We start from the raw sequence: 54,255 nt of genomic DNA, 5'->3' as shown, positions 1-54,255 counted from the left end.
TTTTTCAGCAAATGCACAACTCATGAGCGATTTGATGCGCGTGGGATGAAGGGAAGGTCGGAGCGCGCCAGCGCCGGGAGCAGGAAAGCCGTGCTCTCAAGGTTCTGCATCAGCATCCGGGCATGAAAAAAGCGCGGCTCGCGCCGCGCTTTCCACGTCCTTCCGGCCGCCCGGCTCAGCCGGTCTGCTGGATGGCCGAAAGCTTCCAGGCCTCGCCCGGGCTGTTGCGCCGGAAGGTCCAGAGCTCGGTCGTCACCTCGCGCCGTTGCGCATCGCCCTCCACCACGCGGTCCTGCGCGTCATAGGTGACGTCGATCAGGCTGAAGCGCATGGCGACGGTGGCGAACTCGGTGCCGCCCTCGCGCCAGGCCTCGGCCAGGTCGCCCTGCTCCAGCCGCACGTCGCGCGTCTCGTTGCGCCAGCCACGGGCGGCGAGGTCGCGCAGATCCTGGGCAAAGAAGCCCATCATCTCCGGCGTCGCCAGCCGGGCGAGACCCGCCTCGTCGCGCCGCGACCAGGCGGCGTTCACCTCCCGCAGCAGGGACTCGAAGGCGCGGAAGTCGCTGTCGCCGACTGCCACGGGGGCGGAGGCGGCGCCGCCCGCCATCGGCCGGCTGCCCATCGGCTGCGCCATGCGGTGCAGCCCGCGTGGATTCGGTCCACGCGGATTCGGCCCGCCGGCCATGGCGTGCTGCCGGCCGCGGAAGAAGCTGAGGGCGAAGCGCACCAGCAGCACGATCAGCGCGATCTGCAGCAGCAGGCCGATCAGCCCGCCGAAGCCATGGATGCCGCCGAACAGTCCGTTGCCGAACAGCAGCCCACCGAGGCCGACACCGATCAGGCCGCCCAGCAGCGCGCCGCCGAAGCCGCCGAACATCCCGCTGCGGCCCGGTACGGTGCTCGCCGCGCCGGGGACGGTGCCGCCAGGGCGGGTGGGCTGCTGGAGGGTGCGATCCATCGGCCGCGCCGCGTCCGGCGCGGTGCGGGTGACGGGGGGCGGGGAGAAGGTGCGGCTGCCCCGGCTGCCGAAGCTGCCGCGGCCGCCACCCGGGCGGGCTTCCGCCAGGGCCGGGCCCAGCACCAGGGCGAAGGCGGCGAGGGCTGCCAGCAACCTGGCCTTTCCACGCATGGGGAGAATCCTCCGGTCTTGGTTCATCGTCCCATCATATGGGGATTACGGGGTCGTAATCCATGCCGCCTGGGGCGGTTGCGCGCGCCACCGGAAGCGGTGGCCAAAGCCGCGCAAATGCCGCAGAAGACCGCCCTTCGCTAGGGGAGGATGAAAGGCTTGGCGCAGCGGCAATGGCAATGGCGGCTGGAGGCGCTTCTGGTGCGCGCGGCGCTCGGCTTCTCCCGCTGGCTGGGGCCGCGCCGCGCTTCGGCGCTGGGCGGCGCGGTGGCGCGGACGGTCGGGCCCTGGCTGCCGGTTTCGCGCATCGGCCGGCGCAACCTGGAACTGGCCTTCCCCGAACGCGATGCCGCCTGGCGGGAGACGGTGCTGCGTGGCGCCTGGGACAATCTGGGCCGCACCATGATGGAACTGCCGCACCTGCCGCGGCTGCCCGAGTCGGCGGAAGGGCCGGGCTGGGAACTGGTCGGGCGGGAGAACCTGCCGCCGGGGGAACGGCAGCTGATCTTCGTCTCGGCGCATCTGGCCAACTGGGAAACCCTGCCGGTTGTGGCGGAGCGGGTGGGCCTGCGGATGGGAAGCCTCTATCGCGCGCCGGACAACCCCCTGGTGGACGCGGCACTGAAGCAGATGCGCAAGGGTGGGGCAGAGCTGCCGCTGTTTCCGAAAGGCGCGCGCGGCGCCCGGCAGGCGCTGCGCCACCTTGCCGGCGGCGAGGCCCTGGGCCTGCTGGTGGACCAGAAGCTGAACGAGGGGCTTGAGCTGCCCTTTCTCGGCCAGCCGGCGATGACCACCTCGGCGCCGGCCGAACTCGCCCTGCGCTTCCGCTGCCCTCTGATCCCGACGCGGGTCGAGCGCATGGGACCCTGCCGCTTCCGCGTCGTGCTGGAACCGCCGCTGTCCCTGCCGCAGAGTGGCGACAACGCGGCGGATGCGCGCGCCCTGACCATGGCGGTGAACGCCCGTATCGAGGCCTGGGTGCGCGCCCGGCCGCAGGAATGGCTCTGGCTGCACCGCCGCTTCGCGCGCGCCGCCTACCGGCGCGACCGGGCCGGCTGAGCCGGGGCGCTATTCCACCACCAGCAGCGCGCCGGCGGCGTAGAGCTGCTCGCGCAGGCCGGGCAGCGGCGCCAGCACCACCACCCCGGGCGAGGATTGGCGCCAGCGCGTGAGGCCGGCGCGGCGCAGCGCCGCGCTGGCGGAACCGGCATCCTCGAACAGGGCGATCACGGGGGCCTCGATGCTGCCCCTGGTGGGCAGCGTCTCGGACGACCGGGAAGGGCGGAGGGAGGAGCCGGAAGGCGACGTCATGCGCCGCCCTATGCCCACAGGACCCTTACCGGATCATGAACATGGTGCGGCGATTTCGTGGTGTTTGCCCCGCGCTGCGCGGGGCCGCCATGCTGATCCCTCAGGCCGGGCTTCCCGGCAGGCCGTCGCCTCCCCGGCGGCGGGGCCTGGAGCAGAACCTCCGAGGGCGCGCCGGCCTCAGGCCGGCAGCAGCGGGCGGGGGTCCAGCGCCGTGGTGAACCAGTAGAGGCCGAGATGCAGGTGTGGCCCGGTGACGCGGCCTGTCGCGCCGGTCTCGCCGAGATGCTGGCCGCGGGCGAGCATCGCGCCTTCCGCCACATCCATGCGGGAGAGATGGGCATAGAGGCTGACCAGCCCATGGCCATGGTCCAGCAGCACCGTATTGCCGGTGAAGTAGAGGTTGTCTGCCAGCAGCACGCGCCCGCCCCCCATGGCGGCGCAGGGCGTGCCGGTGGGAACGGCGACGTCGAGGCCGAGATGCGGTGCGCGGGGCTCGCCGTTCAGGATGCGCTGGCTGCCATAGACGCCACTGATCCGCCCGCGCGCCGGCCAGTCGAAGCCCTCGGCGAAATGGGGCAGGGGGCTGTCCAGCCGGCGCAGCGCGTTCAGCCGCGCCCGCTCCGCCTTGATGCGGGCGAGCTGCTTCGCATCCGGCGTGACCATCTTCGGCGGCAGGCCGGTCAGGCGCTGGATGTCCCATTCGCGCCGTGCGATGGCGAGGCGGCGCGTCTCCGCCCGCCCGTCCGGCGCATGGACGGCAAGCTGCGCCTCGGGCGCCGCATCCCGCCCGAAGCCCAGGGCGAAGCGCCCCTCGGCTCCGACGCTGATCGCCCGGCCATCGAGGGTGACGCGGCTGCCCGGCGGCACCCGCCCCACCGAGAAGCCACCCTGGGCGAGCCCATCCGCCGCCAGCTCCAGCAGCGGGGCAGCCATGGCGGCGGTCGCCGTCTCCCGCCCGGCGGCGCAGGCGCCGAGCAGCAGGGCAGGCGCTCCCAGGATCAGGCGGCGGCCAATCATCATCCGGTCCCTCATGGTCAGAGCAGCGAGCCCTGGGCGGGGGGCGTGCGCCGGCCCTTGGGCGGTGTGCCGCCGGGCGTCTTGCCGTCGGCGGTCACGTCCAGGCTGCCATCCTGCAGCGTCACGCTCAGCCTGGCGCCGGGCGCGACATCGGCGGCGTGCGTCACCGGCTCGCCGGCCTCGTCGCGCAGCAGGGCGAAGCCGCGCGCCAGCACGCCCTGGTAGGAGGCCCCCTCCAGCCGGGCGGTGAGCCCCTGCAGGCGCAGCCGAGCCTCGCGCAGCCGCCCCGCGACGCGGGCGCCGGGATCGGGAAGGCGGTGCAGCGCGGTCTGGCGGCGGTCGAGCATCCGCTGCAGCGCCGCCCCGGCGCGGGCGGCAAGCAGGTCGAGCGTGTGCCGGTGGCCGGCCAGCGTCTCGCGCGGATGCGGCAGGCGGTGGGCGATGGCGTCCAGCGCGGCGCGCTTGCGGGTGAGCAGCGCGCGCGGGGCAAGGGCGAGGCGCTCGGCGCGGTCGTCCAGCCGCTGCCGCGCGGCGCCGACCAGACCGGGCAGGTCCGGCATCCGCCCCTCGACGCGGGAGAGCCGCAGCCGGGCGCGGTCCAGCGCGCCCTGGCCGCTGGCGAGCAGCCGGGCGGCGGTCTGCGCCAGCCCGGCCAGCAGCTCGGCCCGCGCCGGCACCGCCAGCTCGGCGGCGGCGGTCGGGGTCGGCGCGCGGCGGTCGGAGGCGAAGTCGATCAGCGTGGTGTCCGTCTCGTGCCCGACCGCCGAGATCAGCGGGATCGGGCAGGCGGCGGCGGCGCGGACGACGATCTCCTCGTTGAAGGCCATCAGGTCCTCCAGGCTGCCGCCGCCGCGCGCGACGATCAGCACGTCCGGGCGGGGGATGCCGCGCGGCAGGCGGGAGAAGCCCTCGATGGCGGCGGCGATCTGCTCCGCCGCGCCCTGGCCCTGCACCGGCACCGGCCAGAGCAGCACCGAACGGGGGAAGCGCCGGGCGATGGTGGTGCGGATGTCCTGGATCACCGCGCCCTTCTCGGAGGAGACCACGCCGATGACGCGCGGCAGCAGCGGCAGGGGGCGCTTGCGCGCCTCGTCGAACAGCCCCTCGGCGCCGAGCTTCTTGCGCAGCGCCTCGACGCGGGCCAGCAGCGCGCCCTCGCCGGCATATTCCATCCGGTCGACGATGAGCTGGTAGTCCGAGCGCTCGCCATAGGTGGAAACCTTGCCGGTGGCGATCACCTCCACCCCGTTCTCCGGCCGCAGCGAGAGGCGCGGCACGGCATAGCGCCAGATGATGGCGCGGATCTTCGCGCCCTCGTCCTTCAGGGCGAAGTAGATATGGCCGGAGGGATAGGCCTTCAGCTCGGTGATCTCGCCGCGCACCCGCACCCGGCCGAACTCGGATTCCAGCGTGCGCTTGATGGCGCCGCTGATCTCCGAGACGGTGAATTCCGGCGTGTTGCTGGGGGGGGCTTCGGGAAGCGTATCCATCGGGCGCCATTATGCGGCGCGCCGCGCCCTGTGGCGAGGGCGAGCGGCCCCTATGGCTCGGTGAGCGGCGCGTAGCCGGAGGGGACGCGGAAGCGCGCCGGGTCCTGGGCGCCGTAGCGCACCTCCGTCGCCACGTAGAGGGTCACGGCGTCCTCGCCCTCGCCCTCGCGCAGCCGCAGCGGCACGCCGTCGGCGGTGATGCAGGCATGGCGCGCCTCCTCGTCGGTGCTCTCGCCCGCCGGCTCGATCCGCCAGAGCGTGCAGGGCTGGCCGGCGACGCGGTCGGTGCCCTCGCGCCTCACCTTGTCCCCGGACCGGACGGGCAGGATGTCCTGTGTCATGACCTCGGCCACCTTCCCGAGATCGTGATAGGTGCGCTCCTCATCGATCACGGCGGTCACCTCGCCGCCCCGGGTATCGATCAGATGGGTCACGCGGCTGAGCAGGCCCTGCCCCTCGGTGCGGATGCGCCCTTCGGAGGCCAGGAAGGCCACGCTCTCCACCGTCGGCGGGCTGGGGTCCACCTCATAGCTGACCACGGCGTCGCGCGTCGGCATGGCAGGCGGGCGGTCCTTCGCCAGGGCAGCGCCGGTGGTGCCGGCGGCCAGCGCGAGGGCGGCAAGGAGCCTTTGCAGAGGGATGCGCATGGAGCGGTTTCCAGTGGGGGGCGCGCTTGTCGCGCGGCTGTGACACGGGGTCAATCGAGGCAGGCGGTGTACTTCCGGCGTGCTCTCCGGCGGAATGGGGCCGGCGGGCCGCCGGCTGCGGCGCCAAGGGGAGAAGGGAGGGTGGGAATGCGGCGGAGGGCATGGCTCGCGGCGGGGCTGGCGGTGGGGTGGGCGGTGGGACTGGCGGGCTGTGCCGCGCCGCAGGAAGCGCCGGCGGAGCCGGCGCCGGCGCGCCCGTCCGGGCAGACGGAGCGGGACCGGGCAGCGGAGCTGGCCTGCATCCGCCGCGGCCGCGCGGCAGAGGTGAGCCAGCCCTGGCTGGGCGCGACCAACCCGCGGGCGGCGGTGATCGGCGCCCGGGTGCGCAACGACTGCCTCGACGCCTACCGGCGCAGCGGCATCCTGCCCGCACCCTGAGGCGTGCCCGGCCGGCCCCAGGCCTTGCGCCGGCGTCCCCAACACGCGGGGGAGGGCGGCTCAGTCCCTGCCGCGGCGGCAAAGATGTCCTCGTCCGCGCCTCCTGAGGCCTGCTGGCGGGCTGCCCCGCCCGAGCGGCTGAGGCAGATTGCGCGCCGCGCCGACACCGGCCTGGGCCGGAGCGGTCCTGCGTTACCGGAGCGGGCTGCGCTACCCTGGCGTCTGAGCGCAGCGTCATGCGCGGCGATGGGCTGACGCGCGCGCTGCGCTGTGCTAGCGCGCGGCCGGACTTCGCGCGAGGAGGGTGGCAGGTCATGAAGGTGTTGCTGGTCGGCGGCGGCGGCCGTGAGCATGCGCTGGCCTGGGCGCTCGCCGGCTCCGGGCTGCTGGGCAAGCTGTGGTGCGCCCCTGGCAATGCCGGCATCGCCGAACTGGCCGAATGCGTGCCGATCGGCGCCGAGGACGTGCCGGCGCTGGTGGCCTTCGCGAAGGACAAGGCGGTGGACCTGGTGGTGGTCGGGCCGGAGGCGCCGCTGACGCTGGGGCTCGCCGATGCCTGCGCCGCCGCCGGCATCCGCTGCTTCGGCCCGAGCGCGGCGGCGGCACGGCTGGAAGGCAGCAAGGCCTTCACCCGCGAGGTGACCAGCGCCGCCGGCGTGCCGGGCGCCGAATGGGCGCAGTTCACCGATCCCGCCGCGGCGCGCGACTATGTCCGGCGCAAGGGCACGCCCATCGTGGTGAAGGCGGATGGCCTCGCCGCCGGCAAGGGCGTGGTGGTGGCCGGGACGGCGGCGGAGGCCGAGGCCGCCATCAGCGAGATCATGGAAGACCGCGTGCATGGCGCGGCCGGCGCCTCGGTGCTGATCGAGGAATGCCTGTTCGGGCAGGAAGTCTCCTTCTTCGCGCTCTGCGACGGCACCATGGCGCTGCCGATGGCCGCGGCGCAGGACCACAAGCGCGTGGGCGAGGGCGATCTCGGCCCGAACACCGGCGGCATGGGCGCCTATTCCCCGCCGCCGGCCTTCACGCCGGAGATCGAGGCCGAGGTGATGGCGCGCATCATCCGCCCCACGCTGGCGGAGATGGCGCGGCGCGGCACCCCCTTCCGCGGCGTGCTCTTCGCCGGGCTGATGCTGACCGATTCCGGCCCGCGCCTGATCGAGTTCAACGTCCGCTTCGGTGATCCCGAGTGCCAGGTGCTGATGCTGCGGCTGCAGTCCGACCTGCTGGCGGCGCTGCTCGCCGCCTGCGACGGGGAGCTGGAGCGGTTCGCGCTGCGCTGGTCGCCGGAGGCGGCGCTGGTGGTGGTGATGGCGGCGCGCGGCTATCCCGGCGCCTATGCCAAGGGCACCCGCATCGAGGGCGTGGAGGCGGCGGCGGCGGTGCCGGGGGCGCATGTGTTCCATGCCGGCACCACGCGCGGGCCGGATGGCGCGCTGCTCGCCGCGGGTGGCCGGGTGCTGGGCATCGCCGCCACCGGCCCGACTTTGCGCGCCGCGCATGACGCCGCCTATGACGCGGTGGACCAGCTGAAGTGGCCGGACGGCTTCTGCCGCCGTGACATCGGCTGGCGGGCGCTGTGACGCCTTAACCCGCCGTTCAGCATGCCCCGCCAGAATGGCACCAGGGGCGGCCTGAGGGGCTGGCCATGCCGCCAGACAACGGCGCGGCTGGCCACCCGGGTTTCGCCCCGGCCCGCGGCGGAGGCATGGGATGATGGGGTACTTGCGCCACCGGGCGGTCACGGATGCACTCGCTCTGCTGGCGCTGGGCGTATTCGCTGGTCTGCTGGCCACCTGGCTCGATGCTTTCGAGCACCTCGTCGCCTTTCTGGCGCATCATGAGGAGATCGAGGCCGACGAGCTGCTCGCCGCCGTGGTGCTGACGGGCTGGTGCGGTTTCATCTATGCCCTGCGCCGCCTGTCCGACCTGCGGCGGGAAAGCCGGCGCCGCCGCCAGGCGGAGGGCGACGCCGACTGGATGGCCAGTCACGACCCGCTGACGCGCCTGCCCAACCGCCACTTCCTGGCGAAGCTGATGGAGCAGCGCGAAGCCCGCTACCGCAGCGCCGAGCCCCGCACCGGCGTGCTGCGGATCGACCTGGCGGGCTTCAAGCAGGTGAACGACGCGCTCGGCCACCTCGCCGGGGACGGGCTGCTGGCCGAGACGGCCGAGCGGCTGCGCGCCGCCTTCCCGGACACCACCGTCCTGCGCGTCGGTGGCAACGAGTTCATGGTGATCATGGAGGAGGCGCTGCCCTGGACGCTGCCATGGAGCGCCCAGCGCGCCCTCAAGGCCGTCCGTGGCACCGTGAAGGAGGCCGGGGAGGAGATCGAGATCGGGGTACGCGTCGGGGCGGCCGCGGTGCCCGAGCACGGCCCCACCCTGCGCGAGGTGCTGCGCGGCGCCGATGTGGCCCTGCAGGCGGCACGGCAGGGAAACCGCAACGAGATCCGCATCTTCGATCCCGCCATGCGGGCGCAGATGCAGGCCCGCGCCTGGCTCGACCGCGCGCTGCCGGCCGCGGTGCAGAGTGGCGCCATCCGGCCCTACTATCAGCCGGTCGTCGATCTCGCCGGTGGCCATGTCGCCGGCTTCGAGGCGCTGGCCCGCTGGCGTGCGCCCGATGGCCGCTTCGTCCCGCCCGACCAGTTCATCGCCGCCGCCGAGCGCTGCGGCCTGATCGGAACGCTGAGCGAGCACCTGCTGCGGCAGGTCTGCGAGGATGCGGCGGGCTGGCCGGCGCCGGTCTGGGTGGCCTTCAACCTCTCGCCTCTGCAACTGGCCGATTCGCTGCTCGCGCGCCGCATCATCGCCGCCGCGCGGGAGGCCACGCTGCCGGCGCAGCGGCTGGAGGTCGAGATCACCGAAAGCGCCCTGATCCAGGAGCCGGAAGTGGCGCAGCGCGTGATCGATGAGCTGCGGGGCGCCGGCATCCGCGTCGCCCTGGACGATTTCGGCACCGGTTACTCCAGCCTGGCGCTGCTCTCCCGCTTCTCCTTCGACAAGATCAAGATCGACCGCTCCTTCATCCGCTCCTTCCGGGGTGACGAGAAGCAGATGAAGATCGTCCGCTCCATCCTCGGTCTGGGGCTCGGCCTGGGCACCGCCATCACGGCGGAGGGGATCGAGGAGGCCGGGCAGCAGCGGCTTCTGCGGGAACTGGGCTGCCAGTACGGTCAGGGCTATCTGTTCGGCGCCGCCATGCCGTGCCCGGAGGCCGCGAGCCTGCTGGCGCGGAACCAGCCGGAGCGGAAGCAGCCCGCCGCCTGAGGCGGCGGGCCGACGCGGCCTGGAGCAGATCCCGTTCCGATGGCATCATCGGAATGGGTGAAGATGCTCTTAAAAACAAACAGTTGGAGCGTTTTCCGTGAGCCGGAGCGAACGGAAAATGCTCTAGCGGCCGGACAGCCGGCGCTGCAGCGCCTGCCGCACCTCCGTCGCCGTATAGGGCTTGCCGACCACCTCCGCGCTGCGGAAGCGGTCCGGGAAGGCATTGGTCTCGCCATAGCCGGTGGCGAAGATGAAGGGGATGCCCCGGGCCGTCAGCGCATCCGCCACGGGAAAGCTGCTTTCACGGCCGAGATTGACATCCAGCAGCGCGATCTGCGGCGGAGCGTGCTCCAGCAGCCGCAGGGCGGCCTGCACGCTGCTCGCCACGTCCACCTCCGTCGCGCCCATGCGGCGGAGCTGGTCCTCGGCATCCATCGCGATCAGCAGGTTGTCCTCGACCAGCAGCACCCGGCCGGAAAGCGCGAAAATGTCCTCCTGTGGAGCCTCCGGCCGGGCGGAGGACAGTTCCGGCATCCGGCCGCCCCCCTCGCCGCGGTGGACGCAGTCGGCCGGCAGCAGGAAGCGGGCCTCCATGCCGGAGAGCTTGTAGTGCAGCTCGGCCTCACCCTTCAGGTCGTGCGGCAGGGCGCGCTCGACGATGGTGGTGCCGAAGCCCTGGCGCATCGGCGGCTTCACCGGGGGGCCGCCCTCCTCGATCCAGTGGATCTCCAGGTCCGCGTTGCCGGTGAAGTCCCAGCGCACGCTCACGCGCCCGCTCCGGTCGCACAGCGCCCCGTACTTGGCGGCATTGGTCATCATCTCGTGGATGACGAGCGCCAGGGTGGTATAGGCGCCCGGCTCCAGCAGCACCGGCGGGCCGGAGAGGCGCAGCCGGTCGGTCTGGCCGTTCAGGTAGGCCTCCGCCTCGGCGCGGATCAGCTCGTCCAGCGGCGCCGGGCGCCAGCGGTCGGTGGTGATCTGGTCATGCGCACGGGCGAGGGCCTGGATGCGCCCGCCCACCATCTCGGCGAACTCGTCCACCGTGGCGGCATGGCCGCGGCTCTGCGTCACCAGGCCGCGGATCAGGCCGAGGATGTTGCGCACGCGGTGGTTCAGCTCGGCGATCAGGATCTCCTGCCGCTCCTGCGCCGCCTGCCGCTCGCGCTCCGCGAGGTCGGTGAGCTGCAGCACCACCTCCAGCAGCGTCACCCGCAGGCGCTCGGCCATCAGCAGGTCGCTCTCGGCCCAGGGGCGGCTCTGGCCCTCGACCGTCTCCTGCCAGGCGGCGAAGCTCTTGCGCGGGGTCAGCCGCGCGCCGTTGGGGCCGAGCGCCACCGGCTTGTGCGGGTCGCCCGCCCAGGTGACGGAATGCGTCACGGCGCGGCGGAAGAAGACGAGATAGTCGCGCGGAGTACGGGAGAGGGGGATGGCCAGCAGCCCCGCCGTGCGCTCGGCGAACTCGCTTGCCGGCGGGTACATCTCGCCCAGCCGGTGGGTGGCGTAGATCGTGCCCGAGGCCGTCCGGTTCAGGAAGCGGACCAGGCCGGAGAACTCCTCGATGGTCGGCGCATGGCCGCGCATCGCGGTGCCGCGTTTGCTCCATAGGCCGATGCCGTCGCAGGGGATCACCTCGGAGAGCAGCTCCAGGAACTCGGTGAGCGACTGGCTGCCCGGCCGCATGGCGCCCAGCGCCGCCATCAGCTGCTGGTGCACCCGGTTGGCCTCGGCCTCGCGCGCCTGGTCGGCCTCGCGCTCGCGGCTCTCCAGCACCAGCGAGAACACCTGCCCGAACAGCTCGGCGGCGGTGCGGCGCTCGAAGGAGACGCGCAGCGGCTCATTGTGGTGGCAGGCGATCAGCCCCCAGAGCCGCCCCTTGCGCAGCACCGAGACCGACATGGAGGCCTGCACGCCCATGTTGCGCAGGTACTCGATATGGATCGGCGAGACGCTGCGCAGCACGCTGAGCGAGAGGTCGAGCGGCTGCCGGCGGGCATCGAGCAGCGGCAGCACCGGCACCGGCGGCGCCTCGGTGTCGCCGATCAGGCGCAGCCAGGTGCGTTCGTAGAGCTTCCGTGCCTGCCGCGGGATGTCGGAGGCCGGGAAGTGCAGCCCCATGAAGGAGGGCAGGAAGCTCGCCGCCGATTCGGCGATCACCTCGCCCGCGCCGCCATGGTCGAAGCGGTAGAGCATGACGCGGTTGAAGCCGGTGAGGCCGCGGATCTGCCGCACCGCCTCGCGGCAGATGCCCTCGAAGCCCTCCGCCTGGTGCAGGCGGGAGAGCATGCCGCGCACGGTGTTGCCGGCTTCCAGCGCGTCCTCCAGGTCGGAGGGCTCGCCTTCCAGCACGATCAGGTCGTCCGAGAGATGGATGGCGAGGTCGTAGGGGATGCCGCCTTCACACAGTGCGACGCCGAACAGCCGCTCCACCGCATTGGCGCCGCGCAGCAGGTGCAGCCGCCCGCCGATCTGGTGCATCGCCTCGCGGCTCAGCAGCGCCGTGAGGGATTCGCCCAGCAGGGTTTCCGTGCTCCGGCTCAGGTGCTCGCCGGCATTGGCCGAGGCCCGCCGCACGATCCAGTCCGTCGAGACCGCGACCAGGAAGCCGATCGGCTGGATGGTCCCGAGGAGATGGATGGGCTCGCGGTCGCAATTGGTCAGATCAACGCCAGCGGGCAGCGCCAGTTCGCCGAGATCATCATGCATGCAGGGGAGCCATCCTTTCTCGGTGCATGGCCATCAGGAAACAGTCGAAGGCAAGGCGCGCGCCGGCGGTGGCCTCGGCCCAGTGGGTGGGTTCCGGCAGGGCCTGTTCCAGGCGGCCGAGGAAACCGGGCCAGCCTTCCGGGCCGGGCATATGCGAGAGATAGGCGGTTGCGCTGACATTCGCGAGGGCTGATGCGTTTTGGATGATGCGAAGAAGCATGGCGTTACCGAGCCGGGAGCCTTCCAGAACATAGGCGGCGCCCAGCGCGGCAGGCCCGGAGGGAAGTGTCACGCGCCCGGCCGGCGGCAAGGCGGCGCCCAGCCGCGCCAGGTCCGCCTCCAGCGCCGTGCGGCGCCGGCGCTGCGGCCAGTCCGGCACCATCTGCTCCAGTCCGGCGGCATCGCAGGCCGCTTCCAGCGCGGGCAGGGCGCGCGCATGGGCGCGGAGGAAGCTGCGGTAGCCCGCCCGGCTGCGCAGGTCGAAGCCCTGGCCGAGCCGGTCGGCCTCCGCGTGCAGGTCCTGGGTCGCCGTGCGCAGGTGCCAGCGCAGGCCAGCCTTGCGGGCGGTCGGGGAAGTCGTCGTCATATCCGCTGCATTCTCGCCCAGCGCCGGCATCGGCACAGCGCCTGACCGTGGGAGGCCGATCAATCTTCCGGTATGGCCCCGCCGGTCAAGGGCGCGCCGGCGCGGCGCGTGCGCCCGGGGACAGGATGGTTGCGCCGCCCCGGCCGGATGCGCCACATCTGGCAGCGGTCACGGGCCTTCAGAAGCCCGTGCGCAGAGAGGATTCTGACGATGAGCCTACTGACCCGTCGCGCTGCCCTGGCCCTGGCGGCCGGTGCGCTGGCGACCCCCGCCCTGGCGACCTCCGCCTTGGCGCAGAGCGGCTTTCCCAGCCGCCCCATCCGCATGATCGTGCCCTGGGCCGCCGGCGGCACCACGGACGTGCAGATGCGCGCCTTCTGCGAGGCCGCCGCCCGCCATCTCGGCCAGCCCGTGATCGTGGAGAACCGGGCCGGGGCCGGGGGCGTGCTGGGCCCGCAGGCGCTGGTGAACGAGAAGCCGGATGGCTACACCCTGTCGCAGATGCCGATCAGCGTGTTCCGCTATCCGCAGATGGTGGACAAGCCGCCCTTCAACACGCTGCGGGACTTCACCTGGGTCAGCCACCTGACCGGCTACCTGTTCGGCGTGGTGGTGCGCGCCGACGCGCCCTGGAAGAGCTTCGACGAGTTCCTGGCCGCCGCCAGGCAGAAGCCGGGCAGCATCAACTACGGCACGCCGGGCGTCGGCACCTCGCTGCACCTGACGATGGAGCAGATCGCCGGGCAGCGCGGCATCGAGTGGACGCATGTGCCCTTCCGCGGCTTCTCCGAGAACGTGACGGCGCTGCTCGGCGGCCAGATCCACGCGCTGGCCGACAGCTCCGGCTGGGCCGAGATGGTGAAGGATGGCCGGCTGCGCCTGCTGGTCACCTGGGGGCCGGAGCGGGCGAAGCGCTTCCCCGAGACGCCGAACCTCAAGGAGCTTGGCATCGACATCGTCTCCACCTCGCCCTACGGCGTCGCCGGGCCGAAGGGAATGGACCCGGCCGTGGTGCGCGTGCTCGACGAGGCCTTCAGGAAGGCGGTGAACGACCCGCAGCATATCGCCATCCTCGACCGCTACGACATGCCGGTGATCTACATGGGGCCGGAGGAGTACAAGGCCTTTGCCGAGCGCACCTGGAGCGAGGAGAAGGCGATGATCGACCGGCTCAACCTGCGCATCTGAGGCGCGCCGCGCGGGGCTTGGCAGTGCGGTGGAACGGGCGCATCTGAGCCCTTCCGCCCATGACCGAGGAAACCCGCCGATGGACCTGCCATCCTCCGCCTCGTCCGGCCCTTCTTCCGCCGAGGCTTCCTGGCGCCCGGCCGGCGGGCGCAGGACCGCGCTGGTGCTGCAGGGCGGCGGGGCGCTGGGCGCCTACCAGGCCGGGGTCTACGAGGCGCTGGCCGAGGCGGGGCTGGGGCTGGACTGGATCGCCGGCGTCTCCATCGGCGCGGTGAACGGCGCGCTGATCGCCGGCAATGCGCCGGAGCACCGGATCAGCGCGCTGCGCACCTTCTGGGAGCGCATTACCAACGAGCGCATCTGGGGCGCCCTGCCGGATGGCGACCTGTTCCGCCAGTGGCGGCACGAGGCCTCGGCGCTGCTCACCATGATGCAGGGCCAGCCCGGATTCTTCGCGCCGAACATGCCGAACCCCTGGTTCTCGCTGCCCGGCGCGAAGACCGCGACCGCCTTCTACAGCAGCGAGCCGCTGCGGCGGACGCTGCGCGAGCTGGTGGACTTCGACCGGCTGAACGACGGGCGCATCCGCTTCTCGGTCGGCGCGGTCAACGTCGCCACCGGCAACTTCGCCTATTTCGACAGCGCCCATATGCGCATCACCGAGGACCACATCATGGCCTCCGGCGCGCTGCCGCCCTCGCTGCCGATGGTGCGGGTCGGCACCGACTATTTCTGGGATGGCGGCCTCGTCTCCAACACGCCGTTGCAGCACCTGCTGGAGAACATCGGGGACAGCAACACGCTGGCCTTCCAGGTGGACCTGTTCAGCGCGCGCGGGCTGGTGCCGCGCTCGATGCCGGCGGTGCTCTCGCGCGAGAAGGACATCCGCTACAGCAGCCGCACCCGTGTCGTCACCGACTTCTACCGCCGCATCCGGGCGCTGGAGATGGAGCTGAAGCGCGCGCTGGAGCAGCTCCCCGAGGACCGGCTCGACGCCGAGCAGAAGAAGACCCGGCAGCGGCTGGAGCGGCTGCCGGAGGTGGTCATCCTGCACCTGATCTATCAGCAGCAGGTGCATGAAGGGCAGGCGAAGGACTACGAGTTCTCCACCACCGCCATGCGCGACCATTGGCGCAGCGGCCTGGAGGATACCCGCGCCACCCTGCTGCACGGCAACTGGCTGGCCATGCCGCCGCCGGGCAGCGGCATCCAGGTGCATGACGTGCACCGGGCCTGAAACAAGGTCGGGGGAATGAATTCCCCCAAACCCCCTTCTTCTTTTTGCCAGTTTGGCTCCGCCTCACCGCAAGCGCCGGAGACTTGAAGAAAGAAGATGGGGGTCTGGGGGAATTCCTTCCCCCAGACTTTTTTTATCGCTCCGCCGGCGGGTCCCAGGCGCGGATCGGCGGCAGGTTGCCGGTGAACTTCTCCACGTCGAGCGTTGTGAGCTGCCCCGTGCAGCCCTGCGCCAGCCGCGAGGTGCCGACATCGCGCGTCAGCACGTTCGGGTTGCCGTGCACGCAGAGCGGGTTGTCCTCCGCCGGGTCGGCGGGGTCGTACCAGGCACCGGTCGAGAGCTGCACCACGCCGGGGCTGACCGCCTCGCTGAGTGATGCCGAGGCCAGGCAGGCGCCGCGCGCGTTGAACAGCCGCACGATATCGCCCTCGGCGATGCCGCGCGCCTTGGCGTCCCGCGGGTGGATGCGCATCACCTCGCGCCCGCGCCGCTTGGCCTCCGCGCTGGTGCCGCCGAAGTCGAGCTGGCTGTGCAGCCGCGTCCCGGGTTGGTTGGCCACCAGCCACAGCGGGTTCTCCGCGCGCGGCACGTCCTGCGGCGCCAGCCAGGCCGGGTGGCCGGGGCAGTCGTCATAGCCGAAGCCGGCGATGGTCTCGGAGAAGATCTCCACCTTGCCGGAGGGCGTGGAGAGCGACTCGCCCTCCGGGTCCTTGTGGAAGGCGCGCAGCGGGCCGCCATCGTCCGGGTTCTGGGGGAGGGCCAGCTCGCCCATGGCCCAGAACTCCTCGAAGGAGGGGGCGGGGTCGCCGCGCTCGGCCAGGGCGGCGCGGGTGCGCTCGTAGAGGTGGCGCAGCCAGCCACGCGCGTCCCGCCCCTCGGTGAATTCCGCCCCCTTGCCCAGGCGTTCGGCGAGGTCGGCGAAGATGCTGTAGTCGTCGCGCGCCTCGGCATAGGGCTCGGCCAGCCGGTGCATGGCGATCAGCAGCGGGTCGGTGGTCTGGCCGCCGATATCCTCGCGCTCCAGCGTCATGGTGCAGGGGAGGACGATGTCGGCATGCTTGGCGGTGGCGGTCCAGGCGGTCTCGTGCACCACCAGCGTGTCCACCTGCGCGAAGGCACGGCGCAGCCGGGCGAGGTCCTGGTGGTGGTGGAAGGGGTTGCCGCCGGCCCAGTAGACCAGCCGGATGTCGGGATAGGTCAGCGTCTGGCCATTGTAGTCGAAGGGCTGGCCGGGGTTCAGCAACAGGTCGCTGATGCGCGCGACGGGGATGAAGTCCGGCACGCCGTTGCGGCCCTGCGGCAGCGAGGCGACCGGCACCGCGTTGAAGCGCTTGCCGTAGTGGGCGATGGAGCCCAGCGCGTAGTTGTAGCCGCCGCCGGGCAGGCCGAGCTGGCCCAGCATCGCCGCCAGCACGATCGCCATCCACACGGGCTGCTCGCCATGCTCGGCGCGCTGCAGGGAATGCGCCATGCTGATCAGCGTGCGCGTCTTCGCTGCGTCGCGCGCGAGCTGGGCGATGGTTTCGGCGGGGATGTCGCAGAGGGCGCTGGCCCAGGCGGCGTCCTTTGGCTGGCCGTCGGTCCGGCCCATCAGATAGGGCTCGAACTTCTCCCAGCCCACGCAGTGGGTGGCCAGGAAGGCGCGGTCATGCAGCCCCTCGGCCACCAGCGTATGCGCCATGCCCAGCATCATCGCCGTGTCGGTGCCGGGGGTGATGGTGATCCACTCGGCGCGGGCCTCCTCCGGCAGGTCGTCGCGCAGCGGGCCGATCAGCACGAAGCGGCAGCCGCGCTCGGCGGCGGCTTTCATGGAGCCGCGCTCGATGTGGCGGCTGACGCCGCCGCTCGCCACCGCGCTGTTCTTCACCGCCATGCCGCCGAAGGAGAGGCAGAGGCCGGTATGCTCGACGATCTGCTCCCAGGTGACGTTGTGCTTCGTCATCTCCTCGTAGTTGCCGAGGATATGCGGGATGATCACCGCCGAGGCGCCGGCGCTGTAGCTGTTGACCGAGCGGACATAGCCGCCGAGCGCGAGGTTGAGGAAGCGGTGCACCTGGCTCTGGGCATGGTGGAACCGCCCGGCGGAGGACCAGCCATAGGAGCCGCCGAAGATGGCGCGCGGCCCGTGCGCGTCGCGCACCCGCGCCAGTTCGCCGGCGAGCAGGTCCAGCGCCTTCTCCCAGGAGACGGCGACGAATTCGTCCCTTCCGCGCGCGCTGTCCGGGCCGGGCCCGCGCTCCAGCCAGCCGCGCCGGACCATCGGCCGGGCGATGCGCGCCTTGTGGCGCAGGGCGGCGGCGAAGTTGCCGAGGATGGGTGAGGGGTCCGGATCGGCGGGATGCGGCTCGACCACCAGCGTGTCGCCCCGCCATCCGGCCCGGAACGCACCCCAGTGCGAGGAATGGGGCTTCAGCGCCCCCGCATCCATCGGCTTCGCCATGTCCATCCTTCCTGCGGTGAAACCGGCACTCTGCGGCCGAAGCGCGCCGCTGTCACGCACCGCCACTCGCTTTCCGGGCGCCGGGCCTGTATCGGCAACCCCAGCGGCCGGGCGGCATTCAGCCGACAGACGGAAGGAGGGCGTAAGTGGCACTGCTGCTGAACATCCTGTGGAACGTGCCGGGCCTGGGCTTCATCCCGGCGCTGCTGTGGCTGCTGGCGGCGGGGATCATGGCGATCACCGTGATCGGTCTGCCCTGGGCACGCGCCTGCCTGATGATGGCCAGCTACAGCTTCGCCCCCTTCGGCCGCCGCCTCGTCTCCACCGAGGACCTGAACGGCTTCGGCACCATCGGCTCCGGCCCGCTCGGCTGGCTGGCCAACCTGATCTGGTTCCTGCTGGCGGGCCTCTGGCTCTGCATCGCGCACCTCACCCTGGCGGTGAGCACCGCCGTCACCATCATCGGACTGCCCTTCGCCTGGGCGCATCTGAAGCTCGCGGCCGCCTCGCTCTTCCCGGTCGGCAAGCGGGTGGTGCCGAATTCGGTGGCGGACGCGGCCGAGCTCGGCCGTGGCCGGACGGCCGGGGAGCGGGGGCGGCGCGACTGACGGCGCGGCCCCGGTGAGCGACCCCGACATCCTGGTCATCGGCGCCGGCGCGGCGGGCATTGCCGCGGCGCGGGCCGTGCTGGCCGCCGGACGCAGCGTGCAGGTGCTGGAGGCGCGCGACCGCCCCGGCGGCCGCGCCTGGACCGACACCGCCACGCTCGACGCTCCCTTCGACCTGGGCGCCACCTGGCTGCACCAGGCCGGGGAGAACCCGCTGACCGCGCTGGCGGCGAAGGCGGAGCCCTTCGACCATGACGCCGTGCGCCGCCATGTCTGCCTCCTCGACGGCCGGCGCGCCACCGCGGCGGAGATGGCGGCCTATGACGCCGCCTATGCCGCCTTCCATCCCCGCCTGGAGGCCGCTCTGGCGGCAGCGCCGCCCGAGGCCACCGCCGCCGACTATGCCCCGCGCGGCGGCTTCTGGGACGCCACGGTGGCGCACTGGGAGGGGCCGGTGATCGCCGCCGCGCCGCTCGCCGCGATGGACCTGCGGGATTTCCTGGCCACGCAGCTCGGCGGCCCCAACCTGCTGCTGCCCGGCGGCATCGGCGCGCTGCTCGCCGGCCTCGCCGCCGGCCTGCCCATTGCCTATGGCGCCGTGGCGGAGCGGCTGCGCTGGGGCGAAGCCGGGGGCGTGGTGGCCGAGGGCGGCTTCGGCCGGATCGCGGCGCGGGCGGCCATCGTCACCCTGCCCACCGCCGTGCTGGCCGCTGGCGGGCTGCGCTTCGAGCCGGCCCTGCCCGCCGGGACGGAGCAGGCCATCCATGACCTGCCGCTCGGTCTGCTGACCAAGCTCGGCCTGCGCGCCGCCGGCGATGACCGGCTGGACCTGGAGCCCTTCACCGGCCTGGAACGGCACGTCGCGCGGGAGGAGGAGGAGGCGATGACCTTCATCGCCTGGCCCTTCGGGCGGGACCACCTGATGGGCTTTGTCGGCGGCGGCGCGGCCTGGGCGCTGGCCGAGGAAGGGGAGGCGGCGCTCGCCGACTTCGCCTTCGCCGAGCTGCGCCGTGCCTATGGGGCCCGCGCGGACCGCGCCCTGCGCCGGGAGGGGGTGCTGGCCAGCCACTGGGGCACCGACCCTTTCGCGCGGGGCGCCTATTCCTACGCCCGGCCCGGCCGCGCGATGGCGCGGCGCATGCTGGCGGCGCCTCTGGCGGAAGGGCGGCTCTGCTTCGCCGGCGAGGCCTGCCATCCACGCTTCGCCGGCACGGTCGGCGGTGCCTGGGAGACGGGCGAGGCGGCAGCCCGCAGCGCCCTCGAAGCCCTGCCATGAACGGAGGGTTGATGGACGAGGGGTTAAAGTTGCGCCATCGCTGCCCAGATGCAGCCTCCGATGAGTGAGACGGTGGAACAGGCGGGCTTTGACCGGCAGGACGAGACGCTGCGCCTGCGCGGCGCGCTGGTGACGCGGCAGGTCGGCCCGATCTGGGAGGCGGTGGAGAAGGCCGCGCGCGGTGCACGGCGGGTGGACCTCTCCGGCGTCTCCAGCCTGGACACCACGGGCGCCGCCCTGGTGCTGCGCAGCGCCGCGCTGGCCGGGGATGTGGCGGTCGAGGGCGCCAGCAAGCCGGTGGCGGCGGTGATGGAGCGCGCCCGCGCCGCTCTGGCCGCGCCGCGCCCCGCCGCCGGTGAGAGCCGGCTGTCCTTCGTCGCCTCGATCGGCGCCTGGGGCGTCGGCCTGCTGAGCCGGCTGCTCGTCTCCACCGGCTTCATCGGCGAGACGGCGGTGATGGGCGCCGCCGTGCTGCGCCACCCCCGCCGCCTGCGCTTCAACGACCTGCTGCGCCACCTCGACGAGGCCGGGCTGCGCGCCTTCCCGCTGACCCTGCTGCTCGGCACGCTGATCGGCGTCATCCTGGCCTTCCAGTCCTCCATCCCGATGCGGCAGTTCGGCGCCGAGATCTACATCCCGCCGCTGGTCGGCATCTCGCTGGTGCGCGAGCTGGGGCCGCTGGTGGCCGCCATCATCCTGGCCGGCCGCACCGGCTCCGCCTTCGCCGCCGAACTCGGCACCATGACGGTGAACGAGGAGATCGACGCGCTGCGCATCATGGGGGTGGACCCCATGGCCATGCTGGTGCTGCCGCGCCTCGTCGCGGCGATGCTGGTGATGCCGGTGCTCAGCCTGCTGATGGACCTCTCCGGCCTGCTCGGCATGGGCGTGGTGATGGGCACGCTGGGCTTCCCGCCGGCGCTGGTGATCAACCAGCTGCAGCAATGGCTGACGCTGGGCGGGCTGGTCGGGGGCCTGGGCAAGTCGGTGGTCTTCGGCCTGGCGATCGCCGGCATCGGCTGCCGCTCCGGCCTCTCCGCCGGGCGCGGGCCGCGCGCCGTGGGCGACGCCGCGACCGGGGCGGTGGTCGGCGGCATCGTCGCGACCGTGGTGCTGGACGGGCTCTTCGCCGTGCTGTTCTACCGGCTGGGCTGGTGATGGCGGAGGCCCCGGAGATGGCCGACATCCACCGCACCCGGGTCGAGAACCCGGTGGTGGAGGCGCATGGCCTCGCCATGGCCTTCGGCAGCAATGTCCTGTTCCGCGACGTCACCTTCCAGGTGGCGGGCGGCGAGGTCTTCGTCATCCTGGGCGGCTCGGGCTGCGGCAAGTCCACCCTGCTGAAGCTGCTGATCGGCCTCTACCGGCCGAGCGAGGGCGAGATCCACATCCTCGGCGAGGACATGGAGGCGGCGCAGGGCGCGGCGCGGCGGCAACTGCTCTCGCGCATCGGCGTCATGTGGCAGTCCGGCGCGCTGTTCGGCTCGATGACCCTGCTGGAGAACGTGATGCTGCCGCTGGAGGAGCACACCCGCCTGCCGCGCAGCGCGCGGGAGGAGGTGGCGCGGCTCAAGCTCGGGCTTGTCGGCCTGTCGGATGCCGCCAACCGCCTGCCGGCGGAGATCTCCGGCGGCATGGCCAAGCGCGCCGGCATCGCCCGCGCCATGGCGCTCGACCCGCCGGTGCTGTTCCTCGACGAGCCCTCGGCGGGGCTGGACCCGATCACCTCCGCCGGGCTCGACCAGCTCATCAAGGACCTGGCGCGCGACCTCGGCACCACTTTTGTGGTGGTGACCCACGAATTGCAGAGCATCCTGGCCATCGGCGACCGCTGCATCATGCTGGACAAGCAGGCCAAGGGCATGATCGCCGAGGGCGACCCGCGGCGCTTACGCGACCACGCGACGCACCCCACGGTGCGCGCCTTCTTCCGCCGGGAGGCGACCTGAACCATGGCGACATCCCGCAGCCTCTATGTGCGCGTCGGCGCGCTGATCCTGGTGGGCCTCGGCCTCGGCCTCGGCTTCCTGCTGTTCCTCAGCGGCGGCGGCTTCGGGCGCCAGAGCATGATCTTCGAGACCTATCTGCGCGAGAGCGTCACCGGGCTGGAGGTGGGCGCCCCGGTGCGCTACCGCGGCGTGCAGGTCGGGCAGGTCAGCCAGGTCGGCCTGGTCAATGCCGAATACCCGCCGACCAACCGCAACGCCGCCATGGAGGCCTTCCAGCTGGTGCTGGTGCGCCTCGCGCTCGATACCGAGAAGGCCACCATGGACGACCCGGCGCAGGTGAAGCAGGCGGTGACGCGCGGCCTGCGTGCCCGTCTCGCCACCCAGGGCATCACCGGCGTCGCCTATATCGAGCTGGACTTCGTCAGCCCCGAGCGCTTCCCGGAGCGGGACCTGCCCTGGACGCCGGCCTATCCGGTGATCCCCTCCATCCCCTCCACCGTGGCACAGGTGCAGAATGCGGCGGAGGCGATCCTCGCCCGCATTCAGCAGGCTCCCCTGGAGGAGCTGCTGACCGACGTGACGGCGGTGGTCTCCGCCGTGCGTGGCCAGGTGGAGGACGGCGACCTTGCCCACACCTTCACCGAGGCCGCCGCCACGCTGGGCGCCCTGCGCCAGGCGGTGACGCAGTCCGACATCCCGGCCATGGTGGCGGAGCTGCGCGGCGCCGCGGCTGATCTGCGCGCCCTGCTGGGCAGCGCCGAGGCGAAGGCGGCGCTGGCCAGCGCGCGCACCGCCGCGGACGAGCTGCGCGAGAGCCTGAGCCGCCTGCCCGCCGTGATCAGCGCGCTGGAGCAGACCGCCCGCTCCGCCCGCAACACCACCCAGAGCACCACCGCGGACCTGGTGCCGCTGCTGCGCGACCTGCGCGCCACGGTCAGCAACCTGCGCGACACGACCGAGGCGCTGCGCCGCGCCCCGGGCCAGGTGCTGTTCGGCGCGCCGCCGCCGCCCAACCGCTGATCCCCTGAAGGGAAGTTCCATGCGCCGCCGCCTGCTCCTGCTCACCCTTCCGACGCTCGCCGCCTGCTCGGTGCTGCCCGAATACCCCTATGTCGAGGTCAAGCGCTTCCCGCTCACGGCGCGCCGCGAGGCGCCGCCGGCGCGGGGCGGGCATGGGCGGGTGCTGCTGGTGCGGCTGATGCGCGCCTCGCCGGCGCTCGACACCCGCGGGCTGCGCAGCCTGCGCGCCGACGGTACCGAGTCGGTGGACTTCTACGCCGAGTGGACGGCGCCCCCGGCCGAACTGGCGGAGGAGGCGCTGCGCCGCTGGCTGACCGCTTCCGGCCTGTTCTCCGCGGTGATCACGCCGGGCAGCCGGGCGCAGGCCGACCTGGTGCTGGAGACGGAACTGACCACCTTGCTCGCCGATCTCGGCCGCGGCGAGGCGCGGGTGGGACTTTCCGCCGTGCTGCTGCGCGAGAGCGGCAACAACACGCGGATCCTGACGCAGCTTTCCCTCACCGGCACGGCGCCCCTGCCGCCGGCGCGCCCGCTGCCGCCGGAGGCCGCCGCCGCCGCGATGAACACCGCCTTCGCCGACGCGCTGACGCAGCTCGAAAGCCAGCTTGCCCGCTTCGCCTGAACCGGCGGGCGCCGTTGCGGCGCGTTTACCAAATACCAACCTCTGTCCCGGTAATCTCAAAAAATAGAACACTGAGACGGTTGGAACGCCGCATGAGACATTCGGGACAGGGACGGCGCATCGCGGGTGGAGGCGCTCATGCCCCCCGCTGAGGCCGCTGATCCGTGGAGCGAGGTGTGGGACGCCTACGAGGCGCGGCAGGCAGGCTTGCGCCCACCGCCAGCGCTGTTGCCACCTGCGCCGCGGCGATCGGAGGCGGTGGCACGGCCGGCGCCGCGCCGGCGCCGACGGCTGATGGCGCTCGCCGCCTGCCTGGCCTTTGGCCTGGCAGGCTTCTCCGGCCCGGCCCGGCCGCTGCTCGGCATGGCGGGGCTGGCGCTCTGGCCGGACGTGCCCGCGCTGCTGGGTGGGCTGGACCTGCCCTCCAACCTGCCGGCGCCTTCGCTCACGCTGCCGCCAATGCCGCCGCTGCAGGCCATCGGTGGCCGGGAGGCGGAGCGCTATCTCGCCAGCCTGGCGGGGGAGGTGACGGAGGGCTGGCGCGACCCCGAGGCCCTGCGCCGCATGATGCTGGCGCGGCAGGGCCTGCCGCCGGTTCGCAATGCCGCGCTGCGGCCGCTGGAGGCGGTGCGCAGGCTGCGCCCGCTGGGCTGGGGGGCGGTGCGGCTGGAAATCGGCCCGGCGCAGGGGCCGGGCGGCCTCGGGCTGGACCTCGCCTGGGAGGCCGGCGGCTGGCGGGTGACCCGCCTGCAGTTGCTCGACCCGCCGGACGGCCAGGTCTGAAAGGGGGGGAGGGGCGCATCGCCCCTCCCGGGCCACTCAGAAGCGGTAGCGCACCGCTGCACCGACGATCCAGGGATCGAGATCCGCCCGCGCGCCGATGGCGCCGCTGTTCACCGAGACGTCGGGCCGCAGGAACAGCTTCTTCACGTCGAAATTGACGCCCCAGTGCGGCGTGATCTCGTAGTCCACGCCGGCGTTCAGCGCCCAGCCCCAGGAGTTCTCGACATCCACCTTGCTGACCGGGGCGGTGCGGCTGCCGCCCTCGCTGTAAAAGACGGTGTAGTTCACGCCGACGCCGACATAGGGGCTGAAGCGGGACTGCGGCAGCGGATGGAACTGCAGCGTCAGGGTCGGCGGCAGCGCCCAGACGCTGCCCAGATCGACATCACCCAGCGCCGAGCCCTTCACCTTCACGTCGTGATGGCTGGTGGCGGCGATCAGGTTCAGCGAGAGCTGTGGCGTCAGGAAGTAGGTGAGGTCGAGCTGCGGGGTCACGGTGTCGGAGGCGGAGGGCTTGCCGCCAATGGCGTCCACCCGCCCGCCATCTTCCGGCAGCACGCCGATCAGGCCGAAGCCAAGGACCAGATCTCCGGCCTGCTTGCCGCGTACGGCGTCCTGGGCCTGGGCGGGCGCCGCCAGCAGGGCGGCGCCCATGGCGGCAGCGGCAAGCGCCCCGCAGAGTGTCTTCTTCACGACCAACCTCATCATTCCAGGCGGCGCGAGCACCGCCGGAGGTGAAGCTAGGCCGTTGCGCTGAGCGCGGCTTTGATCTGCGTCATACCGTGCACGGACTTGTCAGTCGGCGGTGATGCCCGCCGTCTGGATCACCTTCCGCCAACGTTCGATCTCGGCGCGCTGGAACTTGCCGTATTCCTCCGGGCTGTTGGCCACCACCGTCATGCCGATCTGCTCCAGGCGCGGCCGCACCTCCGGATGGCGCAGCGCCTCGGCGGCGGCGGCATGCACCCGCTGCAGCAGCTCGGGCGCCATCCCGGCCGGTGCCATCAGCGCCTGCCAGCTGGTGATGACGAAGTCGTCGAGCCCCGCCTCGGCCGCGGTGGGCACATCGGGCAGCACCGGGTGCCGCTTCGCGTCGGTGACCATCAGCGCGCGCAGCCGGCCGCCCTCGATATGGCCGGCAACGGTGCCGAGGTTCTGGAAGGACATCTGCACATTGCCGGCGATCAGGTCGGTCGCCGCCGCGGCGCCGCCGCGATAGGGCACATGCGCCACGTCCACCCCGGTGCGCTGCTTGAACAGCTCGGTCGTCATCTGGTCCGAGGAGCCGACGCCGCTGGTGGAATAGGAGGCCTTGCCGGGATTGGCCTTCAGCCAGGCGACCAGTTCGGCGGTGGTCTTCACCGGCACCTTCTCCGGGTTCACCACCAGCACGTTCGGCATGCTGACGGCGAGGGTGATGGGGGTGAAGTCCTTCACCGGGTCGTAGCCGAGGTCGGGCCGCAGCGCCGCGTTGATGGCATAGACGCCGATCGAGCCGATCATCAGCGTGTGCCCGTCCGGCTCGGCGCGGGCGAGCAGGCGGCCCGCCACCTCGCCATTGGCGCCGGCGCGGTTCTCGGCCACGACCGGCTGGCCGATGGTCTGGCTCATGCGGTTGGCGACGGCGCGGGCGACGATGTCGCTCGGGCCGCCGGCGACGAAGGGCACCAGCATGGTGACCGGCCGATTCGGCCAGGCGCCCTGGGCACGGGCGGTGCGGAGGGCAGGAAGGGCCAGCGTGGCCCCGGTCAGCGATGCGCCCAGCAGCGTACGGCGATGCATGGAGGTTCCTCAGGGTTGTTCTTGTCTGACAACGTGACATGGGACGGCAGCACTTGCCAATGGGCGAGGTGGCTTGTCGCCCGCCGGGCGCGACGATAAGCCGCCTGCAGATAGCAGGATGACCTCATGGCGACGGACCTCGACATCGCCCGCGCGGCGAAGCTCCTTCCGATCGGTGAGATCGCCGCCCGCGCGGGAATCCCCGACGAGGCGCTGGAGCCCTATGGCCGCTACAAGGCCAAGATCAACCTGGACTTCGTGACGGCGCAGCGGGACCGGCCGCAAGGGGCGTTGGTCCTGGTGACGGGCATCAGCCCGACCGCCGCCGGCGAGGGCAAGACCACCACCACCATCGGCCTCGGCGACGCGCTGAACGCGCTCGGCACCCGCACCATGATCTGCCTGCGCGAGCCCTCGCTCGGGCCATGCTTCGGGGTGAAGGGCGGCGCGACGGGGGGTGGGCGGGCGCAGGTGGCGCCGATGGAGGAGATCAACCTCCACTTCACCGGCGACTTCCACGCCATCACCGCGGCCAACAACCTGCTCGCCGCGATGGTGGACAACCACCTCTATTGGGGCAACGAGCTGGGCCTCGATGCGCGCCGCATTTCCTGGCGCCGCGCGGTGGACATGAACGACCGCGCGCTGCGATCGATCACCGCCGCGCTGGGCGGCGTGGCCAACGGCTTCCCGCGCGAGGACGGCTTCGACATCACCGTGGCCTCCGAGGTGATGGCGGTGTTCTGCCTGGCGCGCGACCTCGACGACCTGCGCGCGCGGCTCGGCCGCATCATCGTCGGCCAGACGCGGGACGGGCGCAGCATCACCGCGCACGACCTGAAGGCGGATGGCGCCATGGCGGCGCTGCTGCGCGAGGCCTTCGCGCCCAACCTGGTGCAGACGCTGGAAGGCTCGCCCGCGCTGGTGCATGGCGGGCCCTTCGCCAATATCGCGCATGGCTGCAACAGCGTGATGGCGACCCAGCTCGGCCTGCGGATGGCCGAGATGGTGGTGACCGAAGCCGGCTTCGGCGCCGACCTCGGCGCCGAGAAGTTCCTCGACATCAAGTGCCGCGCCGCCGGCCTGGCACCCTCGGCCTGCGTCGTCGTCGCCACGGTGCGGGCGCTGAAGATGCATGGCGGCGTGGCGAAATCGGCGCTCGGCACCGAGGATGTCGCGGCGGTGCGGCGCGGCATCGCCAACCTGGCGCGGCACGTGCAGAACATGCAGAAGTTCGGCCTGCCCGTGGTGGTGGCGATGAACCGCTTCACCAGCGACACCGAGGCCGAGATCGACGCGGTGAAGCAGGCGATGGCGAAGCTCGGCACCGAGGCCATCCTCTGCACCCATTGGGGCGAGGGGGCGGCCGGCGCGGCCGATCTCGCGCGCGCCGTGCAGGCGCTGGTCGCCGGCGGCTCGGCGCGCTTCGAGCCGCTCTACTCCGACCATCTCTCGCTCGCCGGCAAGATCGAGACGGTGGCGCGCGAGATCTACCATGCCGGCGGCGTCGTCATCCCGCCGCCAGTGGCGGCGAAGCTGCGGCGTTTCGAGGAGCAGGGCTTCGGCCATGTGCCGGTCTGCATTGCCAAGACGCAGTATTCCTTCAGCGCCGATCCGGCCCTGATGGGCGCACCGGAGGGCCATGTGCTGCCGCTGCGCGAGGCGCGGCTCTCGGCAGGGGCGGGCTTCGTCGTCGCCATCGCCGGCGACATCATGACCATGCCCGGCCTGCCACGCCGCCCCGCGGCGGAGGGCATCGGGCTCGATGCCGAGGGGCGCATCGAGGGCCTGTTCTGAGCCGAGGCGCGCGCGCCGGGTGACGGCGGGAAGGGCCGGCGGAGCGCCATCCGCCGGCCCTTCTCCGTCGCTCCGGCGCTGTGGGCGACTCGTCCCGAGCGCCACTGCAAGCAAAGGCTTCGCAGTAAGGCCGGATTACCGCTACATGGCACTCTCAAGGTCGTTCCGGAGAGCTCGCCCTGGCGCCTGCATCCCAATTTCGCGCGGCCACCGCATGGCAGCGGGCTGGTGGCGCCAGCGGTGGCTTACGCTGCGGTGAGCGCCGGACGGCCCGGCAGCCGGGCGCGGTCGTGTCATGCCGCCCGCGTTCCGTTGGGACTGTGTTCCGGTTGAGCCCCGCGGTTCAGGAAGCGTTAGCCGTTCCAGGCCAGATTGCCTGCTGTCGCGACACGCGGCGCCCGGCGGTGATGGTCCCATCCGGCAGCCGGACCCCCTGGGCGCGGCCGTGGCCGCAGGAGGCAAGGAGAAGGGCCCTCATGCTCTGAATGCTGATTCGCCTGAGCCGCTCCATGGCCGCCACCCCGGAAGAAGGTTGGGCGGCTCCTGCGAGCATCCCTGGCCGTTCCCCACCGCCGCGCCGCGGCGCTGTGGACCGGCTTCCCCAAGCGGGCGCCGGCGCGTGCCGTCCCGCACGAGAAACCGCCGAACCATGTCGACGCTTGTGCTCGAACTGCGCCAAGGTGACCTGCTGGTCGTCAATGGAGCGCCTCTCCGCTTCCGCAATCGCGCCCGGGTCGAGCTGACAAGCCGGGCGCGCTTCCTGTTCGGCAAGCAGATCATGACGCCCGAGGCCGCGACCACGCCGGCGCGGCGCATCTACTTCGCCGTCCAGACCGCCTATATCGGCAATGAGGAGGAGCGCGCGCTGGGCCTCGAGCTGGCGCGCGATCTTGCCGCCGAGTTCCGCGCCGCCACCACCTCGGACCAGGCACGGGAGCTGCTGGACAGCGCCATCGCTGCCGCCGAGCAGGACGAATGCTATCAGGCGCTGCGGATGATCCGTCGCCTGATCCAGCACGAGGACGCGGTGCTGCGGGGCCCCGGCGATGTGCCCGCCACGGGGGAGCCGGCGCTGTGACCCCGGCGGCCGCGTGCCGCCCGCCTCCCTGCCCGCCCAGCGCGGTCGGGCAGCGGATGGAGGAGGCCATGCTGTTCCGTCAGGTGGTCCTGCTGCTGCGGCAGGCGCGGGAGGGCGGAGACCCCACCAGGGGCCGGGCAGCGGCCGAGGCCACCCGGCGCCTGTGGGAGGCTGTGCTGCTGGCGCTTCATGCTCCTGGCTGCACACTGCCTCCGGCGCTGCGGCAGGGCCTTGAGACCCTCGGCCAGGCGGTGATGCGCGAGGTTGCCCGGCCGGCCCCTGACTACGGCTTCCTGGCCGACATCAACGAACAGGTCATGGCCGGGCTCGCCACCTGCCATTGAGAAGCGCAGCCGGAAGGCTCAGGCGGCCTGGAAGCCGAGCCGGCGGAGCAGCCATTCGCGATAGGCCAGCACCGCGGTCGGGGCGGGGGTGAGCGCCGCCACCATGGCGCGCGCCTCGGCGCCAACCAGTGCCAGCGTCGCGCCCTCGGCCGGCTGATGCGCTTCCTCCTCCTGCCAGCGCAGCGCCGCGCGGCGCCAGGCGGCCACCACATCGGCCGAGGTCAGGCGCGGCAGCATCAGGGCGGTGCGCAGCCGCAGCGCCGCGAAGCCCGCCTCCGCCGCCGCCAATGGCAGTGGATGGGTGGCGGCCCTGGCGGTGGAGGGCAGGTCCGGATAGTCGCGGCGGCCCGGCACCTCCAGCTCCAGCCAGGGCGTCAGGCCGAGTTCCGCCGCCCGGCGGGCAGCCGCGGGCGCGGCGATCACCATCGCGTCCACCTCGCCCGCGGCCAGCGCGGCTTCGGCCGCCCGGCCGGTGAGATTGAAGAGCGGCACCGCCGGGTGGCCCAGCAGGTCCAGTGCCAGCAGCGCCGCCGTCTCCGGTGCGCCCGGCGTGGGCAGGGCCAGGCGCAGAGGACGGTTGCCGGAGAGCGGGTCGCGGCCCCGCCCCGCCAGCACCGCCGGCTGCCAGGAGACGCAGATCGGCAGCCATCCCTCCGGGTCGAACTGGGCGCGGCTCTCGCCGATCAGCCGGGCCTGCGCGGCAAGGCCGGGCATCGCCAGCAGCAGCCGCCCGTCGCCCGCTTCCGTGGTGGCGAAGCGGTTGGCGGCCGTCACGCCATCCGAGCCGCCGAGCACGAGGCTGTGCAGGGCCACCGCATGCGGCAGGCCGCGCGCCAGCCGGGCGGCCACGTCCTGCGCCCATTGCGCGGCAGCGCCGCCTTCCGGCCCGGGCAGCAGCAGGGTCGTGCTGTCCGGCACCAGGGCGGCAGGCTGTGGCTGGGAGAGGGCAGGCCGTGCGCAGGCCCCCGCCAGCAGGGCGAGGGCGCCGAGGCCCAGGCATTCGCGGCGCCCGGGCCTGCTCATGCCGCCGGACGCTCTCGTCCGGGCGGCGGCATGGAGGCGGGAGCCGCGGCGCGCCATGGTCAGGAGTCGTAGGAGACGAGGGTTTCCACCGGCACGTCCAGCCGCTCGCGGCCCTTCAGGAAGGCCAGCTCGATCATCGCCGCGGCCAGCGGCACCTCCGCCCCCGCATTGCGGAGGAGCTGCACGCCGGCGGCCATGGTGCCGCCGGTGGCCAGCAGGTCGTCCAGGATCACGACGCGGTCGCCCGGCGCCACGGCATCGGCCTGCATCTCGATGCGGTCGGTGCCGTATTCCAGCGCGTAGTCATGGCCGATGGTCGGGCCCGGCAGCTTGCGCGCCTTGCGCAGCATGATGAAGCCGAGGCCGAGCTCCAGCGCCAGCGGGGCCGCCAGCAGGAAGCCGCGGCTCTCGATGCCCGCCAGCAGCTTCGGGCGGTGCGGCCGCACCACCGTGGCGAGCTGCGCCATCGCCGCCTTCCAGGCCGGGCCATCCCGCAACAGCGTCGAGATGTCGTAGAAGAGGATTCCGGGCTTCGGGAAATCCGGCACGCTGCGGATGTGCGCCTTCAGGTCGAAGGCGGCATCATGGCGGGCGGTGGTCAGGCCGGGCTCGGGCATCTGGATCTTTCGGGCACGCAGAAAGGGGCGGGAAGGGGCGGAGCCCCGGAGGTCGGGGCCGAAGACTAGGCCCCCCGGCGCCCTGCTGCAAACACGGGTGGTTCTGCACTTGGCGAAGCCGGGCCGCCCTGCCAAGAGGGAGCCATGTCGCGCATCCTCATTGCCTGCCTTGCCGGCTTCGCCGGGCTGCTGACCTATCTGGGCATGGTGCTCTGGGCCGGTGACCACGTGCAGCAGTGGCACTGGGCGCTGCAGGTGCCGTTCTACGTGGCGGCGGGCTTCGCCTGGGTGTTCCCCGTCCGCAGCCTGATGTTCTGGGCGGCGCGGCGGCCGCGCTGAGGGCGGCCCCGGCCGCGCCGGGGCCGGAGGCATCAGAAGGGGCGGCTCAGCATCACCAGGGCACGGGCATCGCAGTACTTGGTGCCCGCGAAGCAGTCGTTCTTCGAGAGGTCGGTGTCGTAGTAGCCGACGCTCAGGAGAACGCCTGCCAGCACCTCGCGCGAGACGGCGACCGACCAGTTGGCATAGTCCGGCGCGCCGTAGCGCGGGTTGCGGTCGATCCACTGGTGGCCGTAGCGGCCGGAGAGGGTGAAGCCCAGCGGCAGGGTGACGTCCGCGCCGCCCTCCAGGTAAACGGCGCTGCCGGACTCGAAGTAGAAGTCCGGCGACCAGGCGGCGGTGCCGACGAACTTCACCGGGTCCAGCGTGTAGCTGCCCTTCGCGACGGCCTCGGCATAGTTGTACGCATAGCTGCCATCCGGCTTGTCGTAGCCGGGATAGGTGTACCAGACGCCACCGAGGTCGAGGCCGAAATTGCCGATGGCGAGGCGGTAGCCGGCCAGCAGGTCCAACTCCTGGCGGGCGTTGCTGCCGGGGAAGGTGACGTTGCTGGCGAAGGCGCCGGCATAGAAGCCGGATTCGTGCTGCGCATCGAGCGTGAGCTGGATCGCCGGCCGGTTGCGGGTCTGCGAGATGCCGCGAAACAGGTAGTCCGAGGCCACGGCGGGGGTGGCGGCGATGGTCAGACCGGCGCTGTCGATCGTGGTCTGCGCCGCCGCGGGCAGGGCCAGCGCCGGAATGCTCAAGGGTAAAGCAAAAGCGAAAGCCAGGCTTGGCTTCATGGGCTTGGGTTCCCTCCAGCCGGCGGCGGGGTGCCTCCGGTGGCGGATGTTGCCCAAGCAATACATGTGCTCGGCGGCGATCGGCTTCCGCCCTGCCGCCATGAAAAACCCCGCCGCGCGCTCCCTGGGAAGGGGAGGCGTGGCGGGGCTTTGGCCCGGCCGGATCATTTGGTCGGAGCGAGAGGATTCGAACCTCCGGCCCCTGCGTCCCGAACACAGTGCTCTACCAGGCTGAGCTACGCTCCGTCGTTCCGGCCGGGCGTCTCATAGGGACGGCGCGGCGTATAGCCCCGCCCGAGAGGCTCGGCAAGGGCGGCTTCGCACCGCCCGCGCAGAAAAGCTGCTTTTCTCTTCCCCCGGGCGTGGTGTGATGGGCGTCCTCGAACGTGATCCGGAGTCGCGCATGCGGATGAAGCAAGTCTCCCTGGCCCTCGTCCTGCTGGGCGCCACTGGCCTCGCCGGCCTGGCCCCCAGCGGCTCCGCCCGGGCGCAGGGCGATGTCATCGCCCAGCGGCAGGCGGGGTTGAAGCGGATGAGCGGGAACCTGGAGACGATCAAGAAGACGCTGGAGGCGAAGGGCGAGCTTTCCATCGTGGCGGAGCGCAGCCAGGACATGGTGGCCTTCTTCCAGGGCTTCCCCGCACTGTTCCCGCCCGGCAGCGACAAGGGGGATACCCATGCCCGCCCCGAGGTCTGGTCGAACCGGGCCGGCTTCGAGGCCGCCGCCACGCGGATGGTCGCTGCCGCCACCAAGTTGAACCAGGTCGCGACGGCAGGCGATGCGGGCGCCACCGCGACCGCCTTCCGCGAGGCGGGCGGCACCTGCGGCGCCTGCCATCGCGAGTTCCGCGCCCGCTGACAAAGCCCGCTGACAGGGAAAGGGGGGCTTTCTCCCTCCACCGGCCCTCAGCCGAGCCGCGACAGGCCCCAGGCCGCCGCGCCCGCCGCCGCCAGCAGCGCCAGCGCCAGCACCGGCGAGCCGAGGCGCGGCGCATGGCGGGCGAGGGCGGCCGGCACCCGCTTGACGCCGGTCAGCATCGGCAGCACGAGGTTCTGCCCCTTGGCCAGGGCATAGACCGCCACCGCCAGCACGTGCAGCGCGGCGAGGGCCAGGATCACGTTGAAGTTGCGGATGTGGATGAAGGTCGCCCAGTCGCTCGCCGCGCCGGAGACGAAGCCGGCAAGCGGACCGCGGGTGAGGATCTGGTCGTCGGCAAAGAGGCCGGTGCCCACCTGCAGCAGCAGCGCACCGAGCAGCGCCAGCACCATCCAGCCGCCGGCGGCATTGTGGCCCAGCTCGGTGTCCGGGGCGCGCCGGAACAGGGATCGCAGATGGCCGAGCGCCGCCAGCGGCGAGCGCAGGAAGTGGCGGAACCGCGCCGTCTCCGAGCCGATGAAGCCCCAGAGCAGCCGGAACAGCAGCAGGGTCAGCGCCAGGTAGCCACTGGTGAGATGGAGGTCCATGCGGCCGGTCTCAGCCGTCCACCAGGACAGGCCGATCAGCCCGACAATCGCCCAGTGCACCAGCCGGACCCAGGGGTCCCAGACCTTCACGCGGACTGTTCCACTCGGCTGCATGGTCCCTCCGCCTTCGCCGTGGCCAGGGATTGAGGCGCATTCATGCCCTCCGCCGCAAGGGGGGACGGAAGGTGGGCCTGCCCGCCCCTTCCGGGAGGCGGGTTGTTTACGTGGGCGCGACGGACCATAACCTTGCTGTCATGGCGCTCTTGCAAAGCCTTCGCATGGTCCTCGCCCCGCCGCATCCGGCGGGCCGGCCCTTCATCATCGGTGGCGCGGTCGTGGCCGTGGTCGGGGGCCTGTTGCTGGGCTCCTGGCTGTTCTGGCTGGCGGCCGCCTTCACTGCCTTCTGCTTCTACTTCTTCCGCGACCCCGAGCGGGTGACGCCGGACCGGCCGGTGATCGTCGCCCCGGCCGACGGGCGGGTGGTCAGCGTCGAGCCGGCGGTGCCGCCGGCCGAGCTGGGCCTCGGCCCGGCGCCGCGCTGGCGGGTGGCGATCTTCCTCTCCGTGAACGATGTGCACATCAACCGCAGCCCGGTCGAGGGCGTGGTGACGCGCATCGCCTACCGGCACGGCAAGTTCGTCAGCGCCAACCTGGACAAGGCGAGCGACGACAACGAGCGCAACGCGCTGGCGATCCGGATGCCGAACGGGCAGGACGTGGCGGTGGTGCAGATCGCCGGGCTGGTGGCCCGCCGCATCCTCTGCTTCGTGCGGGAAGGCGACAGCCTGCGCGCCGGCGAGCGCTTCGGCCTGATCCGCTTCGGCAGCCGCACCGACCTCTATCTGCCGGAGGGCGTGCGCCCGCTGGTGGGGGCGCGGCAGCTCATGGTCGGCGGCGAGACGGTGATCGCCGAACTCGCCCCCGCCGCGCCGAAGCCCGCAACCGCGGACGTCGCGCCGGGTTCCGTGCTTTGATGAATGCTTCCCCGCCACGCCCGCGCCGCTTCCGCTTCGCCGCCCGCCAGCGGCCGCGTTTCCAGGGTCAGTCCTTCAACCGGCTGATCCCCAACATTCTCACGCTGCTCGGCCTCTGCGCCGGGCTGCTGGCGATGCGGTTCGCGCTGGAAGGGCGCTGGGAAGTGGCGGCGGGGCTGATCATCACCGCCGGCGCGATCGACGGCCTGGACGGGCGGCTGGCGCGGCTGCTGAAGGCCACCAGCCGCTTCGGCGCCGAGTTCGACAGCCTGGCCGACTTCCTCTCCTTCGGCGTGGCGCCGGCCATGATCCTCTATCTCTGGACCATGCACGACTATCGCGGTCTGGGCTTCGTGCCCTGCGTGATGTTCGCCGTCTGCATGTCGCTGCGGCTGGCGCGCTTCAACGCGGCGCTGGATGCCGGGCCGATGCCGTTGCCGGGGCCGCCGCCCAAGCCCGCCTATGCCCAAAGTTTCTTCACCGGCGTGCCGGCCCCGGCCGGGGCGCTGCTGGCGATGTTCCCGCTCTTCGCCTCGCTGGCCTTCGAGGGCTGGGGCTGGTTCGGGCTGGCCTCGGCGGTGCGCTACCCGGCCTTTGTCGGCATCCTGCTGATCCTGGTGGCGCTGGCGCTGGTCAGCACGCTGCCGACTTGGTCCTTCAAGAACTTCAAGGTGCGGCGGGAATACATCCTGCCGCTGCTGCTCTCGGTCGGCGCCTTCGCGGCGCTGCTGGTGAGCGAGCCCTGGGCGGCGCTGGCGGCGGCCGGACTGATCTACTGCGCCATGCTGCCTTTCTCCTTCCGCTCCTACCTCCGGCTGAAGCGCGAGGCCGAGTCGCTGATCCAGCCGATCGGCAGCCATCCGCCGGCCGAGCCGGAGGCCTGACAGGCCGCGCCGCGATCCGGCGGCGGCCTCTTCCGGCAGCTTTCCAAGCCCCCTGGGCCGCCGCGGCGATGGCTGCGGCGCATGGATTCACCTTCTCCTCATCTTCTTCTCGCAGTCTGCGTCAGACCGGCTTCACAAGCGGCCGAATTCATGTTTTTGAGCAACTTGGGTGAAGAACTTCACCCGGAGGTTGATGACCCTTCTCTATTCCGTGAGGCGCAGATGCGAGGTAGCAGGATGCAGGCGGCCAACGGACGGCGCAGCTTCCTCCAGGGCATGGTGGCGAGCACGCTTGGCCTGCCCGCGCTGCTTTCCGGCTGCGCCGCGCCCGTCGCCCGGCTGGCCCAGGGCACGCCGGTCGAGCAGATCACCACCGCGAGCTTCGCCACCCTGCAGAGCAACGGCCTGACGCGCGGCGGCGTGGTCGGCTTCGACGGCCACCACGTGCTCACCTGCGCGCATGTGCTGGAGGCGGGGGCGCCCTCAATCCGGCTGCGCCGCGCGGACGGGGCGGAGACGGCGGCCAGCCTGGTGGCGCGCAGCGGCCGGATGGATCTGGCGGTGCTGCGGGTGGCGGCGGGCTTCCTCGCTCCCGCCGAGCGCGCCGAGGCTCCGCCCCGCCGCGGCGAGCTGGTCTGGGCCGCCGGGGCGCCAAGCATCGGCAGCCCCATCGCGCAGGGGCATGTCGAGGCGCCGGATGCCGAGATGCCGGGCTTCGGCCGCGGCTTCACCGCGCGCATGCCGGCGCTGATGGGCTATTCCGGCGGACCGGTGGTGGATGAGGACGGTCAGCTCCTGGGCCTGACCGCCGCCCTGCCGCAACCGGGCGCGGCCGGTGCCCTGGCCTTCCTGCTCGGCGCCGATATCGACGGCCTGGCGCAGTCCGACCGGCAGGTCTTCGTGCTCTCGATCCGCCGTGCGGAGGCGGAGGCGAGGCGGCTGCTGGGCGCCGCGGCCGCCTGAGCGCCGCCGCCGGGCCTCGCTCGGATTTTCCTGGACTTCGCTTGTTCCTGCGCCGCATCGTTCGCGCTTCCGGCAAGGCGGGGCGTGCGGCTCCCTGAGCGGCGCCAACCGCGAGAAGGGAGCAGCGTCATGACCATTTCCCGGATCCTGGCCCACAAGGGCACGCAGGTGATTTCGGTCGGCCCGCAGGACGGTGCCCTGGCCATCTGCCGCACCCTGGCGCAGCACCGGATCGGCGCCGTGCTGGTGCGCGACGAAGCCGGGCAGGTGCTGGGCATCGTCAGCGAGCGCGACCTGGTGCGCGCCCTCGCCAGCCGCGGAGAGGAGGCCGCCGCGCTGCAGGCGAGCCAGCTGATGACCCGGGTGCTGCACACCGTCGCGCCGGCCACCCGCGTTTGCGATGCGCTGGCGATGATCACCGACCGCCGCGTGCGCCACCTGCCCGTGCTGGACGAGCGCGGCCAACTCGCCGGCATGGTCTCGATCGGCGATCTGGTGAAGGCCCGCATCGAGGAGGCGGAGCAGGAGGCGAGCCAGTTGCGCGACTACGTCGCCTCGGCGGGGTAGGTCCGCAAGAAAAACGAATTCGGCGAAAGCGGCAGCACAACCTTTCGGTGCCTCATGCGTTCAGCCCGCATCGCACAGGGAGAACCGCGATGAAGCTGCGAATCTTGAGTGCTGCTGCGCTGGCGCTGGCTCTGGCCGCCTGTGGGACCAACGAGCGCGAGCGCGTCCAGGGCGGCGCGGCCGCGGGTGCGGCGACCGGCGCCGGCATCGGTGCGCTGGGCGGTCCCGCGGGCGCGGCGGTGGGTGCGCTGGTCGGTGGCGGCGCGGGTGCCGTGACCGGCGCCACGACCTCGCCGGGCGATGTGAATCTCGGCCGGCCGCTCTGGAAGGACCCGGAGGTTCAGACCCCGCTGGACAACAACCGGAGCAGCCGCCGGAGCAATCGCTCCTCCTCGCGCTCCGGCAGCGGGGACGTCTACATGGGCGGTGGCATGGTGGTGCCGCCGGGCCAGACCCCGTCCTCCGCCGTCGGCAACCCGGGCGGCGGCGGCATGTCCGGCGGCAGCGGCATGTCGGGCAGCGGCACGTCGGGCAGCGGCACGTCGGGCAGCGGCATGTCGGGCAGCGGCACGGGCGGGACCTCCGCGGCCTCGCCGACCAACCCGGCGCCGCGCACCTCGCCCTGAGGCGCCCCGCCGGCGCATGGCTTCAGCGCCTTTTCGCCGGCGGTCCCCAGGGCCGCCGGCACGTGGCGCTTGCCCCAAGCACCACCACCTCGGAGAAGGATGACGCATGCGGCCGCATCTGCCTGTCCGCGAACCGGCCTGGCTCGAGGAATTCAAGGCCTTCATCATGCGCGGCAGCGTGGTGGACCTGGCGGTCGGTATCGTCATCGGCGCCGCCTTCACCGGCATCGTCAATTCGCTGGTACAGGACCTGATCAATCCGCTCCTCGGCCTGCTGATCGGCGGGGTGGATTTCTCCAACGTCTTCATCGTGCTGAGCGGCGAGCGCGGCCCCTCGCTGGAGGCGACCCGGCAGAGCGGCGCGGCGGTGCTGGCCGTCGGCGTGTTCCTCAACGCCATCATCCGCTTCCTGATCGTCGCCCTGGCGATCTTCTGGCTGCTGCGCATGCTGACCCGGCTGCGGCTGCGCCAGGCCGCCAAGCCGGCCGCGCCGCCGGCGCCGACGACGCAGGAAAAGCTGCTGATGGAAATCCGCGATGCGCTGGTGCGGCCTTCCACCGCGCCGGCGAGGCCCGAGCCCTCATCCCCGCCGCCCGCGCCCTGACGCGACGCGGCGCTTCGCGGCACCCGCTGGCGGGTGCTAGGATGGCCCCATGCGCTTCAACCATCCTCCCTCGATCGAGGACCTGCAGGAGATGGCCGAGACGGCCTTCTCCGCCATCCCCGAGGAATTGCGCAATGCCGTGCAGGGCACGGCCATCCTCGTCGAGGACCTGCCGGACGAGGAAACGCTGGAGGCGCTTGAACTCCAGCATCCCTGGGAACTGACCGGCCTCTATCGCGGCGTGCCGCTGACGGAGAAGACGCATCTTGGCGTCCCCGCCGAGCCGGACACCATCCTGCTCTACCGCGAGCCCATCCTGGTGGAGTGGATCGAGACCGGCGAGGACCTGTTCCGCCTGGTCCGCAACGTGCTGATCCACGAGATCGGCCACCATTTCGGCTTCTCGGACGAGGAGATCGCCCGGCTGGAAGGCGAGGGCTAGAGCATTTCCCGTTCGCCCTGGCTCACGGAAAACGCTCCAGCCGTTTGTTTTGACGAGCATCTTCACCCATTCCGATGATGCCATCGGAACGGGATCTGCTCCGGCGCGCTACCCGTCCAGCGCCGCCGTCACCGCCCGCCGCAGGGCGGGCAGCGCCTCCGCCGCGAACCAGGGCCGGTCCGCCGCCCAGCTGCGGGTGCGCCAGGAGGGATGCGGCAGCGGGAAATAGCCGCGCGGCAGGCAGGTTGCGAAATTCCGCACCGTCTCGCCCAACTGGGCGGCCGCCGCGCGCCCCAGCACGCTGCGGATGGCGTGGCTGCCCACCAGCAGGGTCAGGCGGCGCGCGCGCATCGGCCCGATCAGGCGCGGGTGCCAGAGCGGTGCGCATTCCGGGCGTGGCGGTGCGTCGCCCCCGCGCGGCAGGCGGCCGGGATAGCAGAGGCCGGTCGGCACGATGGCGATGCGCGTAACGTCGTAGAAGGCGTCGCGGTCCATGCCCAGCCAGTCGCGCAGGCGGTCGCCCGAAGGGTCGTTCCAGGGGATGCCTGTTGCGTGCACCCTGGTGCCGGGCGCCTGGCCGATCACCAGCAGCCGGGCGGTCGGGCTGACGCGAAAGACCGGGCGCGGCCCGAGCGGCAGGTCGGCGCAGCGGGTGCAGGCGCGGGCGGCCGCGGCCGCCGCTTCCAGCGTCAGGTCCATTCGGCCAGCAGGCGCTCGGCGAAGCGAGGGACGACCTGCGTGGCGGGGCCGTGCTCCGCCGCGTCGAACAGATGGGTTCCGGCGCTGGGCTCCAGGTTCAGCTCCACGGTGCGGGCGCGGCCGCGCAGCGCGGCGACGAAGCCTGCCGCCGGATAGACCTGCCCCGAGGTGCCGATCGAGAGGAACAGGCCGCAATCCTCCAGCGCCTCCTCGATCCGCTCCATGCCGAGCGGCACCTCGCCGAACCAGACCACGTCCGGGCGCAGGCCGCCCGCCTGGCGGCAGGCGGGGCAGGGGGTGGCGGTGGAGAGGTCCTCCGCCCAGCGCCGGCCGGTGCCGCAGGCCAGGCAGCGGATCCGGCCGAGTTCGCCGTGCATGTGCAGCAGTGAGCCGGCGGCGGGGCCGGCCATGGCGCGGTCGTGCAGGTCGTCCACGTTCTGCGTCACCAGCAAGGCGGGGGCGGGCCAGGCGGCCACCAGCCGGGCCAGCGCGTGATGCGCGGCATTGGGCTGGATGGCGGGATCGCGCAGCTGTGCCCGGCGGGCATTGTAGAAGGCGTGCACCCGCGCCGGGTCATGCGCGAAGGCCTCGGGCGTCGCCACGTCTTCGATGCAGTGGCGCGCCCAGAGGCCGTCCGGGTCGCGAAAGGTGGAAAGGCCGGACTCGGCGGAGATGCCGGCGCCGGTCAGGATGATCAGGGGTGGAGCGGACATGCGCGGGGAGAGTTGGCGATCCGCCGCCCCGGATCAATGGCCGGGGAGCAGGGCTCCCCGGCCGGAGCGCCTCAATGCGCGTGCTGGTCGCCGGCGGCGCCCGCCGCTTCCACCGCCAGCTCGACCGTGATCTCGCCGGCGCGCTCGAAGACCAGGGTCAGGGGCACGCGGGCGCCCTTGGTGAGCGGCTGCTTCAGCCCGATCAGCATCAGGTGCAGGCCGCCCGGGGCGAGCTTCACCTCCTGGCCCGGGGCGATCTCGATGGCCTCCACCGGCCGCATCCGCATCACCGCGCCGTCCTGCACGTTGCTGTGCATCTCGACGGTGCGGGCGATCTCGGCACGGGCGGAGAGCAGGCGGTCCGGCGCGCTGCCGGTGTTGTGGAACGTCATGAAGCCGGCGCCGGTGATGCCGGCCGGCGCGGCGCGGCTCCAGGGATGGCCGATGGCGATGTCGCCGGCGGTGTAGCTGTGCGCGGCGGCGGCGGTGGCGAGGCCGAGTCCGGCCAGGGCACCGAGCAGAAGACGACGGTGGAACATGCGTGAGCAATCCAGGAGGGCGGCCGCCATGCCGCCGGGCCATCCGCAAGGGGTCCGGCGCGGCAAGGGGCCGCAGGAAGAAAAAGGCGGGTGAGGCGTGGGGAGGTCAGGCGGACGGCGGCCCGCGCGGCAATCCGGGCGGCGCGCGGGTCGCCGGCCGGGGCGGCAGTGCCGGCGGCAGCGGCGTGACGCGGGCCAACAGCTGCCAGGCCGGCGCCGGCAGGATGGGCGGCTGCGGCAGCTGGGCCTGTGGCAGCGCGTGGCATACCATGCACAGGCAGGGCTCGGCATGGACCGGTGGCGGGTCATCCGGCCAGCCGGGGGCGCTGTGCGCCTGCCGCAGCCCCTCCGGGGTACAGATCGGCACCGCCAGCCCGTTCGCGGCCGCGACGTGCCGGGCCTGCCAGAGGCAGTGCGACGCCGCCGCCGCGCTCTGGCCGAGCAGCAGCATCGCGAAGAGGCTCACCAGGAGGGCACGCAGCCAGGCGATCACGGCCTCTGCCTAGAGCAGTTGGCGCGCCAGCGGAAGCGTTGCCCGACGGACAGAAAAAAGATGGGGGTCCGGGGGAATTCCTTCCCCCGGTCTTTCCCTCAGGCGTCCGCCTCGCGCGAGGTGCGGTCCTCGCCGCCGTTCGGTGGCCCGTCCAGCGCGTAGTCCACCTCGGCCTCGTAATGCGCCTGCTCCTTCCCCAGCCGGGAAGAGAAGAGGGAGAAACGGTCCATCACCACCGGCGGTGGGCGGAACAGGTTGTGCGCCTGCACGAAGGCGATCAGCTTGTCCGGCGCCGCCTTGTCGGTGCGGGCGAGGGTGATGTGCGGCGTGAAGCGGCGCCGCTCCGGCGGCAGGCCGGCGCGCTGCAGGGCTGTCTCCACCTTGGCCTGAAGATGGGCGAGGCGTTCGCTGCGCTCCGCCTTCACGTGCAGCGAGTGGATGCGCCCCGCCTTCTCGAACACGTCCACCCCGGCGAGCTGGAGGTCGAAGGGGCGGCCATGGATGCCGGCGAGCGCGTCATCCACCTCATCGGCCTGCCAGCCGTTGACCTCGCCGATGAAGCGCAGCGTCAGGTGATAGTTCTCGGGGGGCACCCAGCGGGCGCCGGGGATGCCGCCGGCGAGGTCGGCGAGCTGCACGCGCAGCATTTCCGGGACCGGCAGGGCAACGAACAGGCGTGGCATGGCGGCTCAACCTCCCTGCACCTTGGACAGAAGCTCCCGGACAGCGGGAAGCATGCGGCGTGCCACTTCCTCCGCGCCCCGGGGATTGGGATGGATGCGGTCGGGCTGGTTGAGCTCGGGGTCGCCCGCCACGCCCTCCAGCAGGAAGGGGTAGAAGACGGCCCCGGGATGCGCCCGGGCCAGCCGCTGGAAGGTGGCGGCGAAGTCGCGCCCGTAATCGGCGCCGAGGTTGGGCGGCGCCAGCATCCCCGCCAGCAGGACCGGGATGCCGCGGGCCTTCAGGCGGGTCAGGATGTCGTCCAGGTTGGCATAGGTGTCGGCGGGCGGCAGGCCGCGCAGCCCGTCATTGCCGCCGAGCGCCACGATCACCGCCTGCGGCTGGTCGGCCAGCGCCCAGTCGAGGCGGGACTTGCCGCCGGCCGTGGTGTCGCCGGAGACGCCGGCGGCGATCACCTGCACCTTCTCGCCGGACTGACGCAGCAGCGCCTCCAGTTGCGCCGGCAGCGCCTGCTCCTTGGCGAGGCCGTAGCCGGCGGTGATGGAGTCGCCGAGCATCAGCAGCTTCACCGGTGCCTCACCCTGGGCGCGCGCGCCGCCGCCGGGCTTCACCGAAAGAAATATTCCGATACCGAGAGCAGCCCTTCGCAGTGCGGCACGGCGGCCATATCTGCGGAACATGCTGGACGCACCCAATGCCATCCGATCCCCCGCAGCGCAGCCCCCGGCGGGGGGCGGGCGCGACACGGCCCTGATCCGGGCCAGTGGCTTAACCTTCAAGGTGGCGGCGGCCGGGGGTGAGGTCAACATCCTCCGCGGGCTCGATATGGAGGTGAAACGGGGCGAGGCGGTGGGCCTCGTCGGCCCCTCCGGCTCCGGCAAGACCACGCTGCTGATGCTGCTGGCCGGGCTGGAGCGTCCCTCGGGCGGCAGCCTGACCGTGGCCGGCGCCGAGCTCGCCCGGCTGAACGAGGACGCGCTGGCGCGCTTCCGGCGGGACAATCTGGGCATCGTGTTCCAGTCCTTCCATCTGGTGCCGACCATGACGGCGCTGGAGAACGTCGCCGTGCCGCTGGAGTTCGCCGGCCGGGCCGATGCCTTCGACCGCGCCGAGGCGGCGCTGGCGCGGGTCGGGCTGGGGCACCGGCTCGGGCACTATCCCGGCCAGCTTTCGGGCGGTGAGCAGCAGCGCGTGGCGCTGGCCCGCGCCGTGGTGGCCGAGCCCAGCCTGCTGCTGGCCGACGAGCCGACCGGCAACCTGGACGGCGCCACCGGCCAGAAGGTGATGGACCTGCTCTTCGGCCTGCGCGAGCAGCTCGGCACCACCCTGCTGCTGATCACCCATGACCCGGCGCTCGCCGCCCGCTGCGGGCGGCAGCTCCGCATGGCCGACGGGCGCTTCGTGGCGGATGAAGCCGCATGAGCGGCACGCTCGCGCTCGGCTTCCGCTTCGCCCGGCGCGAGCTGCGCGGCGGCATCAAGGGGTTGCGCATCGTGCTGGCCTGCCTGGCGCTGGGGGTCGCCGCGATCGCGGCCGTCGGCACGCTGCGCGCCGCCACCGAGGCGGGGCTGGCGGCGGACGGCGCCCGCATCCTGGGCGGCGACCTCTCCGTGCGCGTCTCCTATCGCCCGATGCCGCAGGAAGCGCGGGACTGGATCACCTCGCGTGGCGCCCGGCTTTCGGAAGTGGTGGAGATGCGGGCCATGGCCATCGCCCCCTCCGGCCAGCGGACGCTGGTGGAGTTGAAGGCGGTGGATGGCGCCTATCCGCTCTACGGGAGCCTTGAGCTCGACCCGCCCGGTGCGCTGCCGGCGGATGGCGTGGCGCTGGAGCCGCTGGTGGCGGAACGGCTCGGCCTGAAGGCCGGCGACACCGTGCGGCTGGGCGAGGGGCGGTTCCGCCTTGCCGGGCTGATCCGCAGCGAGCCGGACAAGGTGGCCAGCCCTGCCATCCTCGGCCCGCGCGCGATGATCGCGCTGGAGGCCGTGACGCGCACCCAGCTCATCCAGCCCGGCAGCCTCGTGCAGTACGAATACCGCATCGCCCTGCCGCCCGGCCTGGCGCCCGCAGCCTTCGCGCGCGACCTGCGCGCCGCCTTCGACGATGGCGGCTGGCGCATCCGTGACGCCGCCGAGGCTTCCCCCGGCGTCAACCGCTTCCTCGACCGCGCCGCCTCCTTCCTGACGCTGGCGGGGCTGACGGCGCTGCTGGTGGGCGGCATCGGCGTGGCGACGGGCGTGCGCGCCTGGCTGGACCAGCGCAGCCGCACCATCGCCACCCTGCGCTGCCTCGGCGCGCCGGCGCGGGTGATCTTCGCCACCTACCTGATCCAGGTGCTGGCGCTCTCGGCGCTCGGCATCCTGGTCGGGCTGGTGGCGGGGCAGGGGCTGATGCTGCTGGCGGCGCATCTGCTGCAGGGCACGCTGCCGGTGCCGCCCCGGCTCGGCATCTATCCGCTGCCGCTGGCCCAGGCGGCGCTCTACGGGCTGCTGACGGCGATGGCCTTCGCCCTCTGGCCCCTCGGCCGGGCGCGGGAGATCCCGGGCGCCGCGCTGTTCCGCGACACGGTGCAGGCCACGCGCTCCCGGCCCCGCCTCTCGCTGCTGGCGGTGAACGCCGCCGCCGTGCTGGCCCTGGTGGCGCTGGTGGTGGGCACCGCCGAGCAGCCGCTCTTCGCCCTCGGCTTCTGCGCCGCGGCGGGAGGCACGCTGCTGCTGTTCCGCCTCGGGGCGGCGGCGCTGATCGCCTTCGCGCGGCGGCTGCGCGGCATCCGCCGCCCGGCGCTGCGGCTGGGATTGGCCAACCTCCACCGCCCGGGGGCGCCGACCGCGCTGATGCTGGTCTCGCTCGGCATCGGGCTGACCACGCTGTCCGCCGTCGCGATGATCGAGGGCAACCTGCGCCGGCAGATCCACGACCAGCTCCCCCAGGCGGCGCCGAACTTCTATTTCATCGACATCCAGTCCGACCAGGCGCAGCGCTTCGACACGGTGGCGCGCGCCCAGCCCGGCGTGGTGGAGGTGAAGCGGGTGCCCTCGCTGCGCGCCCGCATCGTCGCCATCAAGGGCGTGCCGGTGGAGCAGGTGCAGGCCAGCGAGGGCACCCGCTGGGCACTGCGCGGCGACCGCGGCCTCACCTATGCCGCCACCCCGCCCGAGGGCACCCGCATCGCCGCCGGGCAATGGTGGCCGGCCGACTACCAGGGGCCGCCGCTGGTCTCGCTCGACGCGCGGCTGGCGGAGGGCTGGGGCGTGGGCATCGGTGACACCATCACGGTGGATGTGCTCGGCCGCGAGGTGCCGCTGAAGGTCGCCAGCACGCGGGACATCGAGTGGCAGGGGCTGGGGCTGAACTTCGTGCTGATCGCCTCGCCCGGCCTGCTGGAGGCGGCGCCGCACACCCACATCGCCACGGTGCGCGGCGACCCCGCCGAGGACGCCACGGTGCTGCGCGCGGTGACGGACGCCTTCCCCAACGTCTCCGGCATCCGGGTGCGGGACGCGCTGGCGGCGGTGGCCGGGCTGCTGGAGCGGCTGGGCACGGCGATCTCGGCGGTGGCGGGCGTCACGCTGCTGGCCGGCGGGCTGGTGCTGGCCGGCGCCATGGCGGCCGGGCAGCGGCGCCGCGTGCGGGATGCCGTGGTGCTGAAGGTGGTGGGCGCCACCCGGGCGCAGATCCGCCACGCCTGGCTGGTGGAGTTCGGCCTGCTCGGCCTGACCGCCGGATTGCTGGCGGCGCTCTGCGGTACGGCGGCAAGCTGGGCGGTGGCGCATTTCGTCATGCACACGGACTGGGTCTTCCTCCCCGGCACCCTGGCGCTGACGGTGGCCGGCTGCACCGCGCTGACCCTGCTGCTCGGCTATGCCGGCACCGCGCTCGCCCTGCGCGGCCGCGCGGCGCCGCTGCTGCGGAACGAGTGAGGGGGCGCACCATGCGGCTGGCCGGCATCCCCCTTTCATCCCCGCTGACAGGACGGCCAGCGGAGCCTAGACTGGCGCATGGCCCAGACCCAACCGCTCGCCACGCCCGATGCCAGCCTGCTGCGGCGCGCCTTCGCCCTGGCCTCGGCCGCCCGGCGGCGGGGCGACCGGCCCTTCGGCGCGGTGGTGGCGGCGCCGGAGGGAGCGGTGCTGGCGGAGGCCGGCAGCACCCAGGGCGCGAGCGGCGGCGGCACCCTGGCGCATTCCGAGATGAACGCGCTCGCCGCCCTGCAGGCCGCCGGCGTGCCGCGCGCGCAGTTGGCAGCGGCAACGATCTATTCCTCCGGCGAACCCTGCGCGATGTGCGCGGCCGCGATTTTCTACAGCGGCATCGGCCGGGTGGTGTACGGGCTCTCCGGCGCCGCCATCCTGCACCTGCGCAACGCGCGGCCGGAGACGGCAGGACTTTCGCTCTCCTGCCGGGCAGTGCTGGAAAGTGCCGCCGCACCACCTTGCGTGATCGGGCCATGCCTGGAGGAAGAAGGCGCGGAACCCCATCTTGGGTACTGGGAGGCAGGCCCGGCATGACGTGACGGCTCGTCCTTCTCCAACGGCAGGGCGATTCCCGTTGAACAAGATTACGGATTGTCCATATAAACCATGACCCGCGGATTCTCCGCGCTGCTAGGAGTTTGACACCTATGGCCTCTGGTCCCGACTACCGGTACACGACGGGCGCGTCCGGCTGGGGCCGCGTCGGCACGGCTGACGCGGCCGCCGTCGATGCCGGGCTGCGCTCCTACATGCTCGGCGTCTACAACTGGATGGCGTCCGGCCTGTTGCTGACCGCCGTTGTCGCCTACGTGATCGCCAATACCGGCCTGTCCGAGCTGTTCTTCGCCCGGGTGATGACGCCGCGCGGCGCGGCGACCCAGCCGACGATCCTCGGCTTCGCCGCGATGCTGGCGCCGCTCGCCTTTGTGCTGGTGCTCTCCTTCGGTGTGAACCGGATGAGCAAGACCACGGTGCAGGCGCTGTTCTGGCTGTTCTGCGCCGCCATGGGCGCGAGCATGTCGAGCATCTTCGCGGTCTATGTGGGCGCCTCCATCGCCACCACCTTCGTGGTGACGGCCGGCATGTTCGCCGGCGTCAGCCTCTACGGCTACACCACCAAGGCGGACCTGACGAAGCTCGGCAGCCTGATGATGATGGGCCTGATCGGCATCATCATTGCTGGCCTGGTGAACATGTTCGTCGGCTCCTCCGCGCTGCAGTTCGCCATCAGCGTCATCGGCGTGGTCGTCTTCGTCGGCCTCACCGCCTACGACACGCAGCGGATCAAGGCGGACTACCTGGAGTTCGCGTATGAGCAGGGTACGGACGTCGCCGCCAAGCGCAGCGTGTTCGACGCGCTCGGCCTGTACCTGAACTTCATCAACCTGTTCCAGCTGCTGCTGCAGTTCATGGGCGTGCGCCAGCAGGACTGACCTGCGGCGCGGAGGCCACGAACAGGAAGGCCCCGGAGGGAGAACCCTCCGGGGCCTTTTCTTATGCGGGCAGCGTGGGAAGCGGGGCGGATCAGCCCTGCTTCAGGTGCTCCAGCAGCTTGTTCATCGCAGCATTCTTGTCGGTCTGGTCGAGCGCGGCCACCTCGGCCGCCAGCCGGTCCATCGCCAGCTCGTAGATCTGCCGCTCGGAGAAGGACTGGTCCGGCTGGCCGGCATTGCGGTGCAGGTCGCGCACCACCTCGGCGATCTGCACGGGGTCGCCGCTGTTGATCTTCTGCTCGTATTCCTGCGCGCGGCGGGACCACATGGTGCGCTTGATGCGGGCGCGGCCCTTCAGCGTCTCCATCGCCTCGCCCATCATGTCGTTGCCGGCGAGCTTGCGCAGGCCGGAGGAGGCTGCCTTCTCCAGCGGCACCCGCAGCGTCATGCGGTTCTCCTCGAAGGTGACGATGATCACCTTCAGCTCCATCCCCGCCACCTGCATCGCCTCGATGCCCTGCACCTGGCCGACGCCGTGGGTGGGATAGACCACATGGTCACCCGCCTTGAAGTCGCTGCCGGGATTGCCGAGCGGCTTTGGCGGCGGCACCGGGCGGGAAGGGGCGCCTCCTTCGGTGGGGGAGGGCGCCTGGCCCTCGGCCATGCCGGGGCGACGTGAGGAGGAGGGGGCGGCCTGGGCCGGCTCGGGTTGCGTGGGGGGGGATTTCGCGCCGGCGGGTGGCTTCATCCGCTCTCAACTCCTGGTGCCGCTGCCGCGTGGGCGGAGGGGCATTGCCCGACCGGCAGCCGCCTCATGGCCTCACGCAACTGGAAAGGGTGGGGCCGCGCCATGGCGCCGGCAACCACACCCGGGAGCCTAGAATACAAAAAAATCGCCGGGCCGTCACGCTGCGCGCCGGGGAGGCGGTGCGCTCAGGGCTTGCCGGGGTTGGGATCGAACATTTCCTTTTTGCCGGCCTTGCCGTCCCACTCCTTGGCATCGGCCGGGGGCTCCCCCTTGCGGGTGATGTTCGGCCATTCCTGCGCATACTGGCGGTTCAGTTCGGCCCATTCGGCGGCCTTGTCGTCGCTATCGGGCACGATGGCCTCGGCCGGGCATTCCGGTTCGCACACGCCGCAGTCGATGCATTCGTCCGGATGGATCACCAGCATGTTCTCGCCGACATAGAAGCAGTCGACCGGGCAGACTTCGACGCAGTCCATGTACTTGCAGCGAATGCAGTTCTCGGTGACGACGTAGGTCACGGCCGGGTTCCTTCGGCAATCGTTCGGGCGCGCGGTGCGGCGCAGAGATGGACCGCAGCGCGATGCGAAGCAACCACCTTTGTGTGGTGCCTCGGCTGCGCCTCACGCGTGGGGCTGGTCGAGATCCTTGTAGAGGGCGCGGGCCTCGGGGGCCGGGCCGCGCCGCTCGGCCAGCGCCAGGATGCGCCAGACGCGCACCACGCCGCGCTCCGGCCCGCCCAGCGCCAGGGTGAGCACGTCGCCCACCCGGAGCCGGGCATGTGGTTTGTCCACCGGCTGACGGTTCAGGCGGAGCTGGCCGCGCGTCACCATGCGGGCGCATTCCGTGCGGGTCTTGGCCACCCGCGCGCACCAGAGCCACTTGTCCAGCCGCTGCCAGTCCCGGTCCTCGGTCTCCGCCATGGTCAGGCGTGAGGCGGGGGCCGCACCGCTGTCACTCCTTGCCGAGCTTCAGCCGGGCCAGCACGGCGAAGGGGCTGTCAGGGTCCGGCCCCTTCTCCTTGGCCGGGGCGAAGCTGAAGGAGCGGGCCTCGCCGCGGTCCTCGCGCGGGGGGCGGCGGTCCCGGCCGCCTCGGGGCGGGCCGTCGAACTCGCGCCGCTCGCCCTGCGGACGGGGGCCGCCCTTGCCCTGCGGGCGCGGTCCGCCATCCCGCCGCGGCGGGCGTGGGCCGCGTTCCGGACGGGCAGCGGGCTCGCCGCCCTCCGCCGGGGCGGCGGCCTCGGCGCCGGCCGGCGCGGCCTCGCGCGGCGGGCGGGCGGGGCCGCGCTCGGGGCGGCGGTCGCCGCGCCGCTCGGGGCGGAAACGGCTGCGGTGGTCCTCCCGCCGGGCGCTGACCATCGGCGGCGCGGGCGGGCCGAAGGCGTCCTCGGCCAGCGGCTCGGGGTTCAGCAGGCGGAAACCGAGCACGTTCAGCACCGTCGGCAGCGTGTCGGCCTTGACGCCGAGGCGGCTGGCGACGTCCAGCGGCAGCATGGCGGGTGCCCGCCGCGTCAGGTGGCCCAGCTCGCCGGCCACGCGCTCGGCGACGTCGAGCCGCAGCAGCACCGGCCCCGCCTGCACCCAGCCCATGCTGGCGGCGAAGCCCTCCGGCCAGCCTTCCGGCGGCGGCACGGAGACCAGGCCGCCGCCCGGCAGCTCCGGCGTGTCGCATTCCGCCTTCAGCGCCCAGAGCTGGGCGCGCAGCGCCATCGGGCGTGGCTTCAGCACCTCCGGCAGGTAGAGCGCGAAGCGCCCGGCGCGGATGCCGATGGCCTTCAGCTTCTGCCGCAGCTCGGGATTGATCTCCGCCTCGGTGCCGCCGGGCACCAGGCCGAGATGCTCGCGCAGCCGGAAGGCGGGGCCGCGCAGCGTGCCGTCCTCAGCCGCCTTGGTCTCGGCGGTCTCGATCGCGGCGAAGTCGCGCTTGATCATCCCCTCGATCCAGGTGGCGAGGCGCGCGCGCACCCGCTCACGCTGGGCGCCATCGAGGAACTCGGAGGCCAGCGGCTCCACCAGGGGCTTGTCCGGCGTCGGACCCGGACGCAGGCGCGCGACCTCGGCACCGTTCCAGGTGATCCGATGGGCGGGGGTGAGGGTGAAGGCGTCGTCGGACGCCGTTTCCAGTTCAGTCACGCGCTTCGGCATCTCACTTTGAAGGGCACGGCGGGCGGCGCGGAGCACGAGCTTGCGCTCTTCTCCATTACCCGCAGTTGCGTCGGGTTCAAACACGAAACCCGTCACATGGCCAACCGGGTGACCCTCCACCACCACTTCTCCCTTTCGGGTGACGGCGGAGAGCAGTTCCTCGGCGGTGTCGTCGAGCCGGCGGATCAGGTGCGCGGCACGGCGGTCCACGAAGCGGGCGGTCAGGCGCTCGTGCAGGGCGTCGCTCACCGCGTCCTCCGCGGCGCGGGCCTCGTTCTGGAAGCGCGTGGCGTCGCGCAGCCAGTCGGCGCGGGCGGCGATGTAGGACCAGACGCGGATCGCCGAGAGCCGCGTCATCAGCGTGTCTATGTCGCCCTCGATGCTGGCGCATTGCGCGATCTGCCCGCCCACCCAGTCGGCCGGCAGGTGGCCCTCCTTCACCAGGTGGCCGAAGATGCGGGCGCAGAGCCGGGTGTGGCTGTCATCGGCCAGCTTGCGGAAATCCGGGATCTGGCAGGTCTCCCAGAGCAGCCGGACACGGGCGCGCGAATTGGTGAGGTTGCGCACCTCCTGTTCGCGCGACAGGGCGGCGAGGGTGATGTGGTCGGTCGCGTCGTTGCCCTTGGCGAGGCCGGGCACCGGCGGCGACGCGGCGAGGCTGTCCAGCAGCCCGTCGATGCTCGTCATGTCGAGCTGGGCATTGCGCCAGGCCAGCGTCATCAGCGCCTCGAACTGGTGGCCCTCGATCTTGGCCACCATCTCCTCCGGCAAGGGCGGGCAGTCGGCGGTGACGCCGAAAGTGCCGTCGCGCATGCCGCGCCCGGCACGGCCGGCGATCTGCGCGGCCTCCTGCGCCTCCAGCGGGCGGGAGCGGTGGCCGTCGAACTTGGTCAGCGAGGCGAAGGCGACATGGTCCACGTCCATGTTCAGCCCCATGCCGACGGCGTCGGTCGCCACCAGGAAGTCCACCTCGCGGTTCTGGTAGAGCGCGACCTGGGCGTTGCGGGTGCGCGGGCTGAGCCGGCCCATCACCACCGCGCAGCCGCCGCGGCGGCGCCGGATGGCCTCGGCGATGGCATAGACCTCGCCGGCCGAGAAGGCGACCACGGCGCTGCGCGGCGGCAGGCGGGTAAGCTTCGCGGGTCCGGCATAGGTGAGTTGCGACAGGCGCGGGCGCGTCTCGATTTCGGCCTGCGGCACCAGGCGCTGCAGCAGCGGACGGATGGTCTCGGCGCCGAGGAACATCGTCTCGACCATGCCGCGCGCATTCAGCAGCCGGTCGGTGAAGATGTGGCCGCGGTCGGGGTCGGCGCAGAGCTGGATCTCGTCCACCGCGACGAACTCGGTGCGGCGGTCGAGCGGCATGGCCTCGACGGTGCAGGCGAACCACTTCGCCTCCGGCGGGACGATCTTCTCCTCGCCGGTGATCAGGGCGACGTGGCGCTCGCCCTTCACCGCCACCATCCGGTCATAGTTCTCGCGCGCCAGCAGGCGCAGCGGAAAGCCGATGATACCGGAGGCGTGCGCCAGCATCCGGGTGATCGCCAGATGGGTCTTGCCGGTATTGGTCGGGCCAAGCACCGCCTTGACCCGCGCGGGAAACATCGATGAGGCGGCGGAAGAGAAAGCGCGGTCTGGCATCGCAGTCTCTGTCTGACGCCAACGCGGGGGCTTGGCAACCGTGGCTGATTAATCATCGCGAAGGGAAGCGCCCCCTACTGTGGGCCGGGAACCGCGGCACAGGCTGCCAGCGCCTGCGCGAAATGAAGGGGAAGTGCATGTTCCGTTGGCTGTCACGTTCGCTGGCGACAAGGCTGTACGTTCTGCTGGGGCTCTCGGGACTGGTGGCGCTCAGCACGGCGGCCTTCGCACTCTGGGCCTTGTCCAGCTACGAGGCCGAGGTGCGGAACATCCATCGCGCCGGGGCGGTGGCCTGGCGCGCCGAGCGGGTGAACGGGCGCGTGATGGGGGCGGTGGCGGACAGCCGCCTGCTCTACTTCGCCCAGCCCGGAGCTGACGCCGCCAAGGCGGCGGCCTCGCTGCACGACAACCTGACCCAGCTTCAGGCGGAGATGGCCGCTTGGGCCGCCCTGGTTCCGGCCAATGAGCGGCCCGGCTTCAACGAGCTCGCGCGGGTGGTGGACGAGTTCGTCCGCTTCCGTACAGAAGTTGCGCGCGCCGGCGTGGAGGAAGGCCCCCCGGCGGCGAACCTGCTTGGCAACAACGAGGCGAACCGGACCAACCGGAAGGCGCTGAACGCCCTTTTGGACAAGGCCGCGAAGGCCGCCGAAGAGGACAGCTCTGCGGCCGCGGAAGGCGCCATCGCCTATGCCGGCCAGCTTTCCAGCCTGCTGTTGCTGCTGGTCTGCGTCTCGCTGGCCGTGCTTGGGGCGGTCCTGGCCCTGACGGTGCGGCGGACCATCCTCGACCCGCTGGTGGGCGCCACCAGCGGCATCACCGCCATGGCGGGCGGGCGGCTGGATCGCCCGGTGCCGGGTGTCAATCGGGCAGACGAGATCGGCGTGCTGGCCGGCGCGGCGGAGAGCCTGCGCGGCAACCTGAGCCACGCCGCCGAGCTGGAGCGGGAGGCGCGCGCGCAGAACGAGGCCCGCCTGCAGAGGGCGGAGACCTATGCCGCCGCCGTGGGGAGCTTCCGGCAGGAGGTGGATGGCGCCATGGCCGAACTCTCCCAGGCTGCCCGGGCGGTGGATGGCGCCGCCGCGGCGCTGCGCAAGACCTCGGAACGCACCGCCACCGCCGGCGGCGCGGCGGCCGAGGCGGCCGACAGCACCGCGCAGGAGGTGCGCACGGTGGCCGCCGCCGCCGAGCAGATGGCCTCGGCGGTGCAGGAGATCGCGCGGCAGACCGGCGAGGCGACCCAGGTGGCCGCCGCCGCCGCCCAGGCGGCGCAGGAGAGCGACCGCACCATGCAGAGCCTGACCGAGGCGGCGGCGCGGATCGGCGACGTGGTGAAGCTGATCGGCGACATCGCCGGGCAGACCAACCTGCTGGCACTGAACGCCACGATCGAAGCGGCGCGCGCGGGCGAGGCGGGCAAGGGCTTCGCCGTGGTGGCCTCCGAGGTGAAGACCCTGGCCAACCAGACCGCCCGGGCGACGGAGGAGATCGCCAGCCAGATCACCGCGATGCGTCAGGCCACCGGCGCGGCGGTGGAGGCAATCGGCAGCATCGCCGGCACCATCGCCGAGGTGGACCGCATCAGCGGCAGCATCGCCGCGGCGGTCGAGGAGCAGGGGGCGGCCACGCGCGAGATCGCCCGGGCCGCCGCGGCGGCGGCGCGAGGCACCACCGAGGTCGCCCGCCGCAATGAGGAGGTGCGCAGTGCCGCCGGCGAGTCGCAGGGCGAGGTGGCGGCGCTGGCCGAGGCCGCCGGCACGCTGCAGGCACGCAATACCAGCCTGCGCGGTGCGGTGGACGGGTTCCTCAGCCGCATCGGCAACGGCTGACCGGCTGGACCGCCGCCTTTGTTGCACGGAGAATGAGGGGGCCGGCGGCTGTTCCTGCCGGCCCCTTCGAACTCGGGGTGCCCGCATTCCTGCCCTTCGCCATGTGCTGCTGCTCTGCGCGGTCTTTGCCGCCATCGGCGTGGTGCAGCCTTTCCTGCCTGCCTTCCTGGCCCTGCGGGGGCTGAGCCCGGACGAGATCGCACTCGCCCTGGCGCTGGGCTCCGGGGTGCGGCTGCTGGCCGCGCCGATGGCGGGCCGCTGCGCCGATGCGGTGGGCGATCCAAGGCTGCTGCTGGCAGGTCTGGCGCTGCTCGGGCTGCTGGCGGCGGGCGGCTTCCTGGTGGCGGCCGGGTTGCTCGGCTTCCTGCTGGTGCAGATGCTGCTGAACGCCGCCAGCGCACCGCTCACGCCGCTGGCCGATGCGCTCTGCCTCGCCGCCATGCGCGAGGGGCGGCTGGATTACGGTCGCGTGCGGGCGGCAGGCTCGGTGGCCTACATCGTGATGGCGGCCTTCGCCGGATGGCTGGCGGGGCGCGCCGGCTTCGCCGTGGTGCCCTGGCTGATCGGCGCCGCCATGCTGGCCACCCTGGCGGCGAGTTGCATCCTGCCGCGCCCGCCCGCCCGGCCGGAGCAGCGAAAGGCGGGCGGCCTTCGCGCCGTGCTGCGGCTGCCGGGCTTCGCGCGGCTGCTGCTGCTCTCCGGTCTGATCCAGAGCAGCCATGCCGCCTATTACGCCTTCGGCAGCATCCACTGGGCGGCGGCCGGGCATTCGGCCGGCGTCATTGGCCTGCTTTGGGCCGAGGGGGCGGTGGGCGAGGTGGCGCTGTTCCTGTTCGGGCGCAGGCTGGTGGCGCGACTTGGCCCGCGCGGCATGGCGTTGCTGGCCGCCGGCGCGGGGCTGCTGCGATGGAGCGTGCTGGCCGCCACCACCTGGCTGCCGGCCCTGGCGGTGGTGCAGGCGCTGCACGCGCTGAGCTTCGGGGCGCAGCATCTGGCGGCGATGCATCTGATCCTGCGGCTGGTGCCGCCTGCCCTGGCCGGCACCGCGCAAACCCTGCATGCAGCGCTCGGCGTCGGCTTGCTGATGGGGCTGTTCACCTGGCTCTGTGGCCCGCTCTACGCTGCGCTCGGCGGCGGGGTGTTCCTGCCGATGGCCGGGCTGTGCCTGCTGGCCATCCCGCTCGCCCTCACGCTGCGGGCCTAGAGCATTTTCCGTTCGCCCAGGCTCACGAGAAACGCTCTAGGCGGTGGTGACGATTTCAGCGGAGTAGGATGGCGATTGAGGCGAGCAGAACGAAGCCGCGGAAGTTGGCGAGGAGCTTGTCGTAGCGGGTTGCGACGCGACGGAACTGCTTGAGGTTGT

General features: G+C 72.4%; 55 protein-coding genes, 1 tRNA gene and 1 pseudogene. 31 read left to right on the top strand and 26 right to left on the bottom strand.

Annotated elements, in window-relative coordinates; all coding sequences use genetic code 11:
- Window positions 1-175: 175 nt before the first annotated feature.
- Window positions 176-1,129 carry a TIM44-like domain-containing protein gene (locus QMO56_RS00285; protein ID WP_283523014.1) on the bottom strand — a complete coding sequence of 318 codons (954 nt, stop codon included), beginning with the start codon at window positions 1,127-1,129 and terminating at the stop codon, window positions 176-178.
- Window positions 1,130-1,288: 159 nt separating this feature from the next.
- On the opposite strand from QMO56_RS00285, the gene QMO56_RS00280 reads away from it, so the two are divergent.
- On the top strand, window positions 1,289-2,188 hold the full coding sequence (locus QMO56_RS00280; protein ID WP_283523013.1) for a lysophospholipid acyltransferase family protein: 900 nt from the start codon (window positions 1,289-1,291) through the stop codon (window positions 2,186-2,188).
- Window positions 2,189-2,197: 9 nt separating this feature from the next.
- Here QMO56_RS00280 and QMO56_RS00275 read toward each other — a convergent pair whose 3' ends face one another.
- The 4 genes from QMO56_RS00275 to QMO56_RS00260 form a co-directional block, all read right to left on the bottom strand.
- Window positions 2,198-2,440, bottom strand: a complete 243-nt coding sequence (locus tag QMO56_RS00275; protein WP_283523012.1) for a hypothetical protein — start codon at window positions 2,438-2,440, stop codon at window positions 2,198-2,200.
- Between the two features lie 177 nt (window positions 2,441-2,617).
- Entirely contained in the window at window positions 2,618-3,460 is an 843-nt protein-coding gene (locus QMO56_RS00270) for a M23 family metallopeptidase (RefSeq protein WP_283523011.1), read from the bottom strand.
- A gap of 14 nt (window positions 3,461-3,474) precedes the next feature.
- Window positions 3,475-4,947, bottom strand: a complete 1,473-nt coding sequence (gene xseA / locus QMO56_RS00265; protein ID WP_283523010.1) for an exodeoxyribonuclease VII large subunit — start codon at window positions 4,945-4,947, stop codon at window positions 3,475-3,477.
- Window positions 4,948-4,997: 50 nt separating this feature from the next.
- Window positions 4,998-5,594, bottom strand: coding sequence for a hypothetical protein (locus QMO56_RS00260; RefSeq protein ID WP_283523009.1), 597 nt, complete (start codon window positions 5,592-5,594; stop codon window positions 4,998-5,000).
- Window positions 5,595-5,741: 147 nt separating this feature from the next.
- Here QMO56_RS00260 and QMO56_RS00255 point away from each other — a divergent pair, with 147 nt between their 5' ends.
- The 3 genes from QMO56_RS00255 to QMO56_RS00245 all read left to right on the top strand — a co-directional run bounded on the left by QMO56_RS00255 (window position 5,742) and on the right by QMO56_RS00245 (window position 9,305).
- On the top strand, window positions 5,742-6,032 hold the full coding sequence (locus QMO56_RS00255) for a hypothetical protein (protein ID WP_283523008.1): 291 nt from the start codon (window positions 5,742-5,744) through the stop codon (window positions 6,030-6,032).
- A 314-nt stretch (window positions 6,033-6,346) separates the two neighbouring features.
- On the top strand, window positions 6,347-7,615 hold the full coding sequence (purD, locus tag QMO56_RS00250; RefSeq protein WP_283523007.1) for a phosphoribosylamine--glycine ligase: 1,269 nt from the start codon (window positions 6,347-6,349) through the stop codon (window positions 7,613-7,615).
- A 130-nt stretch (window positions 7,616-7,745) separates the two neighbouring features.
- Window positions 7,746-9,305, top strand: a complete 1,560-nt coding sequence (locus tag QMO56_RS00245; RefSeq protein ID WP_283523006.1) for a bifunctional diguanylate cyclase/phosphodiesterase — start codon at window positions 7,746-7,748, stop codon at window positions 9,303-9,305.
- Between the two features lie 123 nt (window positions 9,306-9,428).
- Here QMO56_RS00245 and QMO56_RS00240 read toward each other — a convergent pair whose 3' ends face one another.
- Window positions 9,429-12,008 (bottom strand): HWE histidine kinase domain-containing protein, encoded by a 2,580-nt coding sequence (locus tag QMO56_RS00240; protein ID WP_283523005.1) that lies wholly within the window; start codon window positions 12,006-12,008, stop codon window positions 9,429-9,431.
- Window positions 12,001-12,594, bottom strand: a complete 594-nt coding sequence (locus QMO56_RS00235; RefSeq protein ID WP_283523004.1) for a biliverdin-producing heme oxygenase — start codon at window positions 12,592-12,594, stop codon at window positions 12,001-12,003. The genes QMO56_RS00240 and QMO56_RS00235 overlap by 8 nt, the downstream gene beginning before the upstream one ends.
- A gap of 210 nt (window positions 12,595-12,804) precedes the next feature.
- Between QMO56_RS00235 and QMO56_RS00230 the strand changes: the two genes are divergently transcribed.
- Both QMO56_RS00230 and QMO56_RS00225 read left to right on the top strand, forming a co-directional pair.
- Window positions 12,805-13,782, top strand: a complete 978-nt coding sequence (locus tag QMO56_RS00230) for a tripartite tricarboxylate transporter substrate binding protein (RefSeq protein WP_283523003.1) — start codon at window positions 12,805-12,807, stop codon at window positions 13,780-13,782.
- Between the two features lie 79 nt (window positions 13,783-13,861).
- The gene (locus tag QMO56_RS00225; protein ID WP_283523002.1) at window positions 13,862-15,019 is read left to right on the top strand and encodes a patatin-like phospholipase family protein; all 1,158 of its coding nucleotides are present in this window, start codon (window positions 13,862-13,864) and stop codon (window positions 15,017-15,019) included.
- 133 nt (window positions 15,020-15,152) lie between these two features.
- On the opposite strand, the gene QMO56_RS00220 is transcribed toward QMO56_RS00225, so the two are convergent.
- Window positions 15,153-17,459 carry a molybdopterin guanine dinucleotide-containing S/N-oxide reductase gene (locus QMO56_RS00220; RefSeq protein WP_283523001.1) on the bottom strand — a complete coding sequence of 769 codons (2,307 nt, stop codon included), beginning with the start codon at window positions 17,457-17,459 and terminating at the stop codon, window positions 15,153-15,155.
- A gap of 146 nt (window positions 17,460-17,605) precedes the next feature.
- Between QMO56_RS00220 and QMO56_RS00215 the strand changes: the two genes are divergently transcribed.
- The 7 genes from QMO56_RS00215 to QMO56_RS00185 all read left to right on the top strand — a co-directional run bounded on the left by QMO56_RS00215 (window position 17,606) and on the right by QMO56_RS00185 (window position 23,717).
- Window positions 17,606-18,067 (top strand): YccF domain-containing protein, encoded by a 462-nt coding sequence (locus QMO56_RS00215; protein WP_283523000.1) that lies wholly within the window; start codon window positions 17,606-17,608, stop codon window positions 18,065-18,067.
- Between the two features lie 13 nt (window positions 18,068-18,080).
- Window positions 18,081-19,343: an FAD-dependent oxidoreductase gene (locus QMO56_RS00210; RefSeq protein ID WP_283522999.1), complete on the top strand. Its 1,263-nt coding sequence runs from the start codon at window positions 18,081-18,083 to the stop codon at window positions 19,341-19,343.
- 60 nt (window positions 19,344-19,403) lie between these two features.
- Entirely contained in the window at window positions 19,404-20,501 is a 1,098-nt protein-coding gene (locus QMO56_RS00205; protein WP_283522998.1) for an ABC transporter permease, read from the top strand.
- Between the two features lie 17 nt (window positions 20,502-20,518).
- Window positions 20,519-21,292, top strand: coding sequence for an ABC transporter ATP-binding protein (locus QMO56_RS00200; protein ID WP_283522997.1), 774 nt, complete (start codon window positions 20,519-20,521; stop codon window positions 21,290-21,292).
- Between the two features lie 3 nt (window positions 21,293-21,295).
- Complete coding sequence (locus QMO56_RS00195; RefSeq protein WP_283522996.1) at window positions 21,296-22,312, top strand: MlaD family protein; 1,017 nt, start codon at window positions 21,296-21,298, stop codon at window positions 22,310-22,312.
- A 19-nt stretch (window positions 22,313-22,331) separates the two neighbouring features.
- Window positions 22,332-22,934: an ABC-type transport auxiliary lipoprotein family protein gene (locus QMO56_RS00190; protein WP_283522995.1), complete on the top strand. Its 603-nt coding sequence runs from the start codon at window positions 22,332-22,334 to the stop codon at window positions 22,932-22,934.
- Window positions 22,935-23,072: 138 nt separating this feature from the next.
- Window positions 23,073-23,717 (top strand): hypothetical protein, encoded by a 645-nt coding sequence (locus QMO56_RS00185; protein ID WP_283522994.1) that lies wholly within the window; start codon window positions 23,073-23,075, stop codon window positions 23,715-23,717.
- A 36-nt stretch (window positions 23,718-23,753) separates the two neighbouring features.
- On the opposite strand, the gene QMO56_RS00180 is transcribed toward QMO56_RS00185, so the two are convergent.
- Entirely contained in the window at window positions 23,754-24,410 is a 657-nt protein-coding gene (locus QMO56_RS00180; RefSeq protein ID WP_283522993.1) for an OmpW family protein, read from the bottom strand.
- Window positions 24,411-24,512: 102 nt separating this feature from the next.
- Window positions 24,513-25,499: a tripartite tricarboxylate transporter substrate binding protein gene (locus QMO56_RS00175; RefSeq protein ID WP_283522992.1), complete on the bottom strand. Its 987-nt coding sequence runs from the start codon at window positions 25,497-25,499 to the stop codon at window positions 24,513-24,515.
- Between the two features lie 126 nt (window positions 25,500-25,625).
- Here QMO56_RS00175 and QMO56_RS00170 point away from each other — a divergent pair, with 126 nt between their 5' ends.
- From QMO56_RS00170 to QMO56_RS26905, 3 genes are all read left to right on the top strand, one after another.
- Complete coding sequence (locus QMO56_RS00170; RefSeq protein ID WP_283522991.1) at window positions 25,626-27,296, top strand: formate--tetrahydrofolate ligase; 1,671 nt, start codon at window positions 25,626-25,628, stop codon at window positions 27,294-27,296.
- A 649-nt stretch (window positions 27,297-27,945) separates the two neighbouring features.
- Entirely contained in the window at window positions 27,946-28,374 is a 429-nt protein-coding gene (locus QMO56_RS00165; protein WP_283522990.1) for a flagellar biosynthesis repressor FlbT, read from the top strand.
- Entirely contained in the window at window positions 28,272-28,718 is a 447-nt protein-coding gene (locus tag QMO56_RS26905) for a flagellar biosynthesis regulator FlaF (RefSeq protein WP_349362327.1), read from the top strand. Before QMO56_RS00165 ends, QMO56_RS26905 begins: the two co-directional genes overlap by 103 nt.
- An 18-nt stretch (window positions 28,719-28,736) precedes the next feature.
- Here QMO56_RS26905 and QMO56_RS00155 read toward each other — a convergent pair whose 3' ends face one another.
- Entirely contained in the window at window positions 28,737-29,741 is a 1,005-nt protein-coding gene (locus tag QMO56_RS00155) for a hypothetical protein (RefSeq protein ID WP_283522989.1), read from the bottom strand.
- A gap of 59 nt (window positions 29,742-29,800) precedes the next feature.
- Complete coding sequence (locus QMO56_RS00150) at window positions 29,801-30,358, bottom strand: adenine phosphoribosyltransferase (RefSeq protein WP_283522988.1); 558 nt, start codon at window positions 30,356-30,358, stop codon at window positions 29,801-29,803.
- Between the two features lie 144 nt (window positions 30,359-30,502).
- Between QMO56_RS00150 and QMO56_RS00145 the strand changes: the two genes are divergently transcribed.
- Window positions 30,503-30,697, top strand: a complete 195-nt coding sequence (locus tag QMO56_RS00145; RefSeq protein WP_283522987.1) for a DUF2842 domain-containing protein — start codon at window positions 30,503-30,505, stop codon at window positions 30,695-30,697.
- Window positions 30,698-30,729: 32 nt separating this feature from the next.
- Here QMO56_RS00145 and QMO56_RS00140 read toward each other — a convergent pair whose 3' ends face one another.
- The gene (locus tag QMO56_RS00140) at window positions 30,730-31,443 is read right to left on the bottom strand and encodes a TorF family putative porin (protein ID WP_283522986.1); all 714 of its coding nucleotides are present in this window, start codon (window positions 31,441-31,443) and stop codon (window positions 30,730-30,732) included.
- Window positions 31,444-31,648: 205 nt separating this feature from the next.
- Window positions 31,649-31,725 (bottom strand) — tRNA-Pro (locus QMO56_RS00135).
- A 157-nt stretch (window positions 31,726-31,882) separates the two neighbouring features.
- Between QMO56_RS00135 and QMO56_RS00130 the strand changes: the two genes are divergently transcribed.
- Window positions 31,883-32,338 (top strand): cytochrome c, encoded by a 456-nt coding sequence (locus QMO56_RS00130; protein ID WP_283522985.1) that lies wholly within the window; start codon window positions 31,883-31,885, stop codon window positions 32,336-32,338.
- Between the two features lie 47 nt (window positions 32,339-32,385).
- On the opposite strand, the gene QMO56_RS00125 is transcribed toward QMO56_RS00130, so the two are convergent.
- Window positions 32,386-33,057: a cytochrome b/b6 domain-containing protein gene (locus QMO56_RS00125; protein ID WP_283522983.1), complete on the bottom strand. Its 672-nt coding sequence runs from the start codon at window positions 33,055-33,057 to the stop codon at window positions 32,386-32,388.
- A gap of 140 nt (window positions 33,058-33,197) precedes the next feature.
- Here QMO56_RS00125 and QMO56_RS00120 point away from each other — a divergent pair, with 140 nt between their 5' ends.
- The 7 genes from QMO56_RS00120 (at window position 33,198) to QMO56_RS00090 (ending at window position 38,003) form a co-directional block, all read left to right on the top strand.
- Window positions 33,198-33,917 (top strand): phosphatidylserine decarboxylase, encoded by a 720-nt coding sequence (locus QMO56_RS00120; RefSeq protein ID WP_283522982.1) that lies wholly within the window; start codon window positions 33,198-33,200, stop codon window positions 33,915-33,917.
- Window positions 33,917-34,801, top strand: coding sequence for a phosphatidylcholine/phosphatidylserine synthase (locus tag QMO56_RS00115; RefSeq protein WP_283522981.1), 885 nt, complete (start codon window positions 33,917-33,919; stop codon window positions 34,799-34,801). Before QMO56_RS00120 ends, QMO56_RS00115 begins: the two co-directional genes overlap by 1 nt.
- Window positions 34,802-35,023: 222 nt before the next feature.
- Window positions 35,024-35,764, top strand: a complete 741-nt coding sequence (locus tag QMO56_RS00110) for a serine protease (protein ID WP_283522980.1) — start codon at window positions 35,024-35,026, stop codon at window positions 35,762-35,764.
- Between the two features lie 129 nt (window positions 35,765-35,893).
- The gene (locus QMO56_RS00105) at window positions 35,894-36,331 is read left to right on the top strand and encodes a CBS domain-containing protein (protein ID WP_283522979.1); all 438 of its coding nucleotides are present in this window, start codon (window positions 35,894-35,896) and stop codon (window positions 36,329-36,331) included.
- Between the two features lie 89 nt (window positions 36,332-36,420).
- Window positions 36,421-36,957, top strand: coding sequence for a hypothetical protein (locus QMO56_RS00100; protein WP_283522978.1), 537 nt, complete (start codon window positions 36,421-36,423; stop codon window positions 36,955-36,957).
- A 106-nt stretch (window positions 36,958-37,063) separates the two neighbouring features.
- A complete protein-coding gene (mscL, locus tag QMO56_RS00095; protein WP_283522977.1) occupies window positions 37,064-37,561 on the top strand; it encodes a large-conductance mechanosensitive channel protein MscL in 498 nt (165 codons plus the stop codon).
- A gap of 49 nt (window positions 37,562-37,610) precedes the next feature.
- Window positions 37,611-38,003 carry a metallopeptidase family protein gene (locus tag QMO56_RS00090; protein ID WP_283522976.1) on the top strand — a complete coding sequence of 131 codons (393 nt, stop codon included), beginning with the start codon at window positions 37,611-37,613 and terminating at the stop codon, window positions 38,001-38,003.
- Window positions 38,004-38,111: 108 nt separating this feature from the next.
- Here the strand turns inward: QMO56_RS00090 and QMO56_RS00085 are convergent, their stop codons facing one another.
- The 6 genes from QMO56_RS00085 to QMO56_RS00060 form a co-directional block, all read right to left on the bottom strand.
- The gene (locus tag QMO56_RS00085; RefSeq protein ID WP_283522975.1) at window positions 38,112-38,702 is read right to left on the bottom strand and encodes a uracil-DNA glycosylase family protein; all 591 of its coding nucleotides are present in this window, start codon (window positions 38,700-38,702) and stop codon (window positions 38,112-38,114) included.
- Window positions 38,693-39,415 (bottom strand): NAD-dependent deacylase, encoded by a 723-nt coding sequence (locus QMO56_RS00080; protein WP_283522974.1) that lies wholly within the window; start codon window positions 39,413-39,415, stop codon window positions 38,693-38,695. The genes QMO56_RS00085 and QMO56_RS00080 overlap by 10 nt, the downstream gene beginning before the upstream one ends.
- A gap of 71 nt (window positions 39,416-39,486) precedes the next feature.
- Window positions 39,487-39,954 (bottom strand): copper chaperone PCu(A)C, encoded by a 468-nt coding sequence (locus QMO56_RS00075; protein WP_283522973.1) that lies wholly within the window; start codon window positions 39,952-39,954, stop codon window positions 39,487-39,489.
- 106 nt (window positions 39,955-40,060) lie between these two features.
- Entirely contained in the window at window positions 40,061-40,447 is a 387-nt protein-coding gene (locus QMO56_RS00070) for a DUF2946 family protein (RefSeq protein ID WP_283522972.1), read from the bottom strand.
- A 98-nt stretch (window positions 40,448-40,545) separates the two neighbouring features.
- Complete coding sequence (gene thpR / locus QMO56_RS00065; protein ID WP_283522971.1) at window positions 40,546-41,130, bottom strand: RNA 2',3'-cyclic phosphodiesterase; 585 nt, start codon at window positions 41,128-41,130, stop codon at window positions 40,546-40,548.
- Between the two features lie 6 nt (window positions 41,131-41,136).
- Window positions 41,137-41,829, bottom strand: a complete 693-nt coding sequence (locus tag QMO56_RS00060) for an arylesterase (RefSeq protein WP_283522970.1) — start codon at window positions 41,827-41,829, stop codon at window positions 41,137-41,139.
- Between QMO56_RS00060 and QMO56_RS00055 the strand changes: the two genes are divergently transcribed.
- From QMO56_RS00055 to QMO56_RS00040, 4 genes are all read left to right on the top strand, one after another.
- Window positions 41,807-42,550: an ABC transporter ATP-binding protein gene (locus QMO56_RS00055; protein ID WP_283522969.1), complete on the top strand. Its 744-nt coding sequence runs from the start codon at window positions 41,807-41,809 to the stop codon at window positions 42,548-42,550. The genes QMO56_RS00060 and QMO56_RS00055 overlap by 23 nt on opposite strands.
- A complete protein-coding gene (locus QMO56_RS00050; RefSeq protein ID WP_283522968.1) occupies window positions 42,547-45,048 on the top strand; it encodes an ABC transporter permease in 2,502 nt (833 codons plus the stop codon). The genes QMO56_RS00055 and QMO56_RS00050 overlap by 4 nt, the downstream gene beginning before the upstream one ends.
- Window positions 45,049-45,126: 78 nt before the next feature.
- Window positions 45,127-45,636, top strand: a complete 510-nt coding sequence (locus tag QMO56_RS00045; RefSeq protein WP_283522967.1) for a nucleoside deaminase — start codon at window positions 45,127-45,129, stop codon at window positions 45,634-45,636.
- A 113-nt stretch (window positions 45,637-45,749) separates the two neighbouring features.
- Window positions 45,750-46,535, top strand: a complete 786-nt coding sequence (locus QMO56_RS00040) for a Bax inhibitor-1/YccA family protein (protein WP_283522966.1) — start codon at window positions 45,750-45,752, stop codon at window positions 46,533-46,535.
- Window positions 46,536-46,626: 91 nt separating this feature from the next.
- Here the strand turns inward: QMO56_RS00040 and QMO56_RS00035 are convergent, their stop codons facing one another.
- From QMO56_RS00035 to QMO56_RS00020, 4 genes are all read right to left on the bottom strand, one after another.
- Window positions 46,627-47,283 carry a CarD family transcriptional regulator gene (locus tag QMO56_RS00035; RefSeq protein ID WP_283522965.1) on the bottom strand — a complete coding sequence of 219 codons (657 nt, stop codon included), beginning with the start codon at window positions 47,281-47,283 and terminating at the stop codon, window positions 46,627-46,629.
- A 185-nt stretch (window positions 47,284-47,468) separates the two neighbouring features.
- The gene (gene fdxA, locus QMO56_RS00030) at window positions 47,469-47,801 is read right to left on the bottom strand and encodes a ferredoxin FdxA (RefSeq protein ID WP_283522964.1); all 333 of its coding nucleotides are present in this window, start codon (window positions 47,799-47,801) and stop codon (window positions 47,469-47,471) included.
- Window positions 47,802-47,903: 102 nt separating this feature from the next.
- Window positions 47,904-48,203 carry an RNA-binding S4 domain-containing protein gene (locus QMO56_RS00025; RefSeq protein WP_283522963.1) on the bottom strand — a complete coding sequence of 100 codons (300 nt, stop codon included), beginning with the start codon at window positions 48,201-48,203 and terminating at the stop codon, window positions 47,904-47,906.
- Between the two features lie 31 nt (window positions 48,204-48,234).
- Window positions 48,235-51,066, bottom strand: a complete 2,832-nt coding sequence (locus tag QMO56_RS00020; RefSeq protein WP_283522962.1) for a helicase-related protein — start codon at window positions 51,064-51,066, stop codon at window positions 48,235-48,237.
- Window positions 51,067-51,203: 137 nt separating this feature from the next.
- On the opposite strand from QMO56_RS00020, the gene QMO56_RS00015 reads away from it, so the two are divergent.
- On the top strand, window positions 51,204-52,892 hold the full coding sequence (locus QMO56_RS00015; RefSeq protein WP_283522961.1) for a methyl-accepting chemotaxis protein: 1,689 nt from the start codon (window positions 51,204-51,206) through the stop codon (window positions 52,890-52,892).
- Window positions 52,893-52,995: 103 nt separating this feature from the next.
- Complete coding sequence (locus QMO56_RS00010; protein ID WP_283522960.1) at window positions 52,996-54,096, top strand: MFS transporter; 1,101 nt, start codon at window positions 52,996-52,998, stop codon at window positions 54,094-54,096.
- Window positions 54,097-54,151: 55 nt separating this feature from the next.
- On the opposite strand, the pseudogene QMO56_RS00005 reads toward QMO56_RS00010, so the two are convergent.
- Window positions 54,152-54,255 (bottom strand): annotated as a pseudogene (locus tag QMO56_RS00005) (IS5/IS1182 family transposase); the annotation flags it as partial.

The organism is Roseomonas sp. E05, from assembly GCF_030063475.1.
Classification (GTDB): domain Bacteria; phylum Pseudomonadota; class Alphaproteobacteria; order Acetobacterales; family Acetobacteraceae; genus Pseudoroseomonas.
This window is presented reverse-complemented; position numbering and strand designations above follow the sequence as displayed.

Coding starts and splice junctions, on each gene's coding strand:
- thpR (WP_283522971.1), bottom strand. CDS start 41,130: ATGCCACGCCTGTTCGTTGCCCTGCCGGTCCCGGAAATGCTGCGCGTG.
- QMO56_RS00025 (WP_283522963.1), bottom strand. CDS start 48,203: ATGGCGGAGACCGAGGACCGGGACTGGCAGCGGCTGGACAAGTGGCTC.
- QMO56_RS00120 (WP_283522982.1), top strand. CDS start 33,198: ATGGCGCTCTTGCAAAGCCTTCGCATGGTCCTCGCCCCGCCGCATCCG.
- QMO56_RS00185 (WP_283522994.1), top strand. CDS start 23,073: ATGCCCCCCGCTGAGGCCGCTGATCCGTGGAGCGAGGTGTGGGACGCC.
- QMO56_RS00125 (WP_283522983.1), bottom strand. CDS start 33,057: ATGCAGCCGAGTGGAACAGTCCGCGTGAAGGTCTGGGACCCCTGGGTC.
- xseA (WP_283523010.1), bottom strand. CDS start 4,947: ATGGATACGCTTCCCGAAGCCCCCCCCAGCAACACGCCGGAATTCACC.
- QMO56_RS00270 (WP_283523011.1), bottom strand. CDS start 3,460: ATGATGATTGGCCGCCGCCTGATCCTGGGAGCGCCTGCCCTGCTGCTC.
- mscL (WP_283522977.1), top strand. CDS start 37,064: ATGCGGCCGCATCTGCCTGTCCGCGAACCGGCCTGGCTCGAGGAATTC.
- QMO56_RS00230 (WP_283523003.1), top strand. CDS start 12,805: ATGAGCCTACTGACCCGTCGCGCTGCCCTGGCCCTGGCGGCCGGTGCG.
- QMO56_RS00055 (WP_283522969.1), top strand. CDS start 41,807: ATGCTGGACGCACCCAATGCCATCCGATCCCCCGCAGCGCAGCCCCCG.
- QMO56_RS00165 (WP_283522990.1), top strand. CDS start 27,946: ATGTCGACGCTTGTGCTCGAACTGCGCCAAGGTGACCTGCTGGTCGTC.
- QMO56_RS00205 (WP_283522998.1), top strand. CDS start 19,404: ATGAGTGAGACGGTGGAACAGGCGGGCTTTGACCGGCAGGACGAGACG.
- QMO56_RS00240 (WP_283523005.1), bottom strand. CDS start 12,008: ATGCATGATGATCTCGGCGAACTGGCGCTGCCCGCTGGCGTTGATCTG.
- QMO56_RS00245 (WP_283523006.1), top strand. CDS start 7,746: ATGATGGGGTACTTGCGCCACCGGGCGGTCACGGATGCACTCGCTCTG.
- QMO56_RS00225 (WP_283523002.1), top strand. CDS start 13,862: ATGGACCTGCCATCCTCCGCCTCGTCCGGCCCTTCTTCCGCCGAGGCT.
- QMO56_RS00090 (WP_283522976.1), top strand. CDS start 37,611: ATGCGCTTCAACCATCCTCCCTCGATCGAGGACCTGCAGGAGATGGCC.
- QMO56_RS00175 (WP_283522992.1), bottom strand. CDS start 25,499: ATGCATCGCCGTACGCTGCTGGGCGCATCGCTGACCGGGGCCACGCTG.
- QMO56_RS00020 (WP_283522962.1), bottom strand. CDS start 51,066: ATGCCAGACCGCGCTTTCTCTTCCGCCGCCTCATCGATGTTTCCCGCG.
- QMO56_RS00040 (WP_283522966.1), top strand. CDS start 45,750: ATGGCCTCTGGTCCCGACTACCGGTACACGACGGGCGCGTCCGGCTGG.
- QMO56_RS00035 (WP_283522965.1), bottom strand. CDS start 47,283: ATGAAGCCACCCGCCGGCGCGAAATCCCCCCCCACGCAACCCGAGCCG.
- QMO56_RS00075 (WP_283522973.1), bottom strand. CDS start 39,954: ATGTTCCACCGTCGTCTTCTGCTCGGTGCCCTGGCCGGACTCGGCCTC.
- QMO56_RS00115 (WP_283522981.1), top strand. CDS start 33,917: ATGAATGCTTCCCCGCCACGCCCGCGCCGCTTCCGCTTCGCCGCCCGC.
- QMO56_RS00100 (WP_283522978.1), top strand. CDS start 36,421: ATGAAGCTGCGAATCTTGAGTGCTGCTGCGCTGGCGCTGGCTCTGGCC.
- QMO56_RS00045 (WP_283522967.1), top strand. CDS start 45,127: ATGGCCCAGACCCAACCGCTCGCCACGCCCGATGCCAGCCTGCTGCGG.
- QMO56_RS00220 (WP_283523001.1), bottom strand. CDS start 17,459: ATGGCGAAGCCGATGGATGCGGGGGCGCTGAAGCCCCATTCCTCGCAC.
- QMO56_RS00235 (WP_283523004.1), bottom strand. CDS start 12,594: ATGACGACGACTTCCCCGACCGCCCGCAAGGCTGGCCTGCGCTGGCAC.
- QMO56_RS00080 (WP_283522974.1), bottom strand. CDS start 39,415: ATGTCCGCTCCACCCCTGATCATCCTGACCGGCGCCGGCATCTCCGCC.
- QMO56_RS00150 (WP_283522988.1), bottom strand. CDS start 30,358: ATGCCCGAGCCCGGCCTGACCACCGCCCGCCATGATGCCGCCTTCGAC.
- QMO56_RS00275 (WP_283523012.1), bottom strand. CDS start 2,440: ATGACGTCGCCTTCCGGCTCCTCCCTCCGCCCTTCCCGGTCGTCCGAG.
- QMO56_RS00195 (WP_283522996.1), top strand. CDS start 21,296: ATGGCGACATCCCGCAGCCTCTATGTGCGCGTCGGCGCGCTGATCCTG.
- QMO56_RS00105 (WP_283522979.1), top strand. CDS start 35,894: ATGACCATTTCCCGGATCCTGGCCCACAAGGGCACGCAGGTGATTTCG.
- QMO56_RS00260 (WP_283523009.1), bottom strand. CDS start 5,594: ATGCGCATCCCTCTGCAAAGGCTCCTTGCCGCCCTCGCGCTGGCCGCC.
- QMO56_RS00255 (WP_283523008.1), top strand. CDS start 5,742: ATGCGGCGGAGGGCATGGCTCGCGGCGGGGCTGGCGGTGGGGTGGGCG.
- QMO56_RS00170 (WP_283522991.1), top strand. CDS start 25,626: ATGGCGACGGACCTCGACATCGCCCGCGCGGCGAAGCTCCTTCCGATC.
- QMO56_RS00130 (WP_283522985.1), top strand. CDS start 31,883: ATGCGGATGAAGCAAGTCTCCCTGGCCCTCGTCCTGCTGGGCGCCACT.
- QMO56_RS00200 (WP_283522997.1), top strand. CDS start 20,519: ATGGCCGACATCCACCGCACCCGGGTCGAGAACCCGGTGGTGGAGGCG.
- QMO56_RS26905 (WP_349362327.1), top strand. CDS start 28,272: ATGCTATCAGGCGCTGCGGATGATCCGTCGCCTGATCCAGCACGAGGA.
- QMO56_RS00190 (WP_283522995.1), top strand. CDS start 22,332: ATGCGCCGCCGCCTGCTCCTGCTCACCCTTCCGACGCTCGCCGCCTGC.
- QMO56_RS00060 (WP_283522970.1), bottom strand. CDS start 41,829: ATGGCATTGGGTGCGTCCAGCATGTTCCGCAGATATGGCCGCCGTGCC.
- QMO56_RS00085 (WP_283522975.1), bottom strand. CDS start 38,702: ATGGACCTGACGCTGGAAGCGGCGGCCGCGGCCGCCCGCGCCTGCACC.
- QMO56_RS00110 (WP_283522980.1), top strand. CDS start 35,024: ATGCGAGGTAGCAGGATGCAGGCGGCCAACGGACGGCGCAGCTTCCTC.
- QMO56_RS00145 (WP_283522987.1), top strand. CDS start 30,503: ATGTCGCGCATCCTCATTGCCTGCCTTGCCGGCTTCGCCGGGCTGCTG.
- QMO56_RS00050 (WP_283522968.1), top strand. CDS start 42,547: ATGAGCGGCACGCTCGCGCTCGGCTTCCGCTTCGCCCGGCGCGAGCTG.
- QMO56_RS00155 (WP_283522989.1), bottom strand. CDS start 29,741: ATGAGCAGGCCCGGGCGCCGCGAATGCCTGGGCCTCGGCGCCCTCGCC.
- QMO56_RS00285 (WP_283523014.1), bottom strand. CDS start 1,129: ATGCGTGGAAAGGCCAGGTTGCTGGCAGCCCTCGCCGCCTTCGCCCTG.
- QMO56_RS00015 (WP_283522961.1), top strand. CDS start 51,204: ATGTTCCGTTGGCTGTCACGTTCGCTGGCGACAAGGCTGTACGTTCTG.
- purD (WP_283523007.1), top strand. CDS start 6,347: ATGAAGGTGTTGCTGGTCGGCGGCGGCGGCCGTGAGCATGCGCTGGCC.